The following is a 45,879-nucleotide window of genomic DNA, read 5'->3' on the forward strand; positions in this document are numbered from 1 at the left end:
TATTGCGCAAGCCCGCCGCGACGCCGTTGATCGACAATTGAATGCCGCGATGGACCCGCTCATCGACCCTGGCTTCGGCCGACAGCGCGCGGTGGCGCTTGATCAGTTCGACCTGCAAGTGATTCAGCGGATCGAGATAGGCGAAGCGGTTCATGATCGAGCGCGCCAGCAGCGGATTGCCGGCCAGCCGTTCGGTATTGCCGGTGATCAGCTCCAGGCACTGGATGGTCGCGCCATGCTCGTCGGTGATGCGCTTGAAGATACGTTCGCGCAATTCACTATCGCTGACCAGCTCCGCGTAGCGCGACGCGATCGCCAGGTCGGTCTTGGCCAGCACCATGTCCATATTCGACAGCAGCGTGGCGAAGAACGGCCAGTCGCGGTACATCGCGCGCAGCGTGGCGATCTTGTCGTCTTTCGAGGCGCCGTGCTTGCCATCCTCGGCGTTGATCCAGCTGCCGATGGCGCTGCCGAAACCGTACCAGCCGGGCAGCAGCAAGCGGCACTGGCCCCACGAAAAGCCCCACGGAATCGCGCGCAAGTCTTCGATGCGCTTGTTCGCCTTGCGCGAGGCCGGCCGCGAACCGAGGTTCAGCTCGGCGATTTCGGCCAGCGGCGTGGCGGCGAAAAAATACTCGGTGAAACCCGGGGTTTCATACACCAGGTCGCGGTAGGCGTGATACGCGAGGTCGGACAATTGCGCCATCGTCGCCTCGAACAGCGCCAGTTGCCGGCCGGGTCCTGATTCGGACTGGCTCGGCATCAGGCTCGCTTCCAGCGTCGCGGCGACCAGCAACTCCAGGTTGCGGCGGCCGATGTCGGCGTTGGAAAACTTGGAGGCGATGATTTCACCCTGTTCGGTCAGGCGGATCTGGCCGTTGACCGTGCCGCGCGGCTGCGCCAGGATCGCTTCATAGCTCGGGCCGCCGCCGCGGCCGACGGTGCCGCCGCGGCCATGGAACAGGCGCAGCTTGACGCCGGCCTTGTTGAAGTCGTCGACCAGGCCGATTTCAGCCTTGTACAATTCCCAGTTGGAGGTCAGGAAACCGCCGTCCTTGTTGGAGTCGGAATAACCGAGCATGACTTCCTGCAATTGGCCTTGCTTGGCGATCAATTGTTTTACTTGTGGCAGGGCCATGAAGCGGCCCATGATGTCGGCCGCGCGCTGCAAGTCGGGGATGGTTTCGAACAGCGGGATCACCATCAGGTCGCTCTCGCTGTCGCCGCTGGCCCAGTCGGTGCGCAGCAAGCCGGTTTCTTTTTGCAGCAGCATCACTTCCAGCAGGTCGGACACGGTTTCGGTGTGCGAAATGATGTAGTTGCGGATTGCCCGGTCGCCATAACGCTGGCGGATTTCCTTGGCCGCGCGCAAGATCGATAATTCCGAATCGCTTTCCTCGCTGTAAGTGATGTACGGCGAATACAGCAAGCGCGGCTGGGCCAGTTCGGACAGCAGCAACTGTTCCTTCTGCGCTTCGCCGAGGGCCGAATAATCGCTTTCGACGGCGCTCTTGGCGAACAGCTCGGCCAGTACCCGCTCATGGATGTCGGAGGTCTGGCGCATGTCCAGCGAGGCCAGGTGGAAGCCGAAAATGTCGGCCGCGCGTTTCAGCGTGGCCAGGCGCGGCTTGACCAGCGCGGCGCCATGGTTGTCTTGCAGCGACGTGACCAGCACTTGCAGGTCGGCCGAGAATTCGCCGGCGGCCTGGTAGGGCGCGGCGGCGCCGACTTCCTTGCGCAGGATATTGGTCGCGCCGAGGAAGCGCGCGGTGGCGGCCAGCCGGGCATAGATGCCGATCAGCGCGCGCCGGTACGGTTCGTCGCTGCGGTGCGGCGAGGCGTCCGGCGACTGGTCGGCCAGCGCCTGCAACGCCGGATCGACGCCGATCATCAGCGTCGAGATCGACAATTCGGCGCCCAGCGCATGCACTTCCTCCAGGTAAAAGTCGAGGATGGTGGTGGCGTGGCGCGCCAGCGCGTGCTGCATGGTGCCGGCGTTGACGTTCGGGTTGCCGTCGCGGTCGCCGCCGATCCAGCTGCCCATCTGCACCGACGAGGCGTCGATCTTTTCTTCTCCGCCATTGTCTGACGGATACTGGCTGGCGATGTCGGCTTCGATATCGTCGTACAGGCCCGGCAATTCGCGCAAGAAGGTGATGCGGTAATACGACAGCGCGTTTTCGATTTCATCGCTGACGGTCAGCTTGGAATAGCGCAGCATGCGGGTTTGCCACAGCGTGGCGATGCGCGCATGCAGCATTTGCAGGTTGGCGATGCGCTCTTTCGGCGTCAGCGGCAAGTCGCGCTCGGCCAGCAGGCGCGCGATGTCGTGTTCCGCGTCGAGGATGCTCTTGCGCTGCACTTCGGTCGGATGGGCCGTCAGCACCGGCGAAATCAGCGCTTCCTTGAAGAAGGTGTCGACCGTCTCCTTCGACACGCCGGCATGCTTGAGCTTGCATAGCGCATAATTGACGCTGCCTTGCTGGGCTGGCGAGCCGGCCAGCAAATGGGCGCGGCGGCGGCGGATGTGGTGCTGGTCCTCGGCGATATTGGCCAGATGGGAAAAGTAGGAAAAGGCGCGCACCACCGAAATGGTTTGTTCACGCGACAATTGTTTCAGCAAGCCATCGAGTTCTTCCGCGGCGCTGGCGTCGGCTTCGCGGCGGAAGCGCACGGCGGTCTGGCGTATGGTTTCGACCACGGCAAACACCGCGTCGCCTTCCTGGTCGCGCAGCACGTCGCCGAGCAGGCGGCCGAGCAGGCGGATGTCTTCTTTGAGCGGAGCGTCTTTGTCCGAGCCCGTTTGAACGTCTGTTGCACTAGCTTCTTTTACCATAATGAATGAACGAAAGAATGAGATTAAGTGGTGCAAAGGCTTTTGGCCGCAGTCTGCAAAGGAGTCGCATGATAAAATTTGTGATCTTGATCAAGCGCGAATAACTGGTTTTTACCGGTCAGGTTTCATTAGCAATGATTAACAGCGAATTAACAGCGAATTAATAGCCACAACGACAGCGAAAGAACTTGTTTTGAACTCATCCGAATTGACGCAAAATATTCCATCCAGATTGGTAATCGCCTCCCGTGAAAGCCGGCTTGCCATGTGGCAAGCTGAACATGTACGCGACCGCTTGGCTTTATTATATCCTCAGTGCAGCGTCGAGATTCTCGGCATGACCACCCGCGGCGATCAAATCCTCGACCGTACCCTGTCCAAGGTCGGCGGCAAGGGATTGTTTGTCAAGGAACTGGAAGTGGCGATGGCCGATGGCCGCGCCGACCTGGCCGTGCATTGCCTGAAGGATTTGCCGATGGATTTGCCGGAAGGTTACAGCCTGGCCGCCATCCTCGACCGCGAAGACCCGCGCGACGCGCTGGTCTGCAACGATTATCCATCGCTGGACGCGCTGCCGCCCGGCGCGGTGGTCGGCACCAGCAGCCTGCGCCGCCAGGCGCTGGTCGCGGCGCGTTATCCGCACCTGGAAATCCGTCCGCTGCGCGGCAACCTCGACACCCGGCTGGGCAAGCTGGACCGTGGCGATTACGCCGCCATCATCCTGGCCGCGGCCGGCTTGAACCGGCTCGGCCTGGCGCACCGCATCCGCGCCTTGCTCGATCCCGAGTACAGCCTGCCGGCCGCCGGCCAGGGCACGCTGGCGATTGAAATCATGGGCGAACGGCATGATGGCGTCGACCTGATGCGCCTGCTGGCGCCGCTGAACCACAGCGCCACCGCAGTGGTGTCGCTGGCCGAACGCAAGGTGTCGCGCATCTTCGGCGGCAGTTGCCAGATTCCGCTGGCGGCCTACGCCACGCTGGACGGCGCCACGCTGCGCCTGCGCGCGCTGGTTGCCACGCCGGATGGCCAGCGCATCGCCACTGCCGACGTCAGCGGCCCGGCCGATGCGCCGGAAGCGCTGGGCGAACAAGCCGCCGCCGTGCTGCGCGCGCAGGACGCGGCCGGCATCCTGCTGTCGTGCGCGGTGCAGCCGGACCAGCACGAGGGATTGACGCCGCATGGCTGATACCGTGGTGATCACGCGGCCGCTGGCCCAGGCCGGGCCGCTGGCCGAACGGGTCGCCGCGCTGGGACGTCCGGTATGCATCTTGCCGCTGCTGGAAATCGAGGCGCTGGACGACCAGGCCGGATTGAAAACCGCGCTGGCCGGGCTGGCCGGTTACGACCTGGTGGCCTTCGTGTCGCCGAATGCGATCGACGCCGCGTTTGCCCACATCCGGTCATGGCCGGCCGGCCTGAAACTGGCCGTGCTGGGCGAGGGCAGCCGGCTGGCGCTGGCCGCGCATGGCGTCACGCCGGACAATACCGACATCATCAGCCCGTTCGACGCGGCGCACAGCGATTCGGAACACTTGCTGATGACGCTGGACCTGGACAGCTTGCGCGGCAGCAAGGTGCTGATCGTGCGCGGCGAAAGCGGCCGCGAACTGATGGCCGACGGCTTGCGCCAGGCCGGCGCCGCAGTCACCTTCATCGCCGCCTACCGGCGCCGCGTGCCGCCGCTGACTCCCGCCTTGCAAGCGACGCTGCTCGGCTTGTTGCAGCGCGAAAACGACTGGATCATCACCAGCTCGGAAGCGTTGCGCGGTTTGCGCGGTTTGCTGCAAGAAATTGACGCTAGTGCAGCGGGACGGCCGCGGAATGGCGCACCGCAAGAAACTGCTGTTGCGAAAATGCAACAGCAGCATTTGATCATCCCGCACGCCCGGATTGCCCAGACCGCCAAGGAATTGGGTTTTACCCGCCTGACCCTGACCGGATCAGGCGACGAACGTGTGCTGGCCGCGTTACAATCACGACCATGAACGACATGCCTACATTATCCGACCCTGGCGCCAATCCGAACGCCGCCGCGCATAGCGCGGCGGCGGCGGACAGCGCCGTCAAAATTTCACCGCCGGCCGGCCTGGCGCCGCCCAGCCTGCTCGACACGCTGCAAAAGCCGATGTCGGTCGCCGTCATCATCCTGGCCGTGCTGCTGGGCCTGCAAACCTGGAGCAGCAGCAGGAAAATCAGCAACCTGCGCGAAGAAGTCGCCAAGCGCCTGCAAAAAGGCGATGTCAGCAATGCCGAAACCGGCACGCTGGCGCGCGGCGTGGTGGAAGCCAACAAGGAATTGCAAATCAAGGTAGGCGCGCTGGAAAGCCGCCAGTCCGAGGCGCAAAGCCAGCAAATGGCGCTGGAACAACTGTATAACGATTTGTCGAAAAACCGCGACGAATGGGCGCTGACCGAGATCGAGCAAGTGCTGTCGACCGCCAGCCAGCAATTGCAATTGGCCGGCAACGTGCCGGGCGCGCTGATCGCGCTGCAAAACGCCGACCGCAGCCTGTCGCGTTCCGACAAGCCGCAATTCATCACGATACGCCGCGCCATCGGCCGCGACACGGAAAAACTGAAAGCGTTGCCGAGCGTCGATTCGACCGGCGTCGCCTTGCGCCTCGATGCGGTGATCGGGCAAATCGACTTGCTGCCGATGTTGTCGGATGAAAAGCCCAGCGTGCCGGCCGCGCCGCTGCGTCCGGCCAGGGCCAAGGCCGCGGCCAAGGGCGCGCTGGTCGGGCCGGAACCGGACGCCGGCAATCCCTTCCTGCTGAAATTGCAAGACATCTGGCATAGCTGGAGCAGCGAAATGTGGATCGATGTGCGCCAGTTGATCCGCATCCGCAGCGTCGATACGCCGGATGCGCTGATGTTGTCGCCGAGCCAGTCGTATTTTCTGCGAGAAAACATCAAGCTGCGCCTGCTGAATGCGCGCATGGCCTTGCTGTCGCGCAATGAAACCGCGTTCCGCAGCGACTTGATCGCGGCCCAGGATGCGCTGGTGAAGTATTTCGACACCCGCGCCAAGTCGACCCAGACCGCGCAAGCCTTGCTGCGTCAAGTGCAGGCAAGCAATCTGGCGATCGACATGCCCACTTTGTCGGACAGCCTGAGCGCTGTGCGCAACTATAAAGCGAAGCCTTAAGCCCCATGCGTCTATTTCTCTGGTTACTCGCCCTGATGGCCGCGGCCATCGGCATCGCCGTCACGGCGCGTTTCAATCCCGGCAACGTGGTGCTGTTTTACCCGCCGTACCGGATGGACTTGTCGCTCAATTTCTTCCTGGTGTTGCAGGTGCTGCTGTTCCTGCTGCTGTACCTGGCGATCCGGGCGTTCCGCACCACCATGAAAATGCCGGGCCGGGTGGCCGCCTATCGCCAACGCAAGCGTGAACGCGATGGCAACAAGGGTTTGCGCGACGCCTTGAAGGCGCTGTTCGAAGGCCGCTTCGGGCATGCCGAAAAAGCCGCCTTGCGCGCCGCCGACTTGCCGGAAAACGCCGGCCTGGCCGCGCTGATCGGCGCCCGCGCCGCACACCGCATGCGCCAGTCGGAGCGCCGCGACAGCTGGCTGGCGCGGGTCAACGACGATGCCGCGCTGAAAACCGCACGCCTGATGACGGTCACCGAATTGCTGGTCGACGACCATCAGCCGGAAGCGGCGCTGGCGGCGGTGGAAGAATTGAACGCCAGCGGCACGCGTCACATCCACGCCTTGCAATGGTCGCTGAAAGCGCAGCAGCAAGCGAAGAACTGGCCGGAAGTGCTGCGCCTGGTGCGCACGCTGGACAAGCACCGCGCGCTGCATCCGGCGCTGTCGGCGCGGCTGCGCGAGCTGGCCTACGACGATTTGCTGTCCGACACCACCCATGACGCCGAATCGGTGATGCGGGTCTGGTCGACCATACCGAGCGTGGATCGTCTGAAACCCTACATCGCGTGCCGCGCCGCGACCGCGCTGAACGCCCGTGGCTTGCACGACGAAGCCCGTCTGGTGGCCGAAGAGGCGCTGGCCGCCGACTGGGACGACCGGGTGGTGCGGGCCTACCGCGAAGCGGCCGCTCCGGCCGGTTCGCCGGCGCTGCTGGCGCAAATCGAACATTGCGAACAATGGCTGCGGCAGCGTCCGACCGACGCCGAACTGGCGCTGACGCTCGGTTCGCTGTGCCTGAAACAAAAACTGTGGGGCAAGGCCCAGCGCCACCTGGAGCAGGCCTTGTCCGACGCCAGCGATTCGCGCATGGTGCGCGAAGCCCATTTGAAACTGGCGCAAATGCACGACGCGTTGCAACAGCAGCAAGAGGCCGCCGCCCATTATCGGCAGTGCGCCTTAGCAACAATTCTGTAAGCCGGTTGCTGCCAGACCGCTGCCAGGCCCGTTTTTCGACAGAAAAACGGGCCTTTTTACTTGCTGCGACGCACAAGTTACCATTGCTTCACTATATAATGACGCCGTTAAAACACTGTCCGCATATTGAGGAAATACCATGAGTTTGAATAAAGTCTCATCCGGTCGCGACCTGCCGAACGATTTCAACGTGATCATCGAAATCCCGATGAATGCCGATCCGATCAAATATGAAGTCGACAAGGAAAGCGGCGCGATCTTCGTCGACCGCTTCATGGGCACCGCGATGCACTATCCGTGCAACTACGGTTACGTGCCGAACACCCTGTCGCCGGACGGCGACCCGGTCGACGTGCTGGTGATCACCCCGTTCCCGCTGTTCCCGGGCGTGGTGGTGCGCTGCCGTCCTATCGGCGTGCTGAAAATGACCGACGAATCCGGTGAAGACGCCAAAGTGCTGGCCGTGCCGGTCGATAAGGTATTGTCGATCTACAGCCACTGGCAAAAACCGGAAGACTTGAACGAACTGCGTTTGCGCCAGATCCAGCATTTCTTCGAGCACTACAAAGACCTGGAAAAAGGCAAATGGGTCAAGATCGACGGCTGGCATGGTCCGGAAGCGGCGAAAGCTGAAATCCTGAACGGTGTTGCCGCTTATCAAAAAGAAACCGAAGCTTCCTGATCGGCGCGGCCAGCACGCCGCAACTGCATCGAAAGACGCATCCTGTCGTGAGACCGGGTGCGTTTTTTTTCGTCTTGAATGGTCATCGCATGGAGTGAGTCAGTGTGCTGCGGATGACCTTGACTTGAGCTTCAGAAACTTGCTTGAATATATGCTCAGTGATTCAAATTATTTTAAATAATTGCCATACGTCATGTAATGTAATGTATTGTTTTGGTAATTTTTTTTCGCTTGCTTGAGCGGGGTTTTGAGAGTGAATAATGGTGAAAGTAATTTGGCGTGCAATTCTGAGTTTGTTGGGTTTTAAAAATTTTGGTCTTCCTCAGCGTGGCGCAGCTAGCCCCGCCTCCGTTCCGAAACGGGAAAAGGCTGCCGATGATACGCTAGCGGCGCCGCTGGCTGCCGCTTCAGTGCAGAAACAGTTATATGAGGGCCGGGGTTTTCAAGTCGCTGAACATCATGTCGAACTGGCGCGCCAGTTGATGTTTTCCAAGCACGATGGCGTCTTGAAAGGCCCTACGTCTAAACAGCAAGAAGTAATTTTTAGTCATTCAGCAGCGGCATCGGTAATTGCCGGCGCCGGTTCCGGGAAGTCCACCACGCTGGTTAATCGGGTGCTGTTCTTGAAGAAATACCTGGAAGTACCATTTGAAAATATGTCAGTGTTCACCTTTACCCGTAAATCGCGTAAAGACTTTATAGAAAAATTACTGGAAGAAGCTCCGCGTTGGAATGTCGCGCTTAATGAAAAAAAAGCTGCGCAAATAGTGCGAACTTTTCACTCCAAGGCGCTGGAAATGATGCGCGGTTTGTTGCGCAGCGATGAAGGTATTTTTGAATTCCAGGGAAAGGCGCAGCCGCTTGCGGCAAAAAACAATGATATGGCCGCCACGCCGGCTGACACGGACCTGAGTGCCATTGAAGACCGCGCCAATGATATTGAGGGCTTTGTCGCACTGGACGAAAGCGCCGAGCAGGCTGAAATCCTGAAGGAAAGCTACGTTAAATGTTATCAATATGATGAAAATTTCAGGCAAGCTGTGGCAACCTTGTTTGAATACACGATCGCCACGCCGCGCTTGGAAAGTGAAAATGCCAAATATCAGGAAAAATTATCATTCCTGCACAATATGAGCCAGCGCGATGCGGATTTGTGCACGCACCTTGAAGAAAAATGGACGGCACAAGGAAGTTGGCCGATTACCGGCGTAGCAAGCGTGACGGAACGTGGCACACGCTATCCTCTCTCCGTCATGGGGGCCCAGTTCTTTGCCAATGGTTATATCGCCGCGCTGGATATTTATGTCGTGCTGGGACGTTACGACGGTATTTCCATCGACGTTGTGGGTAAAACCAAATTGAAACCCGCTTACAATGTCAGCGATAAACGGTTGATTTTGTTGACCGCTTGCCCGGAAAAAATCCGCTTTATCAATAGCGCCCAGGATGCCGCGAAATTGCAAACTCAGCTGGAGTTGCACAGTATCGGACCAGGTCTGGCGGCGCCGTCGATCGACATCCGTCTGCCCGGGGAGGTGAGCGCAAGACCGGTCTTTTCCGCCTTGTACAATTTTGGCGTATTTGCCGAAAATCTCGGACTGGCGCCGCAGGCTTTGGTCTCGCAACTTGCCGGCAACGCGCTTGGCAAAGCCGAGTCGGCATCTATTTATGCGGTCAGCAAGTTTTTCGGCCAGTTTTATCGGGATCTCGAGGCCAGGAATCTGCTTACATTCAACCAGATATTTTCCCGTTTAGGCCAGGGCAGTGCCGACCTCGCAAAGGTTGGCGCAGGTGCGCTGGTTGGAATGAAACATTTGATGATCGATGAGTTCCAGGATATTTCACCGTTGATAGTGAAGTTCATACACGGCCTGCATGGCGAGTTGCACAGAAAGTCGGACGGTGGACAAAAACCGACACTTATGTGTGTCGGGGACGACTGGCAATCGATCTACGGCTGGCGCGGAAGTTCTCCGCATTTTTTCTTGAATTTCCCCGCGTTTTTCCCCGGCGCTACGGCCCAGCCGATCTTGCTTCAGGAAAATTTCAGGTCTTCGCAAAACATTATCGACAGCGGCGAGTCGTTTATTCGGTTAGTGAGCAAGAAGAGTTTGAAGCATGGCATCGCCAGTAATTCTGCGGTGAAAGCTCTGCCATTCAAGGTTTTATCTGTAGAGAAATTTCAAGCAAAGGATATTGAGCATGCATTGAAAGCGATCTTGCAGTCAATGGAGCCGCATGAAAAAGTATATTTGCTCGCATCCAAGCATGATGAACTGAAGCCGTACGACAAACTGAGCGACAAAAAACTTACTAAAACCACTTTTCATCAAAGCAAGGGACTGGAAGCTGACTTTGTGATTCTTGTCGGTGCGCCCAAGTATTTCGGTGCGAATAATCTTAAGAACCATCTTTACAGCTTGGCCCGATTCCCGCAAACATTTGATCTTGCCCAGCAAGATGAGGCCTTGCGCGTGGCTTACGTGGCGGCGACCCGCGCCAAGAAGTTGTGCATCTGGTTTGCCGAGCCGGGCAGCGGTAGCGTGATGGGCAAGGTGGCGGCGGATGGAAAGTGCCGCCAATCGATGGAAGTTCAGGCTGTCGTGCCGTATATCAATGAGTGCTTGAATGAGCTGCGCGCTGACAATCTGATTGAAAGCTAAGCGGCTGGGTGCGAGTGTGGCTGGACGGTGCTTTTCAGTTGCATGATTTCGCACAAACTCCAGTCGGGTAGCTCGCTCATCGTTGAACCTTGAATTCGTTTTTGCACTCTGACTTTACATGTCAGGCTTGCCCGCCTGTTTCAGGAGGTGATGATGAGTTCAAGTGCTATCCATATGCTGATGCGCTCCTGGTGGATACTGGCGCTGCGCGGCCTGGTCGCGGTGCTGTTCGGCATCGCGGCGCTGGCCTTGCCTGCGGTAACCCTGCTGTCGCTGATCGCCGTCTTCGCCGTGTATGCCTTGCTGGCTGGCACGGTGTCGGTGGTGGGCGCGCTCGGCAACCGCCAGCGTTCCGACGACTGGTGGATATTGCTGGCGCTGGGCGTGTGCAGTCTGGTCGCCGGGGTGCTGGCGGCGATGTATCCGGCGCTGACCGGGCTGGCGCTGGTGCTGGTGATCGGCATCAATGCGCTGGTCACCGGCGCGCTCGACATCGTGCTGGCGCTGCGGCTGCGCAAGGCGATGCGCGGCGAATCGCTGCTGATCGTCAGCGCGGCCGTGTCGCTGCTGTTCGGATTCCTGGTGCTGGCTTATCCCGCGGCCGGCGCGCTGGTGCTGGTGTGGCTGATCGGTGGCTATGCCTTGCTGACCGGCGCGCTGTACCTGGTGCTGGCTTACCGCGTGTATCGCGGCAATGCCCGCCGGCCGAGGCTGGTGGCAGACCTGATGCAGGGCGGCGCCAGGAAAGGCGTCGAACGCAGGGTCGCCGAACGGCGCACCAGCGGCAAGCCGGCCGGATCTTGACGGCCCGCCCTGTCACTCTCTCCGAAAGGGAATCGCCATGGCGATATTCAAACTGGAAAAAAACGACTGGCACGCTTATTTCGAGCGCATCGCCAAGGTCTTGATGGGCAAGTCGGCCGAGCTGGAAGTCGACGCGCTCAGTATCGGCAGCCAGCTCCAGGCGCGCTGGGCGCCGCTGATGGGCATCGTCTACGATCCGCGCAGCGATATCCTGGCGGTGATGCTGGAAGGGCTGGACCACATGATACGCCACCCGCAAACGATTTTCGTCGACATGCAGGGCGATGTGCTGAACAGCCTGGACGTCAACGACGCCGACAATTTCCGCCACATCATCAAGCTGCGCGACCCCTTGCCGCTGCCGCCTTGAGGGCACTTCGACAAACCTACTGCGCAGCTCACTTCCGGGCCTGCGTTGCTCGCTGACTCGGCGTCCCCGTACCTCCGTACAGCTGCGCTACCCGCCCCGGAATTGAGCTTGCTCGCTACGGTTTTTCGAGGTGCCCTCGACAACTAAATGATGTTATTCTTTCAAATATGGCTATATGATTCAGTATTATTATTATTATTATTATGAAAGTAATTTCATTGTGATCGAATAGTTCTCATGAGTAGATCTTTTAAGAATATTTTTTTATAATATTGATGTATATGCCTTCATTTTCTGAAGGCATATTTACTCATTAAATCTTACGCCAGTGTGCAGGATTTTTCTTGTCGCTGAGAGTGCGTACGCGAGCCACATGCAAAGGGTTATTGGGATAATTCCCTTCGGCCCATTTGATGGCAGCGTCTTGGGTTGCGGCCGTGTGGAGTGGTGTGTCAGTATGCGCTGGTCTAACAGTATAACTTCCCGTATCGGTTTGGTTTACAAAGAGACTATTGCTCATGATATTCCTTTGTGGTTATGAAGTACTGGTTTATTCCAGTTCTTTCAACTGAATTTATATTTCAGAAATGCTAACTTTGAGGCAATTTTTTTTAATTCAATGGTTTTTTTGATTAAATCATCTTGCCGGGGAAAATATTTCCATAAAGTATTTTTTGAAATATAAATCATGAGACTGATTTTTATGAGCGTAATAAATTCGAAATACCTGAATTTTCGCTTATCTTTTTCTGTTCGTAGTCAATCGGGTTTATTTTTTCTCGGTAGTTGCGAAACGGGCTGTGGTCGTTCAATTCATCGAGATAGGCGTCGATGCCGCCGCTCTCGCGCTGCAGGAAGCGTTCGACCGCATCGGAAAACGACGGGTGGGCCAGCCAATGCACCGACCAGGTCTTTTGCGGCAAGAAGCCGCGCGCCATCTTGTGTTCGCCCTGCGCGCCGCCTTCGAAGGTGGCGATTTTTTGCCGGATGCAAAATTCCAGCGGCTGGTAATACGCTGTTTCAAAATGCAGGCAGGGCACATGTTCCAGCGCGCCCCAATAGCGGCCGAACAGCGTGTCGTCGGTATGGATCACCATCGATGACGCGATCGCCTGGCCATCGCGCTCGGCGATCACCAGTAAGATGTTCTGCGGCATTGTTTCACCGATGCGCAAAAAGAATTCCAGGCTCAGGTATGGCGTGGAACGGTGTTCGGCATAGGTGTTCGCATAACAGCGGTGAAATAGTTGCCAGTCGGCCCGGGTCGCGTCGCTGCCGCGCACCTGGCGCATCAGCACGCCAGCCTCGGCCACCTTGCGCCGTTCGGCGCGGATATTCTTGCGTTTTTTGTGTTCGAGCGTGGCCAGGAATTCATCGAAATCGCGGTAGCCCGGATTGAGCCAATGAAATTGCACGCCGCTGCGCAGCATGAAACCCGCTTGCTGCAATTGCAGTGCTTCTTGCTCTGGCGGGAACAGGATGTGGGTCGACGACAGCCCGGCGCCTTGTTGTTGGGCGCATAAAAAATCAATCAGCGCGGCCCGCGCCGCCGCATCGGACGCCAGCAGGCGGTTGCCGCTGACCGGCGTGAATGGCACTGCCGACAGCAGTTTCGGGTAATATTCCAATCCATGTTGCCGATAAGCATCGGCCCAAGCCCAGTCGAACACATATTCGCCATAGGAGTGCGACTTGACGTACAGCGGCATCGCCGCGGCCAGCGTATCGCCTTGCCACAAGGCCAGGTATTGCGGCTGCCAGCCGGTATCCGGCGCGGCGCAGGCCGATTCATGCAGGGCGTGCAAAAACGCGTAAGACAAGAAAGGATTGCGATTGGCTTGCTGCGATAATAATCCGGTCCAGGCCGGTTCGCCAATTTCAGCCAAAGAAGAAACGATACCCGTGCGATAATTCATTTTTTGTCGGTTTGCATTCACCAGCCGTCATCGGGCCGCTGTTCACCCCCGGGGGCAGCCCCCGCCAACTTTGTTACCCAATTATTCGAATCTAACACCACATCATGACAGTCAAAGTCGCCATCGCTCAAATGAATAGTACCGTCGGCGATCTTGCCGGCAACCGCGCCAAGATCGTCGAACTCTCCCGCCGCGCCCACGAGCAGGGCGCAGACATTGTCTTGACGCCGGAATTGTCGCTGGTCGGCTATCCACCGGAGGATTTGCTGCTGCGCTCCGCATTCTACGCAAAAACCCAGGAAACGTTTGCGGCGCTGGCGACCGACCTGGCCCAGTTCAAGGATTTGCACGTGGTGGTGGGCTTGCCCTTGTTGGGCGATGGCGGCGAAGTGCGCTATAACGCCGCGTCGGTGCTGCTGAATGGCGACGTGCTGGGCACTTACCGCAAGCATGATTTGCCGAATACCACGGTGTTCGATGAAAAACGCTATTTCACATCGGTCGACCATCCCTATGTATTTGCCGTCAAGGGCGTGCGTTTTGGTATCAATATCTGCGAAGATACGTGGTTTGACTATGCGCCGAAGCGGGCTTTTGATGCCGGTGCGCAAGTATTGCTGGTACCGAACGGGTCGCCTTATCATATGAATAAGCAGCATTTACGTTATGACGTGATGCGCAAGAATGTTTGCCAGCAAGGCATGTCGCTGGTGTACGCCAACCTGGTCGGCGGCCAGGATGAGCTGATTTTCGACGGCGATTCCTTCGTCATGGACCAGCACGGCGTCATTACCGCGCAATTGCGGCATTTTGAAGAGGACCTGCAAGTCGTCGAATTCGATGGTGCGCGTCCGCTGCCGGCCGTGCTGGAGCCGGCACTGCCGATCGAGGCGCAGGTTTACAAGGCGCTGGTGCTGGGCGTGCATGACTATATTAGCAAAAATGGTTTCCCTGGAGTATTGATCGGCATGTCTGGCGGCGTCGATTCCGCGCTGACGCTGGCGATCGCCGTCGATGCGCTGGGCGCCGACAAGGTGCGCGCGGTGATGATGCCGTCGCAATTCACCGCCGATATTTCATGGATCGATTCACGCGACATGGTAAAACGCTTGAATGTGCGCTACGATGAAATTCCGATCAAGCAAACATTTGACGCCTTCCGTTCGACCCTGGCTGAAGAGTTCGCCGGTCTGGCGGAAGATGCGACCGAAGAAAACATCCAGGCGCGCATTCGTGGCACGCTGCTGATGGCAATGTCGAACAAGCATGGCAGTATCGTATTAACAACCGGCAACAAGAGCGAAATGGCGGTCGGCTATTGCACGCTGTATGGCGACATGGCTGGCGGCTTTGCCGTGATCAAGGATATCGCCAAGACGCTGGTGTACCGTTTGTGCGCCTACCGCAACAGCGTGTCCGACGTGATTCCTGAGCGCATCTTGACGCGCGGTCCGTCGGCCGAATTGCGCGCCGACCAGTTGGACCAGGATTCCTTGCCGCCGTACGAGGTGCTCGATGCCATCATGCAAATGTATATGGAAGAAAATCGTCCGATCGCCGAGATTATCGCCGCCGGCTATCCGCCGGCCGACGTGGCAAGGGTGACACGCCTGATCAAGATCAACGAATATAAACGGCGTCAGTCGCCGGTGGGTATCCGGGTCACGCACCGCGGTTTCGGGCGCGACTGGCGTTATCCGATTACTTCCCGGTTTTACGAATAAATCACTCACAAGCTATCAGGAGAAATCATGAAACAGATTACCGCCGTCATCAAACCATTCAAGCTCGATGAAGTCCGCGAAGCGCTGGCCGAAGTCAACGTGACCGGCCTGACCGTCACCGAGGTCAAGGGTTTCGGCCGCCAGAAGGGCCACACCGAGCTGTATCGCGGCGCCGAGTATGTGGTGGATTTCTTGCCTAAAGTAAAAGTCGAAGTGGTCGTCGACGACGCCATGTCGGAACAGGTGGTGGACGCCATCATCAAGGCCGCGCGCACCGGCAAGATTGGCGACGGCAAGATTTTCGTGCAAGACGTCGAACAGGTGATACGCATCCGTACCGGCGAAACCGGTCCTGACGCGGTCTGATTAGGCGGCATGGTCTGCGGCGGCGGCCGTCCCGGGGCTTTTTGATACCATCAGCGGCCGATGCGCATATCGAATTTCCAGCTCAGCAGGCGCATGCCGGTGATACTGGCCGCGCTGGTCCACAATGCAATATCGTGTGCCACGCCAAAGTGTTTTTGCAGTAAATACATCCAGCAGCCGATGAAGGCGCAAATCGCGTAGGGTTTGCCGTCACGCAATACCATCGGCACTTCATTGCACACGATGTCGCGCAATACGCCGCCGAAGATGCCGGTGATCACGCCCATCATCGACGCGATGAATAGCGGCATGCCGGCACGCAAGGCTTCGGCCACGCCGGCCACCGCAAACAAGCCCAGGCCGATCGCATCGGCGATGACGATCAGGCGCTCCGACACGATCTGGCGCAGCGTGCGTATCAGCGGCGCGGCGATCAGCGCCAGCACGAAGATCAGGATCGCATATTCCTGGTGGGCAACCCAGAACAGCGGGCGCTTGTCGAGCAGGATGTCGCGCAGCGTGCCGCCGCCGAACGCGGCGATGAAGGCGACCGTGAAGACTCCAACCAGGTCCATGCGTTTGCGCCGTGCTTCGATAAACCCGGAAAAGGCGCCGACCAGTATCGCGATCACTTCGATCAGTCTGATCAGCGATCCCGGAGGCAATTGTGGAAGCATCATGTGGACGTCGTTGGGCTGGGAAGAATGCCCACAGGTTAACATGACGCGGCCCGCAGCGGGGCCGGTTTATTGCTGAATTGTAATTCTTGGAGCAGGCTCAGCGCACGACGTCAGCGCACCACTTGCAATGCCGCCGGCAGCAGCACCAGCAGGGCGCCATCGCCGCCTTCCGAGCGGCGCGCCTGGCAAAAGGCGATGACTTCGTCTTTTTGCACCAGCCAGCTATGCACCATCGATTTCAGTACCGGTTCCTGGCCTTTCGAGTTGAAGCCTTTGCCGTGGATCACGCGTACGCAGCGCAGCTTGCGCCGGGTGGCCTGGCGCAGGAATTCACCGAGGCTGTCGCGGGCGTTGTCGCGCCGCAAGCCATGCAAATCGAGGTCATCCTGGATCGGCCAGTTTCCCTTGCGCATCTTGCGCACCACGTCGCCGGCGATGCCCGGACGGGTATAACTGAGGCCGGGATCTTCTTCCAGCAAGGCGTCGACTTCAAACAAGTCCGACAACGATTCGCGCAGCACGGCACGGTCGTCCTCTTCCTGCTGGCGTGGCGTCATCGGCCTGGCCGGCACGATCGGCGACAGCTTGTCTTGCTGTGGCAAACGTGCAACATTGCTGACGCTGTTACGGAACAGATTGGCTTCGTGGGCCGCCTTTTTCTCACGCTGGCTGCGTTCGGCGGCGGCCACGGCGCGCGCCTGTTCCTGGTCCTTGAGCGTATTGCGCAAGGATTTCAGGTCGGCAAAGTCTTTCAATGACGCCATGCGCGGATTACTCCTGGCCTTCCAGGTAGCGCTGGGCGTCCAGTGCTGCCATGCAACCGGTACCGGCGCTGGTGATCGCCTGGCGGTAGATATGGTCTTGCACGTCGCCGGCGGCAAACACGCCCGGCGCGCTGGTCGCGGTGGCCATGCCTTCGAGGCCGGTCCTGGTCTTGATGTAGCCGTTGTGCATTTCCAGCTGGCCTTCGAAGATGCCGGTATTCGGTTTGTGGCCGATCGCGATGAACACGCCATGCACGGAAACGGCTTCGACTTTGCCATCGATAGTCGATTTGATGTTGATGCCGGTTACGCCGCCATCGTCGCCGGTGACTTCTTCCAGTGTGTGGTTGTACTTCAGCACGATCTTGCCTTCGGCCACTTTGGCGTTCAGGCGGTCGATCAGGATCGCTTCGGCGCGGAACTTGTCACGGCGGTGTATCAGCGTCACCTTATTGGCGATATTCGACAGGTACAGCGCTTCTTCGACCGCGGTATTGCCGCCGCCGACCACGGCCACTTCCTGGTTGCGGTAGAAAAAGCCGTCGCACGTGGCGCAAGCCGACACGCCCTTGCCCATGAACGCGGTTTCCGAAGGCAAGCCCAGGTATTGGGCCGATGCGCCGGTGGCGATGATCAGCGTATCGCAAGTGTACTCATGGCTGTCGCCGATCAGACGGATCGGGCGCTCGCTGAGCATGGTGGTGTGGATGTGGTCGAAGACGATATCGGTATTGAAACGTTCCGCATGCTGCAGCAAGCGCTGCATCAAGTCCGGACCTTGCACGCCCATCGGATCGCCAGGCCAGTTCTCGACGTCGGTGGTGGTCATCAATTGGCCGCCTTGTTCGACGCCGGTGACCAGCATCGGTTTCAGGTTGGCGCGGGCGGCATATACCGCGGCGCTGTAACCGGCAGGGCCGGAGCCGAGAATCAAAACGCGGGCGTGTTTGGTAGTGGTCATGGGAGGCTTCTTAATAGATATGTGATGAGTCCGATTTGGGGACGTTCGCAACAAGAACAAGGCCGCTGAAGCGCAGGCTTGGCCGCATCCTGGTCAAACCTGTCGTTCCAAAGCATGTGTGCGCTTGCGCAAGCTATGGCGAGATTATAGTCGAAGCGCGACGATAGGTTGAATCGTGGGGCCAGCCTTGGCATATATGCCTTAGAATACCTGTTATATAGATGTATTCAGATGTATTCAGGGGTATTCCCCCGCCTGCGACATAATGATGCAATTTAGACGCCATATCGACCGGGCTGCAACGTTTCCAAAGTATGAGTAAAACAAGCCAAGCCACCACATCCAGCTACACCCGTAACGTGACCGAACGCCAACCCTTGCCGAACCGGCTGGTGCGGCTGTTGTCGGAGGCGCGCTGGTTCGCGCTGGCCGCTTTCGGCCTGTATTTCGTGTTGATCCTGATGAGCTTTAACAAGGCCGATCCGGGCTGGTCGCATGCCAATATGGTGCCCAAGGTATCCAACCTGGGCGGCCGGGCCGGCGCCTGGCTGTCGGATTTGCTGCTGTTTATCTTCGGCTTTTCCGCCTGGTGGTGGTGCGTCTGGCTATTGCGCACGGTGTGGAACGGCTACCGCCGCCTGACCCGCAAGTTCTTGCTGGAAAAAACAGACGCCGATGACGAACATCAGCATGAGTTCATTATCCGCGCGATCGGCTTTGTCGTGATGTTTATTGGCAGCATGGGACTGGAATTCCTGCGCCTGTCGAAAACGCTGCACGTACAATTGCCGCGCGAACCGGGCGGCGTGCTGGGCCAGCTGATCGGCCATTCGGCCCATGTCGCGTTCGGTTTCACCGGCGCTACGCTGTTGTTATTATTATTGTTCTTCCTCGGCTTCAGCCTGTTTTTCCATGTGTCGTGGCTGTCGGTGGCCGAGCGCATCGGCGGCGCGATCGAAGATTCGATCGAGTGGGTGGTGCTGCGCTACCAGGACCGCGAAGACCGCCGCCAGGGCGAAGTGGCCGCCGTCAAGCGCGACGAAGTGGTGGTCATCGAGCGCGCCAAGCATGTTGAAAAGCATGTCGCCGCGCCGCCGGTCAAGATCGAGCCGCAAATCGTTACTGTCGTCAAGTCCGAGCGGGTCGAGAAAGAACGCCAGGCGCATCTGTTCGAGAGCCCGGGCGACAGCCGCCTGCCGCCGCTGTCGCTGCTGGACGAAGCGCCGCCGGTGGTGGAAACCGTGTCGGTCGAAACGCTGGAATTCACCAGCCGGCTGATCGAGAAAAAACTGTCGGACTTTGGCGTCGACGCCAAGGTCGTGGCCGCTTATCCGGGGCCGGTGGTGACGCGCTACGAAATCGAACCGGCCACCGGCGTCAAGGGCAGCCAGATCGTCGGCCTGGCGCGCGACCTGGCGCGTTCGCTGTCGCTGACCTCGATCCGGGTGGTGGAAACGATTCCCGGCAAGAATTACATGGCACTGGAATTGCCGAACACCAAGCGCCAGATCGTACGCCTGACGGAAATCCTCGGTTCCAAGGTGTACAACGACGGCGTATCGAGCTTGACGATTGCGCTGGGCAAGGATATCGCCGGCAAGCCGGTGGTCGCCGACCTGGCCAAGATGCCGCATTTGCTGGTGGCCGGCACCACCGGTTCCGGTAAATCGGTCGGCATCAACGCCACCATTTTGTCGCTGCTGTACAAATCCGATCCGCTCGACGTGCGCCTGATCCTGATCGATCCGAAGATGCTGGAAATGTCGGTCTATGAAGGCATTCCTCACTTGCTGGCGCCGGTGGTCACCGATATGCGCCAGGCCGGCCATGCGCTGAACTGGGCCGTCAATGAAATGGAACGGCGCTACAAGCTGATGAGCAAGCTGGGCGTGCGTAACCTGGCCGGCTACAACGCCAAGATCGCCGAATCGCAAAAGAAGGAAGAGCACATTCCGAATCCATTCAGCCTGACGCCGGATGCGCCGGAGCCGCTGGAAAAACTGCCGACCATCGTCATCATCATCGATGAGCTGGCCGACTTGATGATGGTGGTGGGTAAAAAGGTCGAGGAATTGATCGCCCGGATCGCGCAAAAAGCGCGTGCGGCCGGCTTGCACTTGATTTTGGCGACGCAGCGCCCATCTGTGGATGTGATTACCGGCCTGATCAAGGCCAATATTCCGACCCGTATCGCGTTCCAGGTGTCGTCCAAGATCGACTCGCGGACGATTCTCGACCAGATGGGCGCGGAAACCTTGCTCGGCATGGGCGATATGCTGTACATGCCGCCAGGTACGGGCTTGCCGGTGCGGGTGCATGGCGCGTTTGTATCGGATGAGGAAGTGCACCGCGTCGTGAAACATTTGCAGTCGCAAGGCGAGCCGAATTATGTCGAAGGCATTTTGGAAGGCGGCACGCTGGAAGAGGGCGGAGCAGAAGGCGGCGCGCCGGGCGAGGGCGGCGGCGAAGCCGATGCCTTGTACGACCAGGCGGTCGCCATCGTCTTGAAAAATCGCCGCGCGTCGATTTCGCTGGTGCAAAGGCATTTGCGCATCGGCTATAACCGCGCGGCGCGTTTGCTGGAGCAGATGGAAAACAGCGGCGTCGTATCATCGATGCAATCGAATGGCAACCGGGAAATCCTGGTGCCGGCGGCAAGTGCCGAGTAAATCTGAACCACAAGGAATCAAGGAATGACAAATAACAAGATCAGATGGGGCGCCATCACGCTGGTCTGCGGTGTGCTGTTCGCCGGCAGCGCCGCGGCCGGCGCGCTGGACCAGTTCAAGACCTTTGTCGCCGGCACCAAGGCCGCCAAGGGCGACTTCGTGCAGCGCCAGGTCAAGAAAGACGATAGCAAGAAAATTTCGGCGCCGGCCAGCGGTACGTTTGAATTCGCCCGCCCGGGCAAGTTCATCTGGACTTATTTAAAACCGTACGAGCAATTGCTGCAAGCCGATGGCGACAAGCTGTATATCTACGACAAGGATTTGAACCAGGTCACCGTCAAGAAGCTGGGCGATGCGCTGGGCTCGTCGCCGGCCGCGATCCTGTTCGGTAGTAATGACCTGGAGAAAAATTTTAGCTTGGCCGAAGCCGGTACCCGCGACGGCCTGGAATGGCTGAAGGCGACGCCGAAAGCGAAAGATACGACCTTCGATGAAATCCGCATCGGCTTGCGCAACAATGTGCCGGAAGCGATGGAATTGCGCGATTCCTTCGGCCAGACGTCGCTGCTGTCGTTCAAGAACTTTCAAAAGAATCCAGCCTTAAGCGACACGCATTTTAAATTTGTCATACCGAAGGGCGCCGACGTCTTTAATAATTAAGGGCGCGTGCGTTTTTCCACTGGGACCAGCCCTGCGCCATAACGCGGGGCATTTTTCATTATGACACTCTCTTTTTGGGTAACCATGCATGGCTGACCTTTTTTCCACCGCACCACGTCAGCCCTTGGCGGAAGCGCTGCGTCCCAAAAGCTTGCCGGAAGTGATAGGGCAAGGCCACCTGCTGGGGCCGGGCAAGCCGCTACGGCTGGCTTTCGAGGCCGGCAAGGCGCACTCGATGATCTTGTGGGGGCCGCCCGGGGTCGGCAAGACCACGCTGGCGCGGCTGATGGCGCATGCCTTCGATAGCGAATTCATCGCCTTGTCGGCGGTGTTTGCCGGCGTTAAGGATATCCGCGCGGCGATGGACCAGGCCCGCAACAGCCTGGACCAGTTTGGCAAGCATACCTTGTTGTTCGTCGATGAAATCCACCGCTTTAACAAGGCGCAGCAAGATGCCTTGTTGCCTTTCGTCGAATCCGGCCTGGTCACGTTCATCGGCGCGACCACTGAAAACCCCAGCTTCGAAGTCAATTCGGCGCTGCTGTCGCGGGCGCAAGTGTATGTGCTGAAATCGTTGACCGAAGCCGAAATGAAACAGTTGCTGCAAAAGGCGCGCGACAGTGCCTTGCCGCACCTGGAATTCGACGATGCCGCGGTCGATACGCTGATCGGTTTTGCCGACGGCGATGCGCGGCGCTTTTTGAACTTGCTGGAACAGGCCGACACGGCCGCCGGTTCCAGCGGTATCACGCGCATCGACGCGGCCTTTGTCGACAATGCGCTGACCTTGAATTCGCGCCGCTTCGACAAGGGCGGCGACAATTTCTACGACCAGATCTCGGCACTGCACAAATCGGTGCGCGGTTCGAATCCGGATGCGGCGCTGTACTGGTTTTGCCGCATGATCGACGGCGGCGCCGATCCGAAATATTTGTCGCGGCGCATCATCCGCATGGCGTGGGAAGATATCGGCCTGGCCGATCCGCGCGCCATGACGATGGTCAACGACGCCGCCGAAACCTATGAACGCCTGGGTTCGCCGGAAGGCGAGCTGGCGCTGGGGCAGGCGGTGATTTACCTGGCGATCGCGGCGAAAAGCAATGCCGGCTATAACGCGTTTAATACCGCGATGGCGTTTGTCAAAAAGGATAAATCCAAGGAGGTGCCGGTGCATTTGCGCAATGCGCCGACCAAGCTGATGAAGGAATTGGGCTACGGCCACGCGTATCGCTACGCGCATGATGAACCGGATGCGTATGCCGCCGGCGAAACGTATTTCCCGGACGGCATGCCGGAGCCGGGCTGGTACCAACCGGTGCCGCGCGGCCTGGAAAGCAAGATCGCCGACAAGCTGGCGTGGCTGCGCGAACTGGACCGCAAGGCCGGCAAGGGCTGAGCTTGACGCAGGTTTAAGCGGCAATGCCGAGCAAGGCAAAACCGTCGTCTTGCGGCCGGTAATCGAGCAGCGTGCGGGTGTGGTCGATCGACAGGCGCTTATAGCGGTTGTCCGATACGCCGTGCACCACGTGGTAGCCCTGCACGTCAGCGCGGATGCAGCAGGCCAGCAAATGCACCACGTCGCGCTCGCTGATGAAGGCGGCCACGTCGCGCGGGCTGTGCTGCTGGCCCGGCTGGAAGTCGGCCACGTTGGCGATACGCACGGCGATTGCCGCCATGCCGGTCTGGGCGGCAAACGCCGACGCCACGCCTTCGCCGAAAACCTTGCTCGCGCCATACATATTCCTGGCCCTGGGCGCCATGGTTTCGCTGACTTGCACATCCAGCGGATACGCTTCGACCGCTTGTGCGCTGCTGGCGAATACCACCCGTTTGCAACCTTGCTGCGCTGCTGCCTGGAAAATATTGTAGGTGCCGATGATGTTGGCTTGCAGCAGGTCGGCATGGAAATCGGCGTCCGCGTGCGGCATGCCGGCCAGATGCAATACCACGTCGATATCCTTGCAGGCATCCAGGCAAGCGGGGTAGTCGGACACATCGAGTTGCCGGCTGTCGCAAGGCGCGTCCGCCAGCTTTGCCGTATGCAGGTCGGCCAGCCTCAGCGCGAATGTCTGGTGCTCGCTTTTCCAGAACATGCCGCCGATGCTGCCGGCCGCGCCGGTGACCAGCACCCGGATCTCCGGTGCTTGCTTTGCCGGCGTCGTCATGCGATGCCGCCGATCAATGGCGATGGATGGCGATGCCACGGCTGCCTTGCCTGGGCGGCGGGGTGAAAGCGGATGCGACCGCTGCCGATCGCTTCCACCAGGATCAAGCCCTGATTGGGAATCGTGTAGCGGCTGCCGGGCCGCAGCAGGATATCGCTGGCCTGGCCGTAGGCGGTCAGCCAGACTTTTCCGGAAAGGCATTCAATCACGCCCTGGTGCGCTTTTTCCAGCCGTAATGGCTGGTTTTCCCGCAGTTCATACTCTGTTGTATCGTGTTGCATGGCGCTACTCCCGGCTGTTCAGACATGTCTCCAGCATAGGCACTCGGCGACGAACAGAACAGATGCAATAAAATGATATTGTGATCGTCACAGTTGTCTTTCGTTTAAACTGTTATCGTCAAAATAATCGCCGACTGTATCTGTGCCGCTGCGCGGGTCTTGAGTCACAATCTGCTATGTCTACTTCCATCACTTTGTACGAGCACCTGGCCGATGAATTGGGCGCGTTGATCCACAGCCGCGTGTTTGCACCGGGCGACCGCTTGCCGTCGATACGCCATCTGGCGCAGCAAAAGCGGCTGTCGGTCAGCACCGTGATGCAAGCCTTCCGCCTGATGGAAGACCGTGGCCAGGTCGACGCCAGGCCGCAAGCCGGTTATTACGTGCGCCACCGCATCAGCGGGTTTGCTGCCATGCATGAACCTGAGCGGCCGTTGACCGAGCCGGCTTTTGTCGGCATCAATAATCTGTTGATGCGTGTGTTGAGCGCCAACGAAAAACCGAATATGGTGCAACTGGGCACCGCCTGGCCGCCCGACGAAATGTTGCCGATCAAGCGCATGCAGCGCATCGTCAGCGCGGTGGCGCGGCGCGAGCCGGGCTTGCTGAACAAGGTCAGCTGCTACGACATCAGCGAACCGGGATTCCTGCGCCAGGTGACGCGCCGCGCGCTGGACTGGGGCAAGCTCGATCCGCATGAAATCGTGGTCACCAATTCCTGCACCGAGGCAATCAGCCTGTGCTTGCGCGCGGTGGCCAAGCCCGGCGACACCATCGCCATCGAGTCGGCGACGTATTTCGTGCTGTTGCAAATGATTGAAAGCCTCGGCATGAAGGCGCTGGAAATTCCGACCCATCCGAAGACCGGCCTGTCGCTCGATGCGCTGGAACTGGCCTTGCGCGCCGGGCTGGTGCAAGCATGCCTGTTTATCCCGAATGTCAATAATCCACTCGGTTGCATCATGCCGGAAGAAAACAAGAAGCGTCTGGCGGGCTTGCTGTCCGAGCACAATATTCCAATGATCGAAGACGATGTGTATGGCGACCTGTGTTTCGGCCTTGAGCGGCCGTGGCCGGTAAAGGCGTACGATAGCAGCGGCCATGTCTTGTTGTGCTCATCCTTTTCCAAGGCCATTACGCCGTCGGCGCGGGTCGGTTATGTGGTGGCGGGCCGTTATGCGCAGGAAGTGGCCTTGCTGAAAACGGTGTCCAGCGGCGCCACCAGCCAATTTTTCCAGGCGGTGCTGGCCGATTTCCTGGCCGGCAGCAGCTACGACAGCCAGTTGCGCAAGATGCGCCGCACGCTGGTGCAGCGCATGGCGCGCATGTCCGATGCGGTGGCGGCATCTTTCCCGCCCGGATGCCTGCTGTCCGAACCGCAGGGCGGATTTGTGTTGTGGGTACAAATGCCGCAACAGCTCGATGCGCTGGCCCTGCACGGGCGCGCGATCGGCCAGGGCGTGGCGTTCATGCCCGGACAATTGTTTTCGGCGTCCGGCAAATATCGCAATTATTTGCGCCTCAATTGCGGCAATCCATGGGGACCGGAAATCGAACGGGCCGTTGGTTTGCTGGGGCGCATGGTGCATCAGGCTGCCGGTACCTGAGCGCGCCGTTCGCCATGGCTGGTTCGGCATATTGAAATGGCCATCCAAATCGTTGCGGATCGATGGCCGGAACTGCGTAAAACCCCATCGTCGTGGCCGCGTCTTGGTACAATTGCGCTTTCGACATAGCTGCAATCCGACCCCATGATAGACATTCAACTTCTCCGTAAAGACATCGATAACGTCGCAGCCCGCCTGGAGACGCGCAAATTCCAGCTCGACGTGGCAGGTTTCAATGCCCTCGAAGCCGAGCGCAAGGCGATTCAGACGCGCACCGAGGAATTGCAAGGCAAGCGCAATGCGCTGTCCAAGCAAATCGGCATGTTGAAAGGCAAGGGGGAAGATACCTCGGCCGTGATGGCGGAAGTCTCCGGCCTGGGCGACCAGTTAAAGGCCGATGAAACGGCGCTGGGCCTGGTGCAAGCCAAGATGAGCGATTTTATGCAGACGCTGCCGAACTTGCCGCACGAATCGGCTGCGGTCGGCCAGGATGAAAGCGGCAATGTTGAAGTTCGTAAATTCGGCACGCCACGCGCTTTTGACTTCGCAGTCAAGGATCACGTCGATGTCGGCGCGCCGCTGGGCCTGGATTTTGAAGTCGCCACCAAATTGACCGGTTCGCGTTTTTCCGTCATGAAAGGCGGCATCGCCCGCCTGCACCGCGCACTGGCGCAATTCATGCTCAACACTCACGTCGACGAGCATGGTTATACCGAATGCTACACGCCGTACATGGTCAACGCCGACTCGCTGCGTGGCACCAGCCAATTGCCTAAATTCGAAGCCGATCTGTTCTCGGTCAAAAAAGGCGGCCAGGAAGGCGAGGGCGAAACCTTCTACCTGATCCCGACTTCGGAAGTGACGCTGACCAACACCGTGCGCGATGACATCCTGGCGCTGGACGCCTTGCCGCTGAAAATGACGGCGCACACCCCATGTTTCCGTTCGGAAGCAGGCAGCTATGGCCGCGACACGCGCGGCATGATACGCCAGCATCAGTTCGACAAGGTTGAAATGGTACAAGTCGTGCATCCTGACAGCTCGTATCACATCCTGGAAGAAATGGTGGGCCATGCCGAAACCATCTTGCAGCGCCTGGGCTTGCCATACCGCGTGATGGCCTTGTGCACCGGCGACATGGGCTTTAGCGCGGCCAAGACTTACGACCTGGAAGTGTGGCTGCCGGCGCAAAACACCTATCGTGAAATTTCGTCGCTGTCGAATTGCGAAGCGTTCCAGTCGCGCCGCATGCAAGCCCGTTTCCGCAATGCCCAAGGCAAGCCGGAACTGGTGCACACCCTGAACGGTTCCGGCCTGGCGGTGGGCCGCACGCTGGTGGCGATCCTGGAAAACTACCAGCAAGCCGACGGCAGCGTCGAGATCCCGCCAGTGCTGCGCCCGTACATGGGCGGCCTGACGCACCTGAAGGCGGCCTGAGCGGAATAAATGGCGGCAGTATGAAAAATTCGGTTTTTGCCTCTTCCGTTTTTTTCATACCCTGCTATAATCTCGTTCTCGCAGCAACAGGCGAGCAGAAGTAAAAGGAAAGGTGGCAGAGTGGTCGAATGCGCTGGACTCGAAATCCAGTGTACATCTTTGGTGTACCGTGAGTTCGAATCTCACCCTTTCCGCCATGAATAAATGAAAGAGCTCCCGCGAGGGAGCTTTTTCATTTGTGGCGCGGAAAGGAGTAAGCCACCTGCGTGGCTTACGCGCGAGATTCGAAGACTCTGCGCGTATTCGCGCGAGGGCGGCCTGCGGGATGCAGGCGAATCCGTTTTCCGCCATGAATAAATGAAAGAGCTCCCGCGAGGGAGCTTTTTCATTTGTGGCGCGGAAAGGAGTAAGCCGGTCGGCTTACGCGTGAGATTCGAAGACTCTGCGCGTACTCGCGCGAGGGCGGCCTGCAGGATGCAGGCGAATCCTCTTTCCTCCATGAATAAATAAAAAAACTCCCGTGAGGGAGTTTTTTTCATTTGTGGCGCGTAATCCGGCAGGCATCGAAGCTACGCCTTAGAGCCTATCCCAGTAGTGAGCGTCTTCTGCTGGCCGCGCATCGGGAGCGCGGACCAAGCGTGAGGAGGAAGCGTGGCGGGCCACGCGACGACGATCAACGCAGTCCCCGCTACTGAGGGGCGCCAGAAGAGGGCGTATTCATCTACTGGGATAGGCTCTTAGTCTTGCCGTCCTCTAAATAGTTATGCTAGAATCACGCCTCTCTTGCAGTGAGTGTTTTGCAAGTCAGGAAAGGTGGCAGAGTGGTCGAATGCGCTGGACTCGAAATCCAGTGTACATCTTTGGTGTACCGTGAGTTCGGATCTCACCCTTTCCGCCATGAATAAATGAAAGAGCTCCCGCGAGGGAGCTTTTTCATTTGTGGAGCGGAAAGGAGTAAGCCGGTCGGCTTACGCGTGAGATTCGAAGACTCTGCGCCTGCTCCCGCAGCGCATGCCTGTCACCGGCTGCCGAGGTATCAGCGAACCGGCACCGAGGCGTGGTCCATCACGTATTGCCAGCGGCCGTCGGCCCACACCGCCAGGTCGGAAAAGCGGCCGTCGATGCGCACCGCTTCGCCGCCGGCGCGCGGGGTCAGCGTCAGCGTGAATTGTCCCCACGAATTCAGCAGCGCTCCTTGGCGCACCCAGGCGGCGTCGCGGATTTCCACGGTGGGCCGATAGCGCTCGAACATTGCGCCATAGCCGGCCATGATGGCCTTGCCGCCCCGCGTCACCGTATCGTTTGTGCCATACACAACCGTGTCGGGGCCGTGCATGCGGGCGATGGCCGCGCTATCGCCCGCTTCGAGGGCCTGGCGCCAGGCCTGCACGGCTTCGCTGGGGCCGCTCTGGACGGTCACTCCGGCGATGGTGGTTTGTGCCAGCGCCAGCGTCGGCGCGGCCAGCAGTGCCGCGGCCATGACCAGTGCCAGTTGCCAGTGGCGTGCTTGCTTGTTTGTTTTCATGATGCAGAAGTCCTTGTGAATGTGGTGGGTAGCCTTGCGCGTTTCTTACCTGGAGACCAGGCCCGCCTGTTGCATGAAGGTGAGGTTGTCTTCCAGATGCCAGTCTTCGGCGACGCGGCCATTCGCGATGCGATAGATGTCCATCGCGATGAAGTCGATGGCCTGGCCTTGCCCCTGCTTGCCGGCAAAGGTGCCAGTGAAATGGCCGGTGAAGCGCAAGGAGGACATCACGCGGTCGCCGGCGACGATCATTTGCAGCACCTCGCAGTGCAGATCCGGCACCGCGCTTCGAAATGCCCTGGACGCTTTTAATACGCCTTCCACGCCTTGCGGCCGGCCGGGCGGCAAGGTGTTGTCGAAGAAATCGGGCGCCAGCGCCGCGCGTGCCATGTCTTCATCGCCGGTATTCCAGAATGTGTCGAAGCGGCGGGCCGCGAGGACCTGTGCGTCCAGCGTCTCCCTGGACAAGGATTGGTCGGTGATCAGCTTGCCGGGCTCGACCAGCTTGGTGGATGCGTTGGCCGATGAGTTGGCCGATGCCGCGAAAGCTGGTGCTGCAATGGTTGCACCGAGCAGCAAGGTGGAGAACCAGCGTGCGGCGCGGTGGCGTGAGTTGTTGCTAAGCTTTTTCATGAAATGGATCCTTGGTGGTGCGTGCCGATGGTCATGCCGGCGGGAGGGGGAGAAGGGCGCCGGCTGGTTTCAGCGCGGCGCCAGGCGCGATGCGATCTCGCGGACCCTGGCGCCGTAGCGGCGCGCGGTGTCGATGTCGCCGTCCGGGATGGCTTCGGCGCCGGCATCGGACGGCGCCTGTACCAGCAGGCCGACCGAGCCGCCGAGGTAGTTGATGTCATTCGACGAGGCCTTGCTGGTGTTCGACGGAGGCAGTCCCAGGCTGACCCAGATGCCGCCATGTTGCGAGGCGAGCGTTTGCAAGCCGATCAGCGTCACCTGCTTGTCGCCGTTCATGCTGGCACTGACGCTGAATCCGCCAAACACCTTGTCTTGCCAGGCGCGGCTGAACCATGCCTTGGATGAGGCGTCAGCGAACTTCTTGAACTGCCATGGCGCGGAGCCCATGTAGGTTGGCGCGCCGAAGATGATGGCGTCGGCCTGATCCAGCGCGCTCCATGCGGAGCCGAGCAGCTGCCCTTCGGCATCGATGGCGATCAGCTCCGCTTGCGCGCCATCGGCCACCTCCTGGGCAATGCGGAGCGTGTGGCCGTAGCCGGAAAAATATACAACAGCAGTCTTGGGCATACAGGTTTCTCGAAGAAATTGATCGGGCGAATCGCGGGCCTTCGGGCCCGAATTCGTGAGAAACATTGTATGGATTTGACACTTAGTGTACAAGAAGGCACTATAAGGTCATCTGATTACCGATGGGATACCACCATGCCTACCTACCGCCGGCACCCGGCTTATGACGTCTACTCGGCGAACTGTCCCGCCCGGGTAGTGCTTGGCCGCCTGGCGGATAAATGGGCGCTGCTGTTGATCGACCGCTTGAGCGCCGGCGAGAGAATTCGCTTCAATCAGTTGCGGCGGGAGATCATCGGCATCTCGCAGAAAGTACTGTCGCAAACACTGAAGAAACTTGAGCGAGACGGGCTGATCGAGCGGCAGGTCTACAACACCACGCCGCCTACTGTTGAATACGCTTTGACTGAACTGGGAGCAACGCTGGGCGAGACTGTCGAGCGGCTGTCGCATTGGGCCGAGACGAACATGCAGGCCATCCTGGAGGCGCAGACGGCCTACGACCAGGCAAATCCCATCGAGTGACGGGCGCTTGATGCGATCAGGCCTGGACCGCGCTGAACAGGGCGGCCCAGTTGCGTTTTTCGTCGATGCTGTTTACAGATCCACTTTCACCGTCAGCTTGACGGTGCGCGGCAGCCCTGCCGCCAGGCGGGTGCCGGCGCCGGCCCAGTATTGCTTGTTGCCGGCATTGTCGACATTGATTTGCCAGCTGCTGCGCTTGCCCATGATATTGGTCACGTAGCGGCTGCCCAGGCTGATCAGCGTATTGCCGCCGAGGAAAGCCTGGTCCAGGTCGTTGACCGGCCGCCGGCCGGTGAAGTACAGCCCGCCATGGACGGACAGGCCCGGCAGCGCATCCAGTGCATACGACAGGAAGGCGCTGGCGGTTTGTTTCGCGGCGTTTTCCGGCAGCTTGCCGTTGTAGGCGGCGTTGATGTTGCGGAACTCGGGATCGATGAACTGGGCCGAGGTTTGCCACGACAACTGGCGCGTCAGCTTGCCTTGCACCGACAGTTCCAGGCCGCGGTAATGCTGGTCGCCGTCGGCCGTGAAGATATTGCCGGTATTGGTGTAATAACCGGGCCGGTTGATGTCGAACAGCGCCGCCTGCAGCAGCGAGCCGTCCGTCACGCGCCAGCGCGCGCCGACTTCCTTTTGCTTGCTGATGCCGGGCGCCAGGTGTTCATTCTGGTTGGCGGTGCCGGTCGGCGCGGTTTCTCCTTCTTCCAGCCCTTGCGAGGCCGACGCGTAAAACGACAGGTCCGGGTTCAGCTTGAAGATCAACGCAGCCATCGGCGTGGTCCGGTTGACGCGGTAGTTATTCGCGCCTTGCGCGCTGCTGTAGCGCGCGCCGCGCGCGCCGACCACCGTTTGCCAGTTCGGCGACAAGGTCAGGCGGTCGATCGCGTACAGGCCGGTGTCGCGGCTGTCCAGCGCGGCGGTGGTCGGTTTGGCCGGGAAGGCGCCGATGGTCGGGTTGACGACCGGTATCGGCTGGTACAGGTTTTGCGACGCGATGGTGTAGTTGGCCTGGTAGATCGGGTCCTGCGACTTGTCGGTGCGGGTCAGGCCGAACGTCACTTCATGCTTGACGGCGCCGGTCATCACGGTGCCGGCCAGTTCGGTGCGCAGCACATTCGAATTGACGACCTGGTTTTGTATATTGCCGGTGATGCGGCCGGCGCCGGTTTGCAGCGCGGCGTTGTTATTGAAGCGGAAGATCGCCAGCCGGCGCTCGCGCGAGGTATCCGAATGGCCGCCGTCCACCGTCAGCGCCCAGTTGTCGTTCAAGGCATAGTCGGCGCGCAACTGGGCGTTTCTGGTGGTGGCGTTGAAGATCGACCAGTCCGGGCCGACCAGGGTTGTCGGATCGACCGGGCGCGGCAGCGTGATCACGCCGTTGACGGCGGCCGGCAGCGTGATGCCGACTTCCTCGGTCACGCGGCGGTGGTCGTATTCCAGGTCGGATTTCAGGCGCAGCCGTGAATTGACGCGCCAGTCCAGCGCGGCCGAGGCGAATGCGCGGTTGCCGTTGCCGACATGCTCCAGGAAAGAACCGAGCGTGCCGCCGGCGGCGTTGATGCGCACGCCGAATTCGCCCTCTTCACCGAAGCGGCGCGCCACGTCGGCCGAGGTCACGGCCGTGCCGTTCTGGTCCAGTGTCAGGCCGAGCGTGGTGACCGGCGTGGCGCCGGCGCGCTTGGTGACGAAGTTGACCACCCCGGCCGGCGACGTGAAGCCGTAATACAGCGCGGTGGCGCCCTTGAGCACTTCGACGCGCTCCTTGTCTTCCATCGGCACTTGCGAGAAATTCATGATCGGCAGCGAACCGTTCAGGCGGTAATTGGTCCGGTTTTCGACGGCGATGCCACGGATCACCAGTTGGTCCCAGGTATCGCCGCCGTTTTGCTGGCGCGTCACGCCGGCGGTGTTGCGCAGCGCATCGTACAAGCCGCCGGCGGCTTGCAATTCCAGCACGTCGCGCGTGATCACGTTGACGGTCGACGGCACGTCCATGATGTCGGAACCCCGAAAACTGCCCGCTTCGACGGTTTTCGGCTCGAAACCCTGCGCCTTGGCGCCGGTGATTTTGACCGCTTGCATGCTTTTTTCATCGGCGTCTTGCGCCAGCGCGGAATGAGGGAAGCAGGCCAGTGTCAGCGACAGGCAGACGGGCAGCAGGCGGGGCAGGCGGGGCAGGCGGAGGGGCGACGAGGGCATGATGCGGCGGGGCTTTCGAATCGAAAAGATGGAGGGAGGAATCGATTCTATTTAAAATGAGAATCATTCGCAATAAAGAATAGGCAAGTAATCCGCTGACATGCGCATTTATCCGGCGTCGAGGGGTTTTTAAAGACAAGGGAGATGGGGGAGACAAACCGTGATCTCGACGTGCTGGCGCGGCGCGGTTCACCTGCGCGCCCTGGCCGTTTGCCTGCTTTTGTTTAGAAGGCAGGCGCGAAACTGATCGTCATGCTCTTGCTTAAAAAAGTTTCCCGCTCGGTGATGGTGCGCACCGCGAAGCTGTGCTCCAGGTACAGCAAATGATGCGCGATCGTGAAGGCATGCTCGAACGGCAAGCTGAACGGTTTGCCGGTCCTGCGTTGCCGTCCATAGCGTTGCTGCAGCGCCGCGCCATGGTAGTCGATGCGCTCGATCATGTCGCCATTGGCCAGCAATTCAAATGACAGCCGCTGGAAGGGATCGCCATGGCCGGTGTGGGCGCTGACCAGCGCGTGCAGGCTGTTCAACACCCCCGGTGCGCTCAGTGCGATCTCGCCTTTATGGATACCGCGCAATTGGCGGCCGGTGATGCCGGGCCGGATTTCATTGCAGAAGGTGGTCTCGATGCGCCGGCCACCCATCAAATCCGTTCGCTTTCCTTGCGCACCACGCGGCCGACGATCAGGCAGTCGGCGCCGCGGCAAATCTTGCGGTGGTGCTTGCGCTGGTCGGCATTGTCCGATGTCAGCCACCATTCGCCGGCATCGCGCGACAGCCGTTTTACCACCGCCTGGCCTTCGTAATTGACGGCGAACACGGCGCCATCCGTCAGCTTGGTATCGGCGGTATTGACTACCACCACATCGTCTTCATACAGCGACGGCTCCATGCTTTCGCCGCGCACCTTGATGGCGATCAGACGTTCCGCATGATAACCGTGCCGTTCGATCCAGCTGCGCGATACGGTCAGCGTGCCGCCATCGTCGTGTTCCGGGTCCGACTGGAAGCCGGTAATGCCGGCTGACAAGCGCAACTTGATTTTCTGGATCTGCACGAATTGCGGATCGTCTTCCTCCGCCACTCGTACCCGGCTGTAAGTATCGACGGGCGCCGCCGCGCCGCGCAGCTTGGGCGGTATGCCTTCGTGCAGCCAGGTGAAATTGACGTTGCAGGCGGCTGCCAGTTTTTGTAGCGTCGATGCTTCCGGCCCTTTTTTTCCGACGCCCTTCAGGATGCGGTTGATGGTCGGCTGCGGAATCTCGGAAGCGCGCGCGAGCGCACTCTGGGATTCGAATCCCGCTTCCCGCATCGCTTCGTCCAGTCTGTTTGCTATGTCCATGATGAAATATACGTCCGCGTATAGTTGAGTACAACAATCTATTCATTTGAGTATTGATTATGTATTCATTCGAGTATATATTACTGGAATGGATAAAGATAGTTCCACTTAGCAAGGGCGGGATTTCTGTAGCACTGCGCTGTAGCAGTGCGTGCAGGATCAGGATGAAAGGAAAAATCATGTCGTTTGTTGAAAAATATGTGCAATCGCTCAATGCCAGCAATTTGCTGGACGATGACCGTCACTTTGCCACCGAGGCGCTGGCCGCCGCCGCGCTGGCCGACCGCCACGGCGCCGGGCTGGGCGCCTTGTTGTGCCGCGTCAAGTATGCCGATGGCACGCTGAACAAGGTGTTCGAAGGCAATAGCGCCAACCTGGCCCAGCTGTTGCGCATCTGGACTGCCGCCGTCACCGAGAAGGGGCGTTCGCGCGGCTGGGTCAAGGCCCATACCGCATGGGACATGCAAGCGGCCTTTTCACTGTACCGGCGGGTCGCCGAACGTTCGCTGGAATATTGGCTCGACGGTAAATGCGGCGCCTGCAACGGTACCCGCATCGCCGCCCGCCACACCAGTTGCCCGGTGTGCAAAGGCAGCGGCACCGCGGAAATCACCGGTGGCGGCTTCGAGCGCGAAAAAATTCTCGACATGGTCAGCGAGCTGGAGGGGCTGGTGCAAGCCCACGGCGCACGCGCCGCGGCCCGCATGCGGCGTTCGGCTTGACTCTGAAAAAGATGCTTTAAATAAATTTGAATTATTTTTGGGAAAGGTATTGCAAATCAAAAAAAGCAGTGGTAGAGTGAAGCCATCAAATACTCCTTGCACTCGTAATGATCGCTCCCCAGGGCGGCACCGATAACAGGGATTCACCAGCAAACATCTTCGGATGTCACCGTTCGCGGTAAAATTTGATCGCTCACTGCGCATTATGGTCGCAGGAGCACCCCCCCCAAAGCCGCCCTCGAGGTGGCTTTCTTATTTTCCGCGCCCCTTTTTACACCGTTGTCCCCTTCACGGCTGCAGGCCTGCAGCGGCAGGATGATGGCCGCCTGGCTTATCCCTGATCAAGATTCACAGCAGCACCAACCAGCCACCAACCAGCAAGCGCGGCCTTTTGGGCCGGCGCCGCCATCTGACAGGAATACATGGCCAATCTCAACATCATTTCCGATAACGCCGCCAATCGCGGCAACATCAGCGCGACCAGCACGGCTGGCGCGCTGGTTCCGGCCAACTTGCTGGACGATGGCAGGTCGTCGCTCTGGCGCGCGGCGAATACGCTCGCCACGCTGCACCTGGTCTTTCCCAGTGTCGAGTTGATCGGCGGCGTGGCTTTGCCATTCTGCAATCTGACAGCGGGCGCGATGATTCGTGTCATCGGCTACGGCGCTGCCGGCCAGACAGTATTCGATACCGGCAAGGTGCCGGCTTGCGCCTATGCGCCGCTGGACCAGTTCGGCCGGGACCGCGGCGCCAGCGATTTCGCCGATGGCGGCGGGGCTTGCGCATCGGCCTGGTTCGAACATGCGCTGGTACGGTCGCTGGCGATCGAGCTGGCCGATGCCGATAATCCGGACGGTTATATCGAAGCGTCGCGGTTGTTCGCCGGCAGCTACTGGTCGCCCCACTATAACGCCGATGACGGCGCCGCGCTGAGCTATATCGGCATGCGCCATCGCAAGCTGTTGCTCAGGCTGGAGCAGTTGCCTCCGGCCGAGCGCTTACGGCTGAAGGCGGCGCTGCGCGGCAATCGGATGGCCAGGCCGGTATTTGTCAGGCTGTTCCCGGAAGCCGGCCACGTGTTGCCGGGATCGCGGTCACAAGTATTACCGCTGCAACCCGCAACCCGCTCCGGCGGGTTTTTTTATCCCTCGAACATTCAGGAGCCCCTATGGCAGAACCAGCCAGTTCCACCGCCGGCATCGCAATCGCGGCCGGCACCATCACCTTGACGGGCTCGGTCCTGGGGGTGCAATACGATGCGCTGCTGGCCGGATTTTGCGGCGGCCTGGTGTCCTTGTCGTACCTGCCGCCCATGCGCTGGAGCAAGATTGCCGGCAGCGTGGTCGGCTCGTCGCTGATCGCCGGCTGGTTTGCGCCGCTGGCCAGCGTCACCGCCGCCAATTATTTTCCCTTCATGGCCGGTGCCGGCGAAGCCACGGTGCGCATTTCCGCGGCCGCGGCGCTGGGCCTGTGTGCGCAAGTCATTATTCCTGCCGCCTTCGCGTGGCTGCGCAAGAAGGGGGACGCCGCATGATGACCCTCGACCTTGCCGCGGCGGCGCTGGTGCTGCTGCGCGGCCTGTTTTTCGCGATTAACCATATGTGTCCGCAAACCAGTCTTGCCATCCGCATCGCCTGGGTCTGGCTGACCTTGGGCGCGGCGGCGCTGCTGTTGCTGGGACGCACGCCGACCTGGCCGGAATTGCTGTTGCATTGCGGTATAGCCGTACTGGTCTGGTGTGACCGGCGCGAGCCGTTTTTGAAAGGAACACCATGCAATTGAGTCAAAATTTTACCCTCGCCGAATTGACGGCCTCGGATTACGCGGCGCGCCACGGCATCGACAATACTGCGCCGCCGGCGGTGCAGGACGAGTTGCGGCGCACCGCGCAGATGTTGCAGCGTATCCGCAATTACCTGTCGGCCAGCAGCGCCATCGATACGCCGCTGACGCAGATCAGCGGCTACCGCTGCCTGGCGCTGAACCGCGGCATCGGCAGCGGCGACGGCAGCGATCACGTGCAAGGCATGGCGGCCGACTTCAAGGCGCTGCGCCTGACGCCGTACCAGATTTGCCAGGCGCTGCTGCCCAAGCTGGATGAATTCGGCATCGGCCAGATCATCAATGAATTGAGCTGGGTGCATGTCAGCACGCGCATGCCGGTGCGCCCCATCAACCGCATCATCACCATCGACCGGTTGGGCACGCGGGCCGGGATCGTGCAGGGGCGGCCATGACGGAATATTTCTACAAGCTGATGGCGACGCTGTTGCTGCTGGTACTGGTGCTGACCGGCGTCGGCTGGATCCTGGCGGCGCGCGAGACCAGCCACGCGCGTGTCGCCTTGGCAGCTGAACAGGACGCGGCCGCCAGGCTGCGCGGCGCCATCGCCACGCAAAACCAGGCACTGCAGCAAATGAGCCAGGCGCGCCAGGAAGCGGAGGCGCGCGGCCTGGCGGCGCGTCAGCTGGCGCTGGAAAACGGCCGGCGTTTCGATGGCGCGCTGCGGCGCATCCAGGATGCCCGGGCGGTCAGTTGCAGCGACGCGATGCCTGCCGTGAACCTGCTGCTGGAAAGCCTGTTGTGAAGGCGACCGGGTGGATAGCGATGCTGGCGCTGGCCGGCTGCGCGGCGCGGCCCGTCGCCGAGACGGTGCGGCTGCCGGTGTTCGCGCCCTGCATCGCGGCCGTGCCTGTCAAGCCGGACTACGAGTTTGGCAAGCTGGCCATGGCGGCGCCGGACGGCGAAAAAATCCTGGCGCTGGCCCGCGACTGGCCGCGCGCCCGTTGGTATGAGGGACAGCTGGAGGCGGCACTCGCAGGCTGCCGTTAGCGGGCGTTGCTATTTCGCCGACGGTCCCGGATCGGCAACCGCAAAAACGCCGCCGTGGATGCGGTGGCGCTAACCTGGTACCGGCATGTTCAGGTTTTGCGGCGGCGCGCGAGGAAGCCGATCAGGCCCAGGCCGGCCAGCAGCATGCCGTAGGTTTCCGGTTCCGGCACCGCCGCGACCGACAGGTGCAAATCGTTGGCCGCCGGCCAGACGCCGATCTGGGCATCGGTGCTGAAGGTCAGTTGGGTCAAGGACCCGCTGGAGACGAAGCCCAGGAAAGACGACTGGGTCGGCGCATCGAGGTGGAAGGTCAGCGTATCGCCATCGGCATTGACGGCGGTCAAGGTCGAGCCGGTGCTTGGGCTGTATTGCCCAAATACATCCGAGCCAAAGAAGAACCCGCCGACACCAACTATTGCGCTGGAAAAATTGGAGAACAGCACGCTGTCGTGGCGGTTGTTGGTGCTGATCCAATGGTCGCCACCTTCGCCGGCGCCGTACAGATACGGCGAGGATCCGATGGTTCCTATGGTGTAGCTATAGGCGCCGGCAGCGCGCGCCAGCGGAGTGTCGAGCGCATCGATGTCGAGATCGTCAAAGGAGTCGACACCGGTATCGCCGACGGCGGCAAGATAAGCCGACTGGCTGGTGAAAACGGTAATGGTGGCGTGGGCGGCGCTGCTGGCCAATAACAAGGCGGCGAGCGGCAAGGTTTTGAATGCCAGGGCAAGGTGTTTCAAGATTGGCTCCTTAACGGTGAGAGAAGGTGCATCGGTGGATCGTTATAAAAATATTAAAATTAAAACAATTTTAATATAGTTCCAATTAAAAGAAGGTGCAATAAGAATATCATTTTTGCAAAACAATATCTGGCTTGCTCTTGATAAGGAACAACAGCCAAAACCTTGGGCCGGAAAAGGTCTTGCTTCGCGCATAGTCAACTTGTGTGACAATCATTGGATTGATCATCCCTATCAGAGGACTTAGCATGGCAAAAGTGGCATTTATCGGTTTGGGCGTCATGGGCTTTCCCATGGCCGGGCATCTGGCGACGCAGGGGCACGAGGTGACCGTATTCAACCGCAATCCGGCCCGCGCCGAGGCTTGGCTGCAACAGTACCGGGGCCGTAGCGCGACCACGCCGGCCGCCGCTGCCGAGGGCGCCGAATTCGTGTTTACCTGCATCGGCAACGACAACGATTTGTTCCAGGTCATCCTGGAGCAGGGCGGCTTGTTGGACGGCATGAAGCCGGGCGCGGTCTTGATCGACCACACCACCGCCTCGGCCGACGCCGCGCGCAAGATCCATGAAGCGGCCGCGCAGCGCGGCATCCATTTCCTCGATGCGCCGGTATCCGGCGGCCAGGCGGGCGCCGAAAACGGCAAGCTGACGGTGATGGTCGGCGGCGATGCCGACGCGTTTGCCCGTGCGGAACCGGTGATCGGCGTCTTCGCCCGCGCCGTGACCTTGATGGGACCGGCCGGCGCCGGGCAATTGACCAAGATGGTCAACCAGATTTGCATCGCCGGCCTGGTGCAGGCGCTCAGCGAAGGCCTGGCTTTTGCCGAGAACGCCGGCCTGGATGCGGCGCTGGTGGTCGACGTGATTTCCAAGGGCGCCAGCCAGTCGTGGCAATTGGAAAATCGCGGCAAGACCATGATCGAGCGCAAGTTCGACTTTGGCTTCGCGGTGGACTGGATGCGCAAGGACCTGGGCATTTGCATCGCCGAAGCCAAGCGCAACGGCAGCCAATTGCCGGTCACCGAATTGACCGATCAGTTTTATAGCGAAGTGCAGCAGGCCGGCGGCGGCCGCTTCGACACTTCCAGTCTGATCACCCGCCTGGGCAAGAAATAAGCCAGGCAAGCAGTTATCTTCCCAACAAGCCGGAGGTTGATCTTCCGGCTTGCCTTTGCGATGCTGTTGCATCCGCGTCACACATTCCCGCCTGCCTGACAACGGTTTCCAAATTGCTTAATGGAAATTAAAACAGGAATATGGTTTCTCAAGAAACCATATTCAATTTTGCATGCATATTAATAAGAAATTGGTTTCACGTAATTTGGTTGTTATTTAAATAACTTCCCTACCGCAATGTTTTCAGTATCGCTGCGGGAGCTGTTTCTTTCTCGTCCTTGCTGTTGTTTTGATCGTCTTGGTGATTTTTTGTGATTTTTTTGAGACAAGAAATCCCTTAATGTCTGAATAGTTTCTTTTTTTTAAAACTGAGATGGGCCGTCAAGTCAGTTAAGGAATTTTTATTATAAAAAAGAAAGCAATAATGATATTATTGGCAATTTTTAAACTGTGAATCAGTGATCTTCTAAACAACCATTATTCTTGCGGCACGGCTGTGCCGGATGATCGAGAGGAATCGAGTTGGACGCTAAACTACTCCCATTGGCCCCACTGGCTTTAGTCTTTTTCAGTCATGGCGTGCATGCCGTAGATCCTCCCGGCGCCGGCAGCCAGATCCAGCAAATTCCGCAGGCGCCGCAATTGAAGAAGGCTGCACCCGAAATTCGCATCCAGCAAGGCAATACGCCGGTCGCCGCAGTGGGCGACAATACCCGGATCAGCGTCAAGAGCCTGCGTATCGCCGCGCCGCCGGGTTTTACCGAAGCCGAACTGATCGCCGCCAGCGGCTTTACGCCGGGCAGCGAATTGACGCTGGCCGAGCTGCGCGGCCTGGCTGGCAAGATCGCCGATTATTATCACGTGCGCGGCTACTTCCTGGCCCAGGCTTATTTGCCGGCGCAGGACATCCACGACGGCGCGGTGACCATCGCGGTGCTGGCCGGCCAGTACGGCAAGGTCAGCCTGCGCAACCAGAGCGGCCTGTCCGACGGCCTGGCCAATCAGCTGCTGGCCGGCCTGGACGATAAACTCATCGCCACCGGCCCGCTGGAACGGCGCTTGCTGCTGCTGTCCGATCTGCCGGGCGTGCAAGTATCGTCGACGCTGGCGCCGGGCGCCTCGCTGGGCGCATCCGACCTGATCGTCGACGTGGCGCCGGGCGCGCGTGTCAACGGCAGCATCGATGCCGATAACCAGGGCAACCGTTATACCGGCCGGAACCGTATCGGCGCGACCGTCAACATCAACGAACTGGCCGGCCTCGGCGACGTCGCCACGGTGCGCGCCTTTACTTCCACCGACGGCTTGAACTATGGCCGCGCCGCCTATCAATTGCAACTGGGCCTGGCCAAGCTGGGCGCCGCCTACACCAGCATGGATTACCGCCTCGGCAAGGAATTCGCGCTACTGGAAGCGAACGGCACGGCCAAGATCGCCAGCCTGTACGGCAGTTATCCGCTGATTCGTTCGCGCAATAACAGCCTGTATGCGCAAATTAATTACGATTCGAAGAAATTCCAGGACAAGACCGACGCCACCGGCAGCGTGACCGACAAGGACGCCAAGGTGTGGCTGCTGAACCTGAACGGCGATTCGCGCGACAACTGGGCCGGCGGCGGCATCAATAATTACTCGCTGACTTATACCAGCGGCAAGATCGATATCCGTAGTCCGCTGGCGTTGCTGATCGACCAGTTGACCGTCAATAGCAACGGCCACTTCAACAAGGTCGGCTTCAGCGCGGCGCGGCTGCAAGCGGTGGCCGAGAATACCACGCTGTTCGGCACGGTCAGCGGACAGTGGGCATCGAAGAACCTGGACGTATCGGAAAAAATGGGCCTGGGCGGCGTCGGCGGCGTGCGCGCCTATCCGGGCGGCGAGGCGTATGGCGACCAGGGGTATGTGCTGAACCTGGAACTGCGCCAAGCCTTGCCGGCGTTCACGGCGTTCCCGGGCCAGTTGCAGGCGGTCGCCTTTGTCGATAGCGGCCGGGTGACCCTGAACCGCGATGCCTTCGGCGACGGTGAAAACCGGCGCACGCTGAGCGGCGCCGGACTCGGCTTGACGTGGAATGGCAGCAATGGCCTGGCGCTGAAACTGTATTACGCGCACAAGCTGGGCAACGCCCAGGCGACCTCGGCGCCGGATTCGGCGGGCCGGGTCTGGTTGCAGGCAGTGAAGTATTTCTAAGAACCTATCCCAGTAGGGAGCGTCGCCGGATGGCTGCTCATCAGCAGAGTGGGCAAGGCGTGAGGAGGACGCATGGCGAGCCATGCTACGACGAACAACGCGGATCCACGCTGTTGAGGGGCTGTCAGCAGGCGATGTATTCTCTACTGGGATAGGTTCTAAGTAAAACAGGTTGAACATAAAAATAGTAGTCGCAGCGCCATACCAAAGCTCATCTACAGGGACAACAAGATCATGAACCGCATCTACCGCTCCATCTGGAACCAGTCCACCGGCGCGTATGCCGCCGTGTCCGAAAACGTCAGGAGCGCCGGCAAGCGCTCGTTGCCGGGTTGCACTGGCGGCGGCGCGCGGTTCGCGCTGACAACCCTGGCGGCGGCCATGATGCTGGGCTTCGGCTCGCTGGCGCTGGCCGGGCCGGGCGGCGGCACGGTGGTGGCGGGCGCGGCCAACATCGGCGGCACGCCCGGCAATACGGTGATCCGGCAGGGCAGCCAGCATGCGGTGATCAACTGGGCCACGTTTAATATCGGCCACGGCGAAGCGGTGACGTTTCAGCAGCCGAACAGCAATGCGGTGGCGCTGAACCGGGTGCTGGGCAGCGATGGTACTCGCATCCTGGGCAATCTGTCGGCCAACGGCAAGGTGTTTATCGTCAACCCGAACGGCATCCTGTTCGGCCAGGGCGCGGCGGTCAACACGGCCGGGCTGGTGGCCTCGACGCTGGATCTCAGCAATAGCGATTTCATGGCCGGCAACTACAAGTTCAGCGGCGCCGGTGCTGGCAAGGTCTTGAACCAGGGCAGCATCAGCGCGCCGGGCGGCTATATCGCCTTGCTGGGCGCGCATGTGTCGAACGAAGGAACGATCAGCGCGCGGCTCGGTTCGGTGGTCCTGGCGGCCGGCAAGGCAATCACGCTGGATGTGGCCGGCGATGGCTTGCTCAACGTGGCCGTCCACGAGGGCGCCGTCGGCGCGCTGGTCACTAACGGCGGCTTGATCCAGGCCGACGGCGGCAGCGTGCTGCTGAGCGCGCAGGCGGCCGGCGACTTGCTGAAAACCGTGGTCAACAATACCGGCGTGATCGAGGCGCACAGCATCGCCGCCCGCAACGGCACCATCAAATTGCTGGGCGACATGCAGTCGGGCACGGTGAACGCCGGCGGCACGCTGGACGCCAGCGCGCCCGATAGCGGTCATGGCGGCTTCATCGATACCTCGGCGGCGCACGTCAGGATAGCCGACACCTTGAAAGTGACGACGGCGGCCGCCAAAGGCCTGGCCGGCACCTGGCTGATCGATCCATCCGACTTTAATATCGCGGCGCGCGGCGGCGACATGAGCGGCGCCTTCCTGTCGAACAGCTTGAAAAGCGGCAATGTGCAAATCCAGAGCATTTCCGGCGCCGGCGGCACGCAAGGCAATATCAATGTCAACGATACGGTGGCCTGGTCGGCCAACAAGCTGACCTTGACGGCGCAAAACAATATCAACATCAATACGGCGATGCGCGGTTCCGGCAGCGCCAGCCTGGCGCTGGAGTATGGCCAGAGTTCGGCCGCCGGCACGGGCGCGGCCTACAACGTCAAGGCGGAAGTGGATCTGCCATCGGGCAATAATTTCAGCACCAGACAGGGCAGCAGTGGGGCGCTGGTTTCCTACAAGGTGATTAACAGCCTGGGGGCGCCCGGCAGTGTGACGAGCAACGATTTGCAAGGCATTAACGGCGGATTGAATGGCAATTATGTGTTGGGAAGCAATATCGACGCGACCGCCACCTCGGGCTGGAATGGCGTCGCCGGATTTTTGCCGCTCGGTTCCGACAGCGCCAACTTCACCGGCAAGTTCGACGGCCTGGGCCATGTGATCAATAACTTGAAAATCAACCGCAACGATGTCCACACCGGCTTGTTCGGCGTGATCGGCAGCGCCGGCTCGGTCAGCAACCTGGGCCTGGCCGGCGGCAATGTGGCGTCGGTGGCAGGCGGCGCTTATCTGGGACTGGGCATGCTGGCGGGCTTGAACCAGGGACTGGTCAGCAACAGCTATTCCAGCGGCTCGGTGACTGCCGGCTCCTATTCGGAGGGCGGCGGCCTGGTCGGCCAAAACCAGGGCATCATCAACAATAGCCATTCCAGCGCGACGCTGGTGCACAACGATTTCAGCAGCGTGGGCGGACTGGTCGGCCATAATCTGGCGTCGGCCCAGATTAACAATAGTTATGCCAGCGGTACGGTCACCACGGTCAACGGCTTCGCCGGCGGGCTGGTGGGCCTGAACCAGGGCGCCATCAGCAAGAGCTTTGCGACCGGCGCCGTATCGGCCGGCCAGTTCGGCGGCGGCCTGGTGGCGTTTAACCGCGATAATAACGACGGTACATTATATGGCTCCGTCGACCAGAGCTATGCCACCGGCAGCGTCAACGCCGGCATCAATGCCGGCGGCCTGGTGGGCTTCAACGGTTACAAGGCATCCATTTCGAATAGCTACAGCAGCAGCGTGGTCACCGGCAGCGGCGTTGCGGGCGGCATTGTCGGCCTGAATAACCAGGCCAGTATTTCAAATAGTTATGCGACCGGCAAGGTCAGCGGCAACAGCCAGGTCGGTGGCGTGGTCGGCTTTAATACCACCACCGGCACCGTCACCAATGTGTATGCCTCGGGTGTTGTCAGCGGTAACAGCAAGGTTGGCGGCGTGGCGGGAGAAAACAGCGGCAACTCCAGTGTGAGCAACGGTTATTACAATACGACGCTGAACGCCGCGCTGAACGGGATAGGCACCGGCACCGGCACCACCACCGGCCTGAGCAGCACACAGATGAAAAGCGCGTCCAATTTCGCCGGTTTTACTTTCACCACCAGCGGCGGCGCCACCGGCAATAACTGGGTGATGGTCAATAGCGACGGCACCTTCAATAGCGCCATCGGCCTTGGCGCGACGTTGCCGATGCTGAGCTCGGAATGGTCGACGACCATCACCTCGGCGCACCAGTTGCAATTGATGGGCTTGAACCTGAGCGCCCAGTACCTGCTGGCCAACGACATCAATGCGGCGCGCACGGCCAGCAGCACACTGGATGTGTGGAATGGCGGTACCTTCGTTCCTGTCGGCACCGGCAACTCGGCCAGCACCGCGACCCATTTCAACGGCGGCCTGGACGGCGCCTTCCATGTCATCACCGGCTTGACGATCAATCGTCCGGGCCAGGCTTACAACGGTTTGTTCGGCACGCTGGGCGTATCAAGCGTGGTCAAGAGCCTGGGCCTGGAGGGGGGCGGCATCACCGCCGGCGTGGATAGCGGCGTGCTCGCCGGCGACAGTTTTGGCGCGATCAGCAATGTCTACAGCACGGTGGCGGTCAGCGGCGGCCAACGGACCGGCGGCCTGGTCGGCGCGATACTGGGCGGCAGCGTCAGCGACAGTTACGCCTCCGGATCGGTGACGGGCAGCAATACCATCGTCGGCGGCCTGGCCGGCCGCAACGACGGCGCGATCATCAACAGTTACGCCAGCGGCGCCGTCAGCGGCACGGGCACTACCGGCGGCCTGGCCGGCGATGGTGCCGGTACGGTGAGCAACAGCTTTTGGGACAGAACCAGCACCGGCCAGAACACCAGCGGCGGCGGGCTCGGCGTCGGCTTGAGCACGGCCCAGATGAAAACCCTGGCCAACTTCAACAGCGCGACGATCGCCAACGGTTCCGCCAATCCGAACTGGGAACTGGCCACTAGCTGGGTGGTATATGACGGCAATAGCTATCCATTGTTGCGCGGCTTCATGAAACAATTGGCGGTCAAGATCGGCAGCGCCATCAAGACTTACGATGGCTTGGCCTACAATGGCGCAGGCGGCGCCGTGTATTCAAACCTGACCGACAGCGACTTGCAGGGTACGCTGGTGTTTGGCGGTGCCGCCGGCGGTGCGGTCAATGCCGGTAATTATGCGATCAGCGGCAGCGGCCTGTACTCCAACAGCGGCCAGCACGGTTATTCGATCACGTATATCGATGGTGCGCTGACCGTCAACAAGCTGGCAATTGCGCTCAACAATGCCGCGGCGGGCAACAAGACCTATGACGGCAGCACCGCTGCCATCGTCAGCGGCAACTTGAGCGGCGTGCTGGCTGGCGACATCGGCAACGTCACGTTCAGCGGCACCGGCAGCTATGCCGACAAGAATGCGGGTAATAACAAGGTCGTGACCGCCAACGCCACGCTGGGCGGCAGCGCCGGCGGCAATTACACGCTGGCGCCGATCAGCGGCTTGACCGGCAATATCGGCAAGGCGACCATCAGCGGCGTCGGCGGCATCACGGCCGGCAACAAGGTGTACGACGGCAGCCTTGCCGCCAGCCTGAATACGGCCGGCGCGTCGTTTACCGGCATGATCGCCGGCGACAACCTGACGGTGTCGGCCGCCAGCGGCAACTTCAGCGACAAGAACGCCGGCAACGGCAAGACCGTCAATATCAGCGGCATCGCGCTGGGC

The 45,879-nt window shown here is 60.1% G+C and carries 40 protein-coding genes and 2 tRNA genes (2 of these 42 running past the window's edge); 28 read left to right on the forward strand and 14 right to left on the reverse strand.

The features are described 5' to 3' along the window. A protein-coding gene (gene ppc, locus GJA_RS06625; protein WP_038490159.1) for a phosphoenolpyruvate carboxylase crosses the window boundary here: on the reverse strand, positions 1-2,836 show its 5' portion. The gene continues 8 nt to the left of window position 1, outside the view; the window shows 2,836 of its 2,844 coding nt (coding positions 1-2,836); the start codon lies at positions 2,834-2,836; its stop codon lies off the left edge, out of view. 208 nt (positions 2,837-3,044) lie between these two features. On the opposite strand from ppc, the gene hemC reads away from it, so the two are divergent. From hemC to GJA_RS06665, 8 genes are all read left to right on the forward strand, one after another. Then, on the forward strand, positions 3,045-4,025 hold the full coding sequence (gene hemC, locus GJA_RS06630; protein ID WP_038490162.1) for a hydroxymethylbilane synthase: 981 nt from the start codon (positions 3,045-3,047) through the stop codon (positions 4,023-4,025). Continuing rightward, positions 4,018-4,824, forward strand: a complete 807-nt coding sequence (locus GJA_RS06635) for a uroporphyrinogen-III synthase (protein ID WP_038490165.1) — start codon at positions 4,018-4,020, stop codon at positions 4,822-4,824. The genes hemC and GJA_RS06635 overlap by 8 nt, the downstream gene beginning before the upstream one ends. Continuing rightward, positions 4,821-5,987 (forward strand): uroporphyrinogen-III C-methyltransferase, encoded by a 1,167-nt coding sequence (locus GJA_RS06640; RefSeq protein WP_038490167.1) that lies wholly within the window; start codon positions 4,821-4,823, stop codon positions 5,985-5,987. Before GJA_RS06635 ends, GJA_RS06640 begins: the two co-directional genes overlap by 4 nt. 5 nt (positions 5,988-5,992) lie before the next feature. Further along, positions 5,993-7,189, forward strand: a complete 1,197-nt coding sequence (locus tag GJA_RS06645) for a heme biosynthesis protein HemY (RefSeq protein WP_038490170.1) — start codon at positions 5,993-5,995, stop codon at positions 7,187-7,189. Positions 7,190-7,328: 139 nt separating this feature from the next. Further along, positions 7,329-7,871 (forward strand): inorganic diphosphatase, encoded by a 543-nt coding sequence (gene ppa, locus GJA_RS06650; RefSeq protein WP_038490173.1) that lies wholly within the window; start codon positions 7,329-7,331, stop codon positions 7,869-7,871. Between the two features lie 260 nt (positions 7,872-8,131). Then, entirely contained in the window at positions 8,132-10,534 is a 2,403-nt protein-coding gene (locus GJA_RS06655) for a UvrD-helicase domain-containing protein (RefSeq protein WP_038490176.1), read from the forward strand. A gap of 153 nt (positions 10,535-10,687) precedes the next feature. Continuing rightward, positions 10,688-11,338 (forward strand): HdeD family acid-resistance protein, encoded by a 651-nt coding sequence (locus GJA_RS06660; protein ID WP_242404465.1) that lies wholly within the window; start codon positions 10,688-10,690, stop codon positions 11,336-11,338. A gap of 37 nt (positions 11,339-11,375) precedes the next feature. After that, positions 11,376-11,708 carry a DUF5335 family protein gene (locus GJA_RS06665; protein ID WP_038490179.1) on the forward strand — a complete coding sequence of 111 codons (333 nt, stop codon included), beginning with the start codon at positions 11,376-11,378 and terminating at the stop codon, positions 11,706-11,708. A 701-nt stretch (positions 11,709-12,409) separates the two neighbouring features. Here GJA_RS06665 and GJA_RS06670 read toward each other — a convergent pair. Beyond that, on the reverse strand, positions 12,410-13,624 hold the full coding sequence (locus tag GJA_RS06670) for a GNAT family N-acetyltransferase (protein WP_081905271.1): 1,215 nt from the start codon (positions 13,622-13,624) through the stop codon (positions 12,410-12,412). 104 nt (positions 13,625-13,728) lie between these two features. Here GJA_RS06670 and GJA_RS06675 point away from each other — a divergent pair, with 104 nt between their 5' ends. Continuing rightward, positions 13,729-15,348, forward strand: a complete 1,620-nt coding sequence (locus GJA_RS06675; RefSeq protein WP_038490182.1) for an NAD+ synthase — start codon at positions 13,729-13,731, stop codon at positions 15,346-15,348. Between the two features lie 27 nt (positions 15,349-15,375). Then, positions 15,376-15,714: a P-II family nitrogen regulator gene (locus GJA_RS06680; RefSeq protein ID WP_038490184.1), complete on the forward strand. Its 339-nt coding sequence runs from the start codon at positions 15,376-15,378 to the stop codon at positions 15,712-15,714. Positions 15,715-15,764: 50 nt separating this feature from the next. Here GJA_RS06680 and GJA_RS06685 read toward each other — a convergent pair whose 3' ends face one another. The 3 genes from GJA_RS06685 to trxB form a co-directional block, all read right to left on the reverse strand. Continuing rightward, positions 15,765-16,394 (reverse strand): trimeric intracellular cation channel family protein, encoded by a 630-nt coding sequence (locus GJA_RS06685; RefSeq protein ID WP_038490187.1) that lies wholly within the window; start codon positions 16,392-16,394, stop codon positions 15,765-15,767. Between the two features lie 110 nt (positions 16,395-16,504). Then, positions 16,505-17,158: a Smr/MutS family protein gene (locus tag GJA_RS06690; protein WP_038490189.1), complete on the reverse strand. Its 654-nt coding sequence runs from the start codon at positions 17,156-17,158 to the stop codon at positions 16,505-16,507. A gap of 7 nt (positions 17,159-17,165) precedes the next feature. Continuing rightward, positions 17,166-18,119 carry a thioredoxin-disulfide reductase gene (trxB, locus tag GJA_RS06695; RefSeq protein ID WP_038490192.1) on the reverse strand — a complete coding sequence of 318 codons (954 nt, stop codon included), beginning with the start codon at positions 18,117-18,119 and terminating at the stop codon, positions 17,166-17,168. Between the two features lie 314 nt (positions 18,120-18,433). Here trxB and GJA_RS06700 point away from each other — a divergent pair, with 314 nt between their 5' ends. From GJA_RS06700 to GJA_RS06710, 3 genes are all read left to right on the forward strand, one after another. Then, positions 18,434-20,788 carry a DNA translocase FtsK gene (locus tag GJA_RS06700; RefSeq protein ID WP_038490196.1) on the forward strand — a complete coding sequence of 785 codons (2,355 nt, stop codon included), beginning with the start codon at positions 18,434-18,436 and terminating at the stop codon, positions 20,786-20,788. 24 nt (positions 20,789-20,812) lie between these two features. Then, a complete protein-coding gene (gene lolA / locus GJA_RS06705) occupies positions 20,813-21,448 on the forward strand; it encodes an outer membrane lipoprotein chaperone LolA (protein ID WP_038490198.1) in 636 nt (211 codons plus the stop codon). A gap of 88 nt (positions 21,449-21,536) precedes the next feature. Then, positions 21,537-22,844, forward strand: a complete 1,308-nt coding sequence (locus tag GJA_RS06710) for a replication-associated recombination protein A (RefSeq protein WP_038490201.1) — start codon at positions 21,537-21,539, stop codon at positions 22,842-22,844. A gap of 13 nt (positions 22,845-22,857) precedes the next feature. On the opposite strand, the gene GJA_RS06715 is transcribed toward GJA_RS06710, so the two are convergent. Further along, positions 22,858-23,613, reverse strand: coding sequence for an NAD-dependent epimerase/dehydratase family protein (locus tag GJA_RS06715; protein ID WP_038490204.1), 756 nt, complete (start codon positions 23,611-23,613; stop codon positions 22,858-22,860). Continuing rightward, positions 23,610-23,894 carry a DUF2917 domain-containing protein gene (locus tag GJA_RS06720; RefSeq protein WP_051780389.1) on the reverse strand — a complete coding sequence of 95 codons (285 nt, stop codon included), beginning with the start codon at positions 23,892-23,894 and terminating at the stop codon, positions 23,610-23,612. The genes GJA_RS06715 and GJA_RS06720 overlap by 4 nt, the downstream gene beginning before the upstream one ends. A 176-nt stretch (positions 23,895-24,070) precedes the next feature. Here GJA_RS06720 and GJA_RS06725 point away from each other — a divergent pair, with 176 nt between their 5' ends. The 4 genes from GJA_RS06725 to GJA_RS06740 all read left to right on the forward strand — a co-directional run bounded on the left by GJA_RS06725 (position 24,071) and on the right by GJA_RS06740 (position 27,836). After that, positions 24,071-25,501, forward strand: coding sequence for an aminotransferase-like domain-containing protein (locus GJA_RS06725; RefSeq protein ID WP_038490206.1), 1,431 nt, complete (start codon positions 24,071-24,073; stop codon positions 25,499-25,501). Positions 25,502-25,645: 144 nt separating this feature from the next. Beyond that, positions 25,646-26,938 (forward strand): serine--tRNA ligase, encoded by a 1,293-nt coding sequence (gene serS / locus GJA_RS06730; RefSeq protein ID WP_038490209.1) that lies wholly within the window; start codon positions 25,646-25,648, stop codon positions 26,936-26,938. A 106-nt stretch (positions 26,939-27,044) separates the two neighbouring features. Beyond that, positions 27,045-27,135 (forward strand) — tRNA-Ser (locus GJA_RS06735). A gap of 610 nt (positions 27,136-27,745) precedes the next feature. Further along, positions 27,746-27,836: transfer RNA gene (locus GJA_RS06740), tRNA-Ser, on the forward strand. A gap of 138 nt (positions 27,837-27,974) precedes the next feature. Here the strand turns inward: GJA_RS06740 and GJA_RS06745 are convergent. The 3 genes from GJA_RS06745 to GJA_RS06755 form a co-directional block, all read right to left on the reverse strand. Next, on the reverse strand, positions 27,975-28,463 hold the full coding sequence (locus GJA_RS06745) for a YybH family protein (protein WP_038490212.1): 489 nt from the start codon (positions 28,461-28,463) through the stop codon (positions 27,975-27,977). A 45-nt stretch (positions 28,464-28,508) separates the two neighbouring features. Continuing rightward, a complete protein-coding gene (locus GJA_RS06750; RefSeq protein WP_038490215.1) occupies positions 28,509-29,096 on the reverse strand; it encodes an ester cyclase in 588 nt (195 codons plus the stop codon). Positions 29,097-29,165: 69 nt separating this feature from the next. Continuing rightward, positions 29,166-29,723, reverse strand: coding sequence for a flavodoxin family protein (locus GJA_RS06755; protein WP_038490218.1), 558 nt, complete (start codon positions 29,721-29,723; stop codon positions 29,166-29,168). A gap of 135 nt (positions 29,724-29,858) precedes the next feature. On the opposite strand from GJA_RS06755, the gene GJA_RS06760 reads away from it, so the two are divergent. Then, positions 29,859-30,248, forward strand: coding sequence for a winged helix-turn-helix transcriptional regulator (locus GJA_RS06760; RefSeq protein WP_038490221.1), 390 nt, complete (start codon positions 29,859-29,861; stop codon positions 30,246-30,248). Positions 30,249-30,320: 72 nt separating this feature from the next. Here the strand turns inward: GJA_RS06760 and GJA_RS06765 are convergent, their stop codons facing one another. The 3 genes from GJA_RS06765 to GJA_RS06775 form a co-directional block, all read right to left on the reverse strand. Continuing rightward, complete coding sequence (locus GJA_RS06765) at positions 30,321-32,447, reverse strand: TonB-dependent siderophore receptor (RefSeq protein ID WP_051780391.1); 2,127 nt, start codon at positions 32,445-32,447, stop codon at positions 30,321-30,323. A gap of 224 nt (positions 32,448-32,671) precedes the next feature. Next, complete coding sequence (locus GJA_RS06770) at positions 32,672-33,091, reverse strand: hypothetical protein (RefSeq protein WP_038490224.1); 420 nt, start codon at positions 33,089-33,091, stop codon at positions 32,672-32,674. After that, on the reverse strand, positions 33,091-33,789 hold the full coding sequence (locus GJA_RS06775) for an XRE family transcriptional regulator (RefSeq protein WP_038490227.1): 699 nt from the start codon (positions 33,787-33,789) through the stop codon (positions 33,091-33,093). Before GJA_RS06775 ends, GJA_RS06770 begins: the two co-directional genes overlap by 1 nt. A gap of 179 nt (positions 33,790-33,968) precedes the next feature. Here GJA_RS06775 and GJA_RS06780 point away from each other — a divergent pair, with 179 nt between their 5' ends. The 7 genes from GJA_RS06780 (at position 33,969) to GJA_RS06810 (ending at position 37,343) form a co-directional block, all read left to right on the forward strand. Then, positions 33,969-34,511 (forward strand): hypothetical protein, encoded by a 543-nt coding sequence (locus GJA_RS06780; RefSeq protein WP_038490229.1) that lies wholly within the window; start codon positions 33,969-33,971, stop codon positions 34,509-34,511. 422 nt (positions 34,512-34,933) lie between these two features. Next, positions 34,934-35,740 carry a hypothetical protein gene (locus GJA_RS06785; RefSeq protein ID WP_038490233.1) on the forward strand — a complete coding sequence of 269 codons (807 nt, stop codon included), beginning with the start codon at positions 34,934-34,936 and terminating at the stop codon, positions 35,738-35,740. Then, positions 35,680-36,045 carry a hypothetical protein gene (locus GJA_RS06790; RefSeq protein WP_038490235.1) on the forward strand — a complete coding sequence of 122 codons (366 nt, stop codon included), beginning with the start codon at positions 35,680-35,682 and terminating at the stop codon, positions 36,043-36,045. Before GJA_RS06785 ends, GJA_RS06790 begins: the two co-directional genes overlap by 61 nt. Further along, on the forward strand, positions 36,042-36,293 hold the full coding sequence (locus tag GJA_RS06795) for a hypothetical protein (protein WP_038490238.1): 252 nt from the start codon (positions 36,042-36,044) through the stop codon (positions 36,291-36,293). Before GJA_RS06790 ends, GJA_RS06795 begins: the two co-directional genes overlap by 4 nt. Beyond that, positions 36,284-36,748, forward strand: a complete 465-nt coding sequence (locus GJA_RS06800) for a D-Ala-D-Ala carboxypeptidase family metallohydrolase (protein ID WP_038490241.1) — start codon at positions 36,284-36,286, stop codon at positions 36,746-36,748. Before GJA_RS06795 ends, GJA_RS06800 begins: the two co-directional genes overlap by 10 nt. After that, the gene (locus tag GJA_RS06805) at positions 36,745-37,098 is read left to right on the forward strand and encodes a hypothetical protein (protein ID WP_038490244.1); all 354 of its coding nucleotides are present in this window, start codon (positions 36,745-36,747) and stop codon (positions 37,096-37,098) included. Before GJA_RS06800 ends, GJA_RS06805 begins: the two co-directional genes overlap by 4 nt. Further along, the gene (locus GJA_RS06810) at positions 37,095-37,343 is read left to right on the forward strand and encodes a hypothetical protein (protein ID WP_242404467.1); all 249 of its coding nucleotides are present in this window, start codon (positions 37,095-37,097) and stop codon (positions 37,341-37,343) included. The genes GJA_RS06805 and GJA_RS06810 overlap by 4 nt, the downstream gene beginning before the upstream one ends. A gap of 89 nt (positions 37,344-37,432) precedes the next feature. Here GJA_RS06810 and GJA_RS06815 read toward each other — a convergent pair whose 3' ends face one another. Further along, positions 37,433-38,083 carry an FxDxF family PEP-CTERM protein gene (locus tag GJA_RS06815; RefSeq protein ID WP_242404468.1) on the reverse strand — a complete coding sequence of 217 codons (651 nt, stop codon included), beginning with the start codon at positions 38,081-38,083 and terminating at the stop codon, positions 37,433-37,435. A 248-nt stretch (positions 38,084-38,331) separates the two neighbouring features. Between GJA_RS06815 and GJA_RS06820 the strand changes: the two genes are divergently transcribed. The 3 genes from GJA_RS06820 to GJA_RS06830 form a co-directional block, all read left to right on the forward strand. Further along, entirely contained in the window at positions 38,332-39,201 is an 870-nt protein-coding gene (locus GJA_RS06820) for an NAD(P)-dependent oxidoreductase (RefSeq protein ID WP_038490254.1), read from the forward strand. 579 nt (positions 39,202-39,780) lie between these two features. Next, positions 39,781-41,391 (forward strand): ShlB/FhaC/HecB family hemolysin secretion/activation protein, encoded by a 1,611-nt coding sequence (locus GJA_RS06825; protein WP_242404469.1) that lies wholly within the window; start codon positions 39,781-39,783, stop codon positions 41,389-41,391. Positions 41,392-41,625: 234 nt separating this feature from the next. Beyond that, positions 41,626-45,879, forward strand: the 5' portion of a protein-coding gene (locus GJA_RS06830; RefSeq protein WP_038490260.1) for a two-partner secretion domain-containing protein. 24 nt of this gene lie beyond the right edge of the window; 4,254 of the gene's 4,278 nt are visible here — the first part of the coding sequence; its start codon is at positions 41,626-41,628; the stop codon falls past the right edge of the window.

The sequence above is a fragment of the Janthinobacterium agaricidamnosum NBRC 102515 = DSM 9628 genome (assembly GCF_000723165.1).
In the GTDB taxonomy this organism is placed as follows: Bacteria; Pseudomonadota; Gammaproteobacteria; order Burkholderiales; family Burkholderiaceae_D; genus Janthinobacterium; species Janthinobacterium agaricidamnosum.

Bases quoted from the DNA above. Each gene is read 5' to 3' on its own strand.
- GJA_RS06775 (WP_038490227.1), bottom strand. From the start codon at position 33,789: ATGGACATAGCAAACAGACTGGACGAAGCGATGCGGGAAGCGGGATTC.
- GJA_RS06745 (WP_038490212.1), bottom strand. From the start codon at position 28,463: ATGAAAACAAACAAGCAAGCACGCCACTGGCAACTGGCACTGGTCATG.
- GJA_RS06750 (WP_038490215.1), bottom strand. From the start codon at position 29,096: ATGAAAAAGCTTAGCAACAACTCACGCCACCGCGCCGCACGCTGGTTC.
- lolA (WP_038490198.1), top strand. From the start codon at position 20,813: ATGACAAATAACAAGATCAGATGGGGCGCCATCACGCTGGTCTGCGGT.
- GJA_RS06645 (WP_038490170.1), top strand. From the start codon at position 5,993: ATGCGTCTATTTCTCTGGTTACTCGCCCTGATGGCCGCGGCCATCGGC.
- GJA_RS06700 (WP_038490196.1), top strand. From the start codon at position 18,434: ATGAGTAAAACAAGCCAAGCCACCACATCCAGCTACACCCGTAACGTG.
- GJA_RS06665 (WP_038490179.1), top strand. From the start codon at position 11,376: ATGGCGATATTCAAACTGGAAAAAAACGACTGGCACGCTTATTTCGAG.
- GJA_RS06725 (WP_038490206.1), top strand. From the start codon at position 24,071: ATGTCTACTTCCATCACTTTGTACGAGCACCTGGCCGATGAATTGGGC.
- GJA_RS06655 (WP_038490176.1), top strand. From the start codon at position 8,132: ATGGTGAAAGTAATTTGGCGTGCAATTCTGAGTTTGTTGGGTTTTAAA.
- GJA_RS06780 (WP_038490229.1), top strand. From the start codon at position 33,969: ATGTCGTTTGTTGAAAAATATGTGCAATCGCTCAATGCCAGCAATTTG.
- GJA_RS06680 (WP_038490184.1), top strand. From the start codon at position 15,376: ATGAAACAGATTACCGCCGTCATCAAACCATTCAAGCTCGATGAAGTC.
- GJA_RS06800 (WP_038490241.1), top strand. From the start codon at position 36,284: ATGCAATTGAGTCAAAATTTTACCCTCGCCGAATTGACGGCCTCGGAT.
- GJA_RS06720 (WP_051780389.1), bottom strand. From the start codon at position 23,894: ATGCAACACGATACAACAGAGTATGAACTGCGGGAAAACCAGCCATTA.
- GJA_RS06785 (WP_038490233.1), top strand. From the start codon at position 34,934: ATGGCCAATCTCAACATCATTTCCGATAACGCCGCCAATCGCGGCAAC.
- GJA_RS06715 (WP_038490204.1), bottom strand. From the start codon at position 23,613: ATGACGACGCCGGCAAAGCAAGCACCGGAGATCCGGGTGCTGGTCACC.
- GJA_RS06685 (WP_038490187.1), bottom strand. From the start codon at position 16,394: ATGATGCTTCCACAATTGCCTCCGGGATCGCTGATCAGACTGATCGAA.
- GJA_RS06670 (WP_081905271.1), bottom strand. From the start codon at position 13,624: ATGAATTATCGCACGGGTATCGTTTCTTCTTTGGCTGAAATTGGCGAA.
- GJA_RS06820 (WP_038490254.1), top strand. From the start codon at position 38,332: ATGGCAAAAGTGGCATTTATCGGTTTGGGCGTCATGGGCTTTCCCATG.
- serS (WP_038490209.1), top strand. From the start codon at position 25,646: ATGATAGACATTCAACTTCTCCGTAAAGACATCGATAACGTCGCAGCC.
- GJA_RS06795 (WP_038490238.1), top strand. From the start codon at position 36,042: ATGATGACCCTCGACCTTGCCGCGGCGGCGCTGGTGCTGCTGCGCGGC.
- GJA_RS06640 (WP_038490167.1), top strand. From the start codon at position 4,821: ATGAACGACATGCCTACATTATCCGACCCTGGCGCCAATCCGAACGCC.
- GJA_RS06760 (WP_038490221.1), top strand. From the start codon at position 29,859: ATGCCTACCTACCGCCGGCACCCGGCTTATGACGTCTACTCGGCGAAC.
- GJA_RS06635 (WP_038490165.1), top strand. From the start codon at position 4,018: ATGGCTGATACCGTGGTGATCACGCGGCCGCTGGCCCAGGCCGGGCCG.
- GJA_RS06755 (WP_038490218.1), bottom strand. From the start codon at position 29,723: ATGCCCAAGACTGCTGTTGTATATTTTTCCGGCTACGGCCACACGCTC.
- GJA_RS06770 (WP_038490224.1), bottom strand. From the start codon at position 33,091: ATGGGTGGCCGGCGCATCGAGACCACCTTCTGCAATGAAATCCGGCCC.
- GJA_RS06660 (WP_242404465.1), top strand. From the start codon at position 10,688: ATGAGTTCAAGTGCTATCCATATGCTGATGCGCTCCTGGTGGATACTG.
- ppa (WP_038490173.1), top strand. From the start codon at position 7,329: ATGAGTTTGAATAAAGTCTCATCCGGTCGCGACCTGCCGAACGATTTC.
- trxB (WP_038490192.1), bottom strand. From the start codon at position 18,119: ATGACCACTACCAAACACGCCCGCGTTTTGATTCTCGGCTCCGGCCCT.
- GJA_RS06690 (WP_038490189.1), bottom strand. From the start codon at position 17,158: ATGGCGTCATTGAAAGACTTTGCCGACCTGAAATCCTTGCGCAATACG.
- GJA_RS06710 (WP_038490201.1), top strand. From the start codon at position 21,537: ATGGCTGACCTTTTTTCCACCGCACCACGTCAGCCCTTGGCGGAAGCG.
- GJA_RS06675 (WP_038490182.1), top strand. From the start codon at position 13,729: ATGACAGTCAAAGTCGCCATCGCTCAAATGAATAGTACCGTCGGCGAT.
- GJA_RS06805 (WP_038490244.1), top strand. From the start codon at position 36,745: ATGACGGAATATTTCTACAAGCTGATGGCGACGCTGTTGCTGCTGGTA.
- GJA_RS06765 (WP_051780391.1), bottom strand. From the start codon at position 32,447: ATGCCCTCGTCGCCCCTCCGCCTGCCCCGCCTGCCCCGCCTGCTGCCC.
- GJA_RS06790 (WP_038490235.1), top strand. From the start codon at position 35,680: ATGGCAGAACCAGCCAGTTCCACCGCCGGCATCGCAATCGCGGCCGGC.